The sequence below is a fragment of the Streptomyces sp. NPDC056600 genome (assembly GCF_042792855.1).
Lineage (GTDB): Bacteria > Actinomycetota > Actinomycetes > Streptomycetales > Streptomycetaceae > Streptomyces.
In genome coordinates, this window is sequence record NZ_JBHTVQ010000032.1 from 1 (window position 1) to 57,671 (window position 57,671).

Consider the following 57,671-nt stretch of genomic DNA (forward strand, 5'->3'; position numbering starts at 1 on the left):
ACGCCCGGTTACATTCCGAACCCGGAAGCTAAGCCTCACAGCGCCGATGGTACTGCAGGGGGGACCCTGTGGGAGAGTAGGACGCCGCCGAACAAATATTGGGAAAGCCCCCGCACATTGTGCGGGGGCTTTCTGCATTTCCGGGCAGATCGCCCCAGGCCGGGGCGGCTCCGCTTCAGCAGACGGCCGGCGCCCCGGGGTGAGCGCCGCACAATTCTGGGCAATTGCGGGCGGACGTCCACGCCGCCGGCCCGCCGCTCGGCCTGGAGTTGGAATCCCCGCAGGTCGTGGGTTAGTATTCATGTGTCGCCGCGAGGGAAACCTCGAAACGACAAGGCCCCTATAGCTCAGTCGGTAGAGCGTCTCCATGGTAAGGAGAAGGTCAACGGTTCGATTCCGTTTGGGGGCTCAGCCACAAAGAGGCCCCGCCCATTCGGGCGGGGCCTCTTTGTGTTTCCAGGAGGGCCGGGCCTACCCGGCCCCCATCAGTCGGCCTGCAGCCCCGGCACCCGCATCGCCAGGATGGCCATGTCGTCCGACGGGGGCTCGGAGGCGAAGCGTTCCACGGCCCGCAGGACCCGTGAGGCGACCGCGCCGGCGGTGAGTCCGGTACAGGTCGTCAGGACGTCCGCGAGGCCGTCGTCGCCCAGCATGCGCATCCCCTCGCGGCGTTCGGTGACGCCGTCCGTGACGCAGAGCAGGACGTCGCCCGGGTCGAGGACGCGGGTCTCCTCGTAGAGCTCCAGGTCGTCCATGACGCCGAGCAGGGGCTGCGGCTCCGCCGCAGGCTCCACCGTGCCGTCCTGGCGCAGGCGGAGAGGGAGCGGGTGGCCGGCGCAGACCACCTTGAGCAGGGCGCTGCCGTCCTCCTGCGGCCACAGCTCTCCGTAGAGCAGCGTGAGGAAGCGGCTGCGTTCGCCCTCGTCGAGGATCGCGGAGTTCAGGCGCTGCAGCACGGCGGGGCCGCTGAGGCCCTCGCGGGCCAGCAGGCGCAGCGCGTGCCGGGCGAGGCCGGTGACGGCCGCCGCGTTGGGTCCGGTGCCGCAGACGTCGCCGATGGCGAAACCGTAGGCGCCGTCGCGGATGGGGAAGAGGTCGTAGAAGTCGCCGCCGACCTCGTTGCCCTCGCCGGCCGCCTGGTAGATGACCTCCACCTCGACGCCGTCGATCCGGGGGAGCTCCGGCGGGAGGAGGCTGCGCTGCAAGGACTGGCTGATCGCCGTGCGCTCCGAGTACAGGCGCGCGTTGTCCAGGGCCAGGGCGGCCCGGCGGCTGAGGTCCTCGGCCAGTTCCAGGGACTCCTGACGGAAGTGCTCGTCGGTGGGCTTGCCCAGGGTGAGCATGCCGATGACCCGGTTGCGGGCGACCAGCGGCAGGACGACCGTCTCGCCGCCCACCGCGGAGGCGGTGGCGAGGGTGGGGCCGATGCCGGAGGAGACCGTGGTGGGCTCGCCCAGGCCGAGGCTGCGCATGGAGGTGCGCAGGGCGGCGTCGTGGGCGGCCTTGAAGGGGGCGGTCCAGACGCGGGCGCCGGGGGTCGGCACCGGGTCGGGGGGAGAGATCTTGGAGAGCAGGGCCTTCAGCCCGTCGATCCGGTCCTCGTCCTCATGCAGGACGTACGACAGATAGGGGTCGGAGGACGGGTCGTTGATCGTGTAGACGGCGCACCAGGTGGCCAGCGTCGGCACCGTCATCTGGGCCATCAGGGCGAGCGTCTGGTCGCGGTCCAGGGTGCCCGCCAGGAGGTCGGACGCCTCGACGAGGAAGCTGAGGGAGCCGCGGCGGAGCCGCTCGAGCTCGCCCAGGCGGGCCGACTCGACGGCCAGGGCGATCCGGTCGGCGGCGAACTGAAGGCGCAGCGCCTCCTCGTTGGAGTAGCGGCCGGAGGCCTCCGCGGCGACGCCGAGGGAGCCGGTGAGGCGGCCCTCGACCTTGAGCGGGACCGTCACCACCGAGCGCATGCCGGTGCCGTCGAGCAGCGGGATGGAGCCCGGGGTGGCGGCGAGGTCGTCGTGGACGGCGGGCATGCGGGCCGAGCCGTAGCGGCCGGGGCCGGCCTCGACGGGGACGCGGGCGAAGCGCTGGCGGGCCGACGGCAGGCCGGTCGACGCGCGGACCTCCAGCTCGGTCTCGTCGTCGGTGGCCAGCAGCAGGAAGGCGGCGTCGGCGTCGAGCATGTCGCGGGCCCGCTCGACGGTGCGCTGCAGGAGGCCGTCCAGGTCGTCGGGGGCGGGGGAGCCGATGAAGACCTCGAAGGGGTCGGCGTCCCGGCCGTCGTGGTGGGCGGTGTCGCCCGCGGCGCCGCGGGAGGGGCTCTGCAGGACGGCGCGCTCCTCGTTGCGGACGAGGAGACAGACGGTGGAGGGGGCTCCCTCGGGGTCGCGGACGCGCAGGTGCGAGGCGTACACGGGCACGACGCGGCCCGCCGCGTCGCGGATGCCGTAGCTGCCTTCCCAGCGGGACAGCTGGAGGGCCTCGACGATGCCGGTGCTGGTGCCGGGGGTGTGCGGCCAGGCGGCGAGATCGGTGAGGGGCTTGCCGGTGACGGAGGAGGCCGGGTAGCCGAAGAGCTCCTCGGCGTCCTCGTTCCAGGCGCTGACGGCGCCGTCGTGGTCGATCTGGACGACGGCCACCCTGACCCGGCCGTCGGCGGCGGGGAGCATGTCGACGGGGAGCGCGGGGCCCGCGGAGCGGGTGCCTACGGCGCGGTCGGGGAGGTCGAGGTGGAACCAGACCTGCTTGCGGGTGGTCGTGTACTCGACGCCCCAGCGGGCGGCGAGGGCGGCGCAGAGCTGCAGGCCGCGGCCGCCCTCCTGGTCCGGGCTGCTCACAGGGTGCGCGGCGGACTGGAGCGGGACCTCCCGCTCGGGGTAGTGGTCGGCGACCTCGATGCGGACGCCGTCGTCGGTGCGCAGGCAGACGACGTCGGCGGCGGTGCCGGCGTGGACCACGGCGTTGGTGACCAGCTCGCTGGTGAGGACGACGGCGTCGTCGATGATGTCGGCGAAGCCCCAGCCCTGGAGGGTGTCGCGGACGAAGGAGCGGGCCGTGGCGACGGAGCGCCCCACTGGCTCGAAGCTGGCGGCCGCCCGCGCGGTGATCACAGAACTCCTCGTGCGCTCGTGGGCGTGGGTGTCCGGCGGTGCGTCCTGCGCGTGCCGCTGCTGAGCGGGGAACGCATCCGTCGGCCCGGTGTGCTCCGGAGTCGGGTCCCCCGAGATCAGTCCGGTCGTCATGTTCTCCGAGGCCGCCCCTCCGATGCCCACACTTCGTCTTACCACCGCCCAGGGCCGGACGGGACCGTTCGGCCCAGGCAGCCTCCTGCAAGGTTACTTACCTGAGAGGTCCGCGCGGATGCCGGTTGACGCCGATTCCGTCCGCAGTGTGTGCGGACGGTGTGCGGGCTTGCCGAACTGTTATGGCCTGGTTCGGCCGAAGTGAAACACTGGGCAGGCTTGATGCATACACCCCCGGCGCGTGGTTGTGACGGGAGGGCGACGTGAGCGTGGCCGAGGTTGCGGGCACGTGCACGGCAGTGGTTGGTCGATCCCTGCGGGAGGGACACAGTGGAGGCTGGCGCGGCGACGCGGGGCAGTAGGACGCGTGCGAAGGGCGGAGGCACCACCCAGGTGGACACGGCCGCGCTCAACAGGTTGCTGTCCGGCCTGGTGGCGATGCGGGACGGGAACTTCCGCAAGCGGCTGACGGTGTCCGGCGACGACGTCATGTCGGAGATCGCCGCCGTGTTCAACCAGGTCGCGGACCGGAACCTGCACCTGACGGGCGAGCTGGCCCGGGTGCGGCGGATGGTCGGACGTGAGGGAAAGCTCACCGAGCGGCTGGAGACGGGGGCCTGCGAGGGCTCCTGGGCCTCCGCGATCGACGCGTCGAACGCGCTGGTCGACGATCTGGTGCGGCCGGTGTCCGAGGTGGGCCGGGTGCTCTCCGCGGTGGCGGAGGGGGACCTGTCGCCCCGGATGGAGCTGCGGACCCGGGGCTCCGACGGCAGCGGGCATCCGCTGCGCGGCGAGTTCCTGAAGGTCTCGCGGACGGTGAACAACCTGGTCGACCAGCTGTCGCGGTTCACCGACGAGGTGACCCGGGTGGCCAGCGAGGTGGGCACCGAGGGCAAGCTGGGTGGTCAGGCCCAGGTGCGCGGTATGTCGGGTTCGTGGAAGGACCTGACCGAGTCCGTCAACACGATGGCGCACCGGCTCACCCTTCAGGTGCGGGACATCGCGCTCGTCACCACCGCCGTGGCCAACGGTGACCTTTCCCGCAAGGTCACCGTGCACGTCGAGGGCGAGATGCTCGAGCTGAAGAACACCGTCAACACGATGGTGGACCAGCTCTCCGCGTTCGCGGCCGAGGTGACCCGGGTGGCCCGTGAGGTGGGCACCGAGGGTGAGCTGGGCGGACAGGCGCAGGTGCCGGGCGTGGCCGGTGTGTGGAAGGACCTGACCGACTCGGTCAACCTGATGGCGGGCAACCTCACCGCGCAGGTGCGCGGGATCGCCGAGGTGACCACCGCGGTCGCGAACGGCGACCTGTCGCGGAAGGTGACGGTGAGCGCCCGCGGTGAGGTGGCGCAGCTGGCCGACACGATCAACCAGATGACCGAGACGCTGCGGATCTTCGCGGACGAGGTCACCCGGGTCGCCAACGAGGTCGGCGCCGAGGGCCGGCTGGGCGGCCAGGCGAACGTCCCGGGCGCGGCGGGGACCTGGAAGGACCTCACCGATTCGGTGAACACGGTCTTCCGGAACCTGACGACGCAGGTGCGGGACATCGCCGCGGTGACGACGGCGGTGGCGAACGGCGACCTGTCGCAGAAGGTCACGGTGGACGTGGCCGGCGAGATGCTGGAGCTGAAGAACACCGTCAACGGGATGGTGGACCAGCTCTCCGCGTTTGGCGCCGAGGTGACGCGGGTGGCCCGTGAGGTGGGCGTCGAGGGTGAGCTGGGCGGTCAGGCGCAGGTGCCCGGCGCGGCCGGCACCTGGAAGGACCTCACCGACTCCGTCAACACGGCGTTCCGCAATCTCACCGGTCAGGTGCGGAACATCGCGCAGGTGACGACGGCGGTGGCCAACGGCGACCTGTCGCAGAAGGTCACGGTGGACGTCTCGGGCGAGATGCTCCAGCTGAAGAACACCGTGAACCGGATGGTGGACCAGCTCTCCAGCTTCGCCGACCAGGTGACGCGGATGGCGCGGGACGTGGGCACGGAGGGCCGCCTGGGCGGTCAGGCCCGGGTGGACGGGGTGTCGGGCACCTGGAAGGAGCTCACCGACTCCGTCAACAGCATGGCCGGCAACCTCACCTCGCAGGTGCGCAACATCGCGCAGGTGACGACGGCGGTGGCGAGCGGCGACCTGTCGCAGAAGATCGATGTGGACGCGCGCGGCGAGATCCTCGAGCTGAAGAACACCATCAACACGATGGTCGACCAGCTGTCCGCCTTCGCCGACCAGGTGACCCGGGTGGCCCGTGAGGTGGGTACCGAGGGGCGCCTGGGCGGTCAGGCGCAGGTGCCGGGCGTGGCCGGCGTGTGGCGTGACCTGACGGACTCGGTGAACGGCATGGCCGGGAACCTGACGGCTCAGGTGCGCAACATCGCGCAGGTCGCGACGGCGGTGGCGCGCGGCGACCTGTCGCAGAAGATCGACGTGGACGCGCGCGGCGAGATCCTCGAGCTGAAGAACACCCTCAACACGATGGTGGACCAGCTCTCGAACTTCGCGGAGCAGGTGACCCGAGTGGCCCGTGAGGTGGGCACCGAGGGCATCCTGGGCGGTCAGGCCGAGGTGCAGGGGGTCTCCGGCACCTGGAAGGACCTGACCCAGTCGGTGAACTTCATGGCGAACAACCTCACCATCCAGGTGCGGAACATCGCCGAGGTCACCACGGCGGTCGCCAAGGGCGACCTGTCGAAGAAGATCACCGTCGACGCCAAGGGCGAGATCCTCGAGCTGGTGACCACCGTCAACACGATGGTGGACCAGCTGTCGTCGTTCGCGGAGCAGGTGACGCGGGTGGCCCGTGAGGTGGGCACCGAGGGCATCCTGGGCGGTCAGGCGCACGTGCCGGGCGTCACCGGCATCTGGAAGGACCTGAGCGACAACGTCAACCTGATGGCGAAGAACCTCACCACCCAGGTGCGGAACATCTCGCAGGTCGCGTCGGCGGTCGCCAACGGCGACCTGACGCGGCAGGTGACCATCGAGGCCCGCGGCGAGGTGGCGCAGCTCGGCGACACCATCAACATCATGGTGAAGACGCTGTCGTCGTTCGCCGAGCAGGTCACCAAGGTGGCCCGCGAGGTGGGCACGGACGGCATCCTGGGCGGTCAGGCGCACGTGCCGGGGGTGGCGGGCACCTGGAAGGACCTCACCGAGTCGGTGAACCAGATGGCGTCCAACCTGACGGGTCAGGTGCGCAACATCGCCATGGTCACGACGGCGATCGCCAAGGGCGACCTGACCAAGAAGATCGACATCGACGCGCGGGGCGAGATCCTCGAGCTGAAGACGACCATCAACACGATGGTCGACCAGCTGTCCTCGTTCGCGGAGGAGGTCACCCGGGTCGCCCGTGAGGTGGGCACCGAGGGCCGGCTGGGCGGTCAGGCGCGGGTGCGGGACGTGGACGGCACCTGGCGGGACCTGACGGAGTCGGTGAACGAGATGGCCGGGAACCTGACCCGGCAGGTGCGGGCGATCGCCCGGGTCGCCACCGCGGTGACCCGCGGCGACCTCAACCTGAAGATCGACGTCGACTCCTCCGGCGAGATCCAGGAGCTGCAGGACAACATCAACAAGATGATCGCCAACCTGCGCGACACCACCATCGCGAACAAGGAGCAGGACTGGCTGAAGGGCAACCTGGCCCGGATCTCGGCGCTGATGCAGGGCCGCCGGGACCTGGACGACGTGGCGTCGCTGGTGATGAGCGAGCTGACGCCGGTGGTGTCCGCGCAGCACGGGGCGTTCTTCCTGGCGATCCCGCCGGGGGACACCCAGGAGGTCGGCGCCCTCGACGGGGACGCGTTCGAGCTGCGGATGTTCGGCAGCTACGGCTACTCGATGGGGTCGATGCCGACGTCGTTCCGGCCCGGTGAGGGTCTGGTGGGCACGGCCGCGCAGGAGCGGCGGGCGATCCTGGTGGAGAACGCGCCCAGCGGCTACCTGAAGATCGCCTCCGGTCTCGGGGAGGCGCCGCCGGCGCAGGTGATCGTGCTGCCGCTGCTCTTCGAGGGCACGGTGCTCGGTGTGATCGAGCTGGCGTCGTTCACGCCGTTCACGCAGATCCAGAAGGACTTCCTCAACCAGATCGCGGAGATGATCGCGACCAGCGTCAACACCATCTCGGTGAACAGCAAGACCGAGGTGCTGCTGAAGCAGTCGCAGAAGCTGACCGAGCAGCTGCGGGACCGTTCGGCGGAGTTGGAGCAGCGGCAGCTGGCGCTTCAGGAGTCCAACGCCGAACTGGAGGAGAAGGCCGAGCTGTTGGCGCGGCAGAACCGCGACATCGAGGTGAAGAACACCGAGATCGAGGACGCGCGGCAGGTCCTGGAGGAGCGCGCCGAACAGCTCGCCGTGTCCATGCGGTACAAGAGCGAGTTCCTCGCCAACATGTCGCACGAGCTGCGGACTCCGCTGAACTCGCTGCTGATCCTGGCGAAGCTGCTGGCGGACAACGCGGACGGCAATCTGTCCCCGAAGCAGGTGGAGTTCGCGGAGACGATCCACGGCGCGGGATCGGATCTGCTGCAGCTGATCAACGACATCCTGGACCTGTCGAAGGTCGAGGCGGGCAAGATGGACGTCTCGCCGACGCGGATCGCGCTGGTGCAGCTGGTGGACTACGTGGAGGCGACGTTCCGGCCGCTGACCGCGGAGAAGGGCCTGGACTTCTCGGTGCGGGTGTCGCCGGAGCTGCCGGCGACGCTGCACACCGATGAGCAGCGGCTGCTGCAGGTGCTGCGCAACCTGTTGTCGAACGCGGTGAAGTTCACCGACAGCGGCGCGGTGGAGCTGGTGATCCGGCATGCCGGGGCGGACGTCCCGTCGGCGATCCGGGAGCAGTTGCTGGAGTCGGGTTCGCTGAGCGAGCCGAACGCGGAGATGATCGCGTTCTCGGTGACGGACACGGGCATCGGTATCGCGGCGAGCAAGATGCGGGTGATCTTCGAGGCGTTCAAGCAGGCCGACGGCACCACCAGCCGCAAGTACGGCGGCACGGGACTGGGTCTGTCGATCTCGCGGGAGATCGCGCGGCTGCTGGGCGGCGAGATCCACGCCCAGTCCGAGCCGGGCCGCGGTTCCACGTTCACGCTGTACCTGCCGCTGCACCCGAACGAGGTCCCGCAGCAGGGGCCCGGGGAGGGCGAGGCGCTGGAGGGTTCCCCGGCGCGGGCGGAGCTGCCCGCGGGGGAGACGCCGGCCGAGGTGAACTCCTACCGGGAGACGCAGAGCGGTCCGGCGGCCCTCTTCCGGCGCCGGCGCCGGGAGGAGCAGCCGCCGGCGCGGCCGGCGGAGGAGCCGAGGGCGGCGTTCGACGAGGGCGGGGCGGAGCGGTCCGCGGCGCCGTCGGCGGGCGCCCGGCCGGGTGTGCGGTTCCACGGCGAGAAGGTGCTGATCGTCGACGACGACATCCGCAACGTGTTCGCCCTCACCAGCGTGCTGGAGCAGCACGGGGTGGCGGTGCTGTACGCGGAGAACGGCCGTGAGGGCATCGAGGTGCTGGAGCAGCACGAGGACGTCACGATCGTCCTGATGGACATCATGATGCCGGAGATGGACGGTTACGCGACGACGACGGCGATCCGGCGGATGCCGCAGTTCGCCGGGCTGCCGATCATCGCGCTGACCGCGAAGGCGATGAAGGGCGACCGGGACAAGGCGATCGAGTCGGGTGCGTCCGACTACGTCACCAAGCCCGTGGACCCCGATCACCTGCTCGAGGTGATGGAGAGTTGGATGGGGCGGAAGTGATCCGCTCCGGGAGGTGAGAAACCGGCCATCGGGGGTAAGCGGGCTACAGAGGGTGGCCGTGGCCGCGTGCTGCCCGGTGGGCGAACCGTACTACCGGGAACCATTTGGTCTCGCGTCGCGTTTCCGCTGCATGCACAGTGACATCGCGGTGACAGGGTGTGGTGGCACCCGGGGTGCGGCTACGATGACCGGCACAAGGACGGACGGCGCAAGGGAGTCGTCCCCGCGGGCGGCGTCCCAGGACGTCGCCGCGAGTCCTGCGAACAGGGGCGGCCCCAAGCCGGGGCGAGGAGGACGGGCCATGGTGCAGAAGGCCAAGATCCTCCTGGTCGATGACCGGCCGGAGAATCTGCTGGCGCTGGAGGCCATCCTCTCCGCGCTCGATCAGACGCTGGTCCGGGCATCGTCCGGGGAGGAAGCGCTCAAGGCGCTGCTGACGGACGACTTCGCGGTCATCCTGCTCGACGTCCAGATGCCGGGGATGGACGGTTTCGAGACCGCGGCGCACATCAAGCGGCGCGAGCGGACCCGGGACATCCCGATCATCTTCCTCACGGCCATCAACCACGGGCCGCATCACACCTTCCGCGGGTACGCGGCGGGTGCGGTGGACTACATCTCCAAGCCGTTCGACCCGTGGGTGTTGCGGGCGAAGGTCTCCGTCTTCGTCGACCTGTACATGAAGAACTGCCAGCTCAAGGAGCAGGCGGCGCTGCTGCGGCTGCAGTTGGAGGGCGGCGGCGAGCGCCCCGAGGGCGAGGCCGTCAAGGAGGGCGCGGCGGGTTCCGGTCTGCTGGCCGAGCTGTCGGCGCGGCTGGCCGCGGTCGAGGAGCAGGCCGAGGCGCTGTCCAAGCAGTTGACCGACGAGGCGGCCGACGCCGCGGCGGTCGCCACGGCGGCGCACCTGGAGCGCAAGCTGAACGGCCTGCGCCGTGCGCTGGACGCGCTGGAGCCGGGTACCGGGGCGGCCGCGCCGAGGCTCCCGCAGCAGAGCTGAGCAACCGCGCCGCAGCGGTCGCTGAGAAGGTGTCACCGATGTCCCGCACGCCGCCGGCAGACGCCGTGTCGACCTCAAGGACGACACGAACGGGTGAAGGCCCGCGCAGGCGTGTCCCCAGGCGTCTCCCCCGGTAACCTCACCCTCATGGCCTCACGACCTTCCGCCGCCAAGAAGCCGCCCGCTCCCGCGAAGGCGTCCTCGGCCGCGAGGGCGCCGAGGCCCGCCCGGTCCGCGAAGGGCAAGCCGGTGGCCGGAAAGGTCGCCGCGAGGAAGGCGCCCGCGAAGAAGGCGGCCGCCAAGGCGGCGCCGAAGCCCGCCCCGAGTCCTACCAACGGTGTCTACCGGCTCGTCCGCGCCCTGTGGCTGGGTGTCGCCCACGCCGTCGGCGCCGTGCTGCGGGGCATAGGGACGGGGGCGAAGAACCTCGACCCGGCCCACCGCAAGGACGGCGTCGCCCTCCTGCTGATCGCGCTGTCCCTGATGGTGGCGGCGGGCACCTGGGCCGACCTGCAGGGGCCGGTCGGGGAGCTGGTGGAGATCCTGGTCACCGGCGCGTTCGGCCGCCTGGACCTGCTGGTGCCCATCCTGCTCGCCGTGGTCGCCGCGCGGTTCGTGCGTCACCCGGAGCAGCCGGAGGCCAACGGGCGGATCGTGATCGGTCTGTCCGCGCTGGCGATCGGTGTGCTCGGCGAGGTCCACATGGCGTGCGGGTCGCCCGCGCGCAGCGGGGGCATGCAGGCGATAAGGGACGCCGGCGGGCTCATCGGCTGGGCCGCCGCCACCCCGCTGGTCTACGCGACCGGCGCCGCGCTCGCCGTGGCGCTCCTGCTGCTGCTCACCGTGTTCGGTCTGCTGGTGGTCACCGCGACCCCGGTCAACGCCATTCCGCAGCGGTTGCGTGCCCTGGGCGTCAGGCTGGGCGTGGTGCAGGCGCCCGCGGCGGCGCCCGGTTTCGCCGAGGACGACGTGGTGGGGGAGGACGACGAGCGGTACGAGGAGCAGTGGCGCGAGGCGCTGCCCCGCTCCCGGAGCCGGCGTCAGCTGCCCCCGGCGGACGAGGACACGGCCGAGGCGGCCGGTCTGGACACGCCGGCCCGTGGCCGGGGCCGTTCCCGCCGCGGCGCCCGCCGCCCCGACCCGAACCGGCCGATGGACGCCGTCGACGTCGCCGCCGAGGCAGCCGCCGCGCTGGACGGGGCGATCATGAACGGGCTGCCGCCGTCGCCGCTGGTCGCCGGGCTCACCCAGGGCGTCACGGAGCGGGGCGGGCGCGGGGAGGACACCGAGCGCTCCGAGCCGTCCGTGCCGACCGCGCGGCCCGCGCCGAAGAACCTGCCGGTGCCCGCGCCGGAGCGGCTTCCGGCCACCACGGAAACCGTCCCGGACCTGACGAAGGCGCCGCCGGTCCGCGAGCACGACCTGCCGCCGCGCGCCGAACAGCTGCAGCTGGCGGGCGACATCACCTACGCGCTGCCCTCGCTCGACCTGTTGCACCGCGGTGGTCCCGGCAAGTCCCGCACCGCCGCCAACGACGCCGTCGCCGCCGCGCTGGGCAACGTCTTCAAGGAGTTCAAGGTCGACGCGGCCGTCACGGGCTTCACCCGGGGCCCGACGGTCACCCGGTACGAGGTCGAACTGGGGCCCGCCGTCAAGGTCGAGCGGATCACGGCGCTCACCAAGAACATCGCGTACTCGGTCGCCAGCCCCGACGTGCGGATCATCAGCCCGATCCCCGGCAAGTCCGCGGTCGGCATCGAGATCCCCAACACCGACCGCGAGATGGTCAACGTCGGTGACGTGCTGCGGCTCGCGGACGCCGCCGAGGACGACCACCCGATGCTGGTGGCCCTCGGCAAGGACGTCGAGGGCGGATACGTGATGGCGAACCTGGCGCACATGCCGCACATCCTGGTGGCCGGCGCGACCGGCTCCGGCAAGTCCTCCTGCATCAACTGCCTGATCACCTCGATCATGATGCGGGCCACGCCGGAGGACGTGCGGATGGTGCTGGTCGACCCCAAGCGGGTCGAGCTCACTGCCTACGAGGGCATCCCGCACCTGATCACACCGATCATCACCAACCCCAAGCGGGCCGCCGAGGCCCTGCAGTGGGTGGTGCGCGAGATGGACCTGCGCTACGACGACCTCGCGGCGTTCGGCTACCGGCACATCGACGACTTCAACGAGGCCGTCCGCAGCGGCAAGCTGAAGACCCCGCCGGGCAGCGAGCGCGAACTCCAGCCGTACCCGTACCTGCTGGTGATCGTGGACGAGCTCGCCGACCTGATGATGGTCGCCCCGCGCGACGTCGAGGACGCCATCGTCCGCATCACCCAGCTGGCCCGCGCCGCCGGCATCCACCTGGTGCTCGCCACCCAGCGGCCCTCGGTGGACGTCGTCACCGGCCTGATCAAGGCGAACGTGCCCTCCCGGCTCGCCTTCGCGACCTCCTCGCTGGCCGACAGCCGCGTCATCCTCGACCAGCCCGGCGCCGAGAAACTCATCGGCAAGGGCGACGGTCTGTTCCTGCCGATGGGCGCGAACAAGCCGATCCGCATGCAGGGCGCCTTCGTCGCCGAGGACGAGATCCGCTCCGTCGTCGAGCACTGCAAGGAGCAGATGACGCCGGTCTTCCGGGACGACGTGGTGGTGGGCACCAAGCAGAAGAAGGAGATCGACGAGGAGATCGGCGACGACCTCGACCTGCTCTGCCAGGCCGCCGAACTGGTCGTCACCACGCAGTTCGGCTCCACCTCCATGCTGCAGCGCAAGCTGCGGGTCGGTTTCGCCAAGGCGGGCCGCCTGATGGACCTGATGGAGTCCCGTCAGATCGTGGGCCCCAGCGAGGGATCCAAGGCCCGTGACGTCCTGGTCAAGGCGGACGAGCTCGACGAGGCCCTCGCCCGGATCCGCGGCGAGAGCACCGGCGAGTAGCGGCCCGGCGCGCGGCGGATCGCGCGGGGCCCGCCGCGGATCGCGCCGGGCCGGCCGCACCGTGCGGCGGGCGAGCGACCTTCGGGTGGTTTGGCGAGAGCCGGACGTGGAAGGGGAGCGGGAATGGGGGATCATCTAGGCGGACGCCCCGCCGGGCCCGCCCGGTACTCCGGTCGGCCGTGACCCTCCTGTAACGGGAAGCGGGGCAACCGTTCCCCGCTCACGCACGTCAAACCGGTCACAGGCGGGAGCCCACCGGCGGCCTACAAACCGTCGTCGCCCGCTTGCCCCACTCTTCGGCACCCCCCCTAGACTGAACCTCCAGCACAGGTGGCCACACCCTCGAAAGGCGCCCCCGTGTCCCTCGGCAACCCCCCAGAAGAAGAGCGTCCGTTCGAGGACGACACCGACAAGGACCGCCACGACCCGCCGTCGATCGGCGACGCCCTCCAGCGGGCGCGCACGGCGGCCGGACTGTCGGTCGAAGACGTCAGCAACGCCACCCGGGTGCGCGTCGGCATCGTGCGGGCCATCGAGGAGGACGACTTCGGCCCCTGCGGCGGCGACGTGTACGCCCGCGGTCACCTCCGCACCCTGGCCCGCGCGGTCGGGCTGGACCCGGAACCGCTGATCGCCGCCTACGGCAGGAAGCACGGCGGCCGCCCCGCGCCCACACCGGCTGCGCCGGTCTTCGAGGCGGAACGCATCCGCCCCGAGCGGCGCGGCCCGAACTGGACGGCGGCCATGGTCGCCGCCATCGTGGCCGTGATCGGCTTCGTCGGCTTCACCGCCTTCGGCGGGGACGGCGACGGCGCCGACCGCGCCCAGGTCGCCGAGGGCCCTGAGCCCAGCGTCTCGGTGACGAAGAAGCCCACCCGTGAGCCCGCCGCGCCCGAGCCCACCGAGAGCGCCATCGCCGCCGCGCCGCGCGACAAGGTCGTGGTGAAGGTGAGCGCCCCCGACGGCCGCAGCTGGATCTCCGCGAAGGACCACAACGGGCGCGTCCTGTGGGACGGCGTCCTGGAGCAGGGCGCCTCGCGCACCTTCCAGGACGACACCCGCGTCGACCTGGTCCTCGGCAACGCCGGAGCGCTCGAGCTCCACGTCAACGGCGAGAAGATCGAGGACGACTTCCGGAACGGCCAGGTGGAACGCCTGTCCTACACCAAGGGAGACCCCGCCGCCGGATAGCCGCCGCGCGGAGGACCGAGGGGAGTGCGCAGACGGGGTTGGTCCGGCCGGGCCAACCCCGTCGGCGTGGGACGCCGACGGAACGAAGTAGTCTTGAGCCCATGCCTGAACGCCGTACCGTCGCACTCGTCACCCTTGGCTGCGCCCGTAACGAGGTGGACTCGGAGGAGCTCGCAGGCCGCTTGGAGGCGGACGGCTGGGCCCTCGTGGAGAACGCCGAGGACGCGGACGTCGCCGTCGTCAACACCTGCGGTTTCGTGGAAGCCGCCAAGAAGGACTCCGTCGACGCCCTCCTCGAGGCCAACGATCTCAAGGGCCACGGCCGGACCCAGGCGGTCGTCGCTGTGGGCTGCATGGCCGAGCGGTACGGCAAGGAGCTCGCCGAGGCGCTCCCCGAGGCCGACGGCGTCCTCGGCTTCGACGACTACGCCGACATCTCCGACCGGCTGCAGACCATCCTCTCCGGCGGCGTCCACGCCGCCCACACGCCGCGCGACCGGCGCAAGCTGCTGCCGATCAGCCCCGCCGAGCGCCAGGCGGCCACCGACGTCGCCCTGCCCGGGCACGGTGCGGCCGCCGACGCCGAGCCGGCCCCGGCCGACCTCCCCGAGGGCGTGGCCCCGGCCTCCGGCCCCCGCGCCCCGCTGCGCCGCCGGCTGGACGGCGCGCCGGTGGCGTCCGTGAAGCTGGCCTCCGGCTGCGACCGGCGCTGCTCCTTCTGCGCCATCCCGTCCTTCCGCGGCTCCTTCATCTCCCGCCGCCCCGGCGACGTCCTGAACGAGACGCGCTGGCTGGCCGAGCAGGGCGTCAAGGAGGTCATGCTGGTCTCCGAGAACAACACCTCCTACGGCAAGGACCTGGGCGACATCCGCCTGCTGGAGACCCTGCTGCCGGAGCTCGCCGAGGTCGAGGGCATCGAGCGGGTGCGCGTCAGCTACCTGCAGCCCGCCGAGATGCGCCCCGGCCTGATCGACGTGCTGACCTCCACGCCGGGCGTCGTGCCGTACTTCGACCTCTCCTTCCAGCACTCGGCGCCCGCCGTGCTGCGCGCCATGCGCCGCTTCGGCGACACCGACCGGTTCCTGGAGCTGCTGGACACCATCCGAGCCAAGGCCCCCGAGGCCGGTGTGCGGTCCAACTTCATCGTGGGCTTCCCCGGCGAGAGCGAGGCGGACCTCGCCGAGCTGGAGCGTTTCCTCACCCACGCCCGGCTCGACGCGATCGGCGTTTTCGGGTACTCGGACGAGGAGGGCACCGAGGCCGCCGGGTACGAGGGCAAGCTCGACGAGGACGTCGTCGCCGAGCGACTCGCCCGGGTCTCCCGGCTGGCCGAGGAACTCGTCTCGCAGCGCGCCGAGGAGCGCGTGGGCGAGACGGTCCGGGTGCTGGTGGAGTCCGTCGACGAGGAGGACGGTGTGTACGGGCGTGCGGCGCATCAGGCGCCGGAGACCGACGGCCAGGTCCGGCTCACCGAGGCCGGCGGCCTGCGGGTCGGACAGTTCGTCGAGGCGAAGGTGATCGCCACCGAGGGCGCCGATCTGGTTGCCGAGCCGGTGGGCGGCGCGCTGCTGGGCGCCGGAGCCTTCCCCGGCGGCCGGGCGGAGCGCGCGGAGGCGACCGGATGAGCGGCGTACCGGCGTCAGCGGCGGGCGCCTCGCCCGAGACGGAGGCCCTGCCCGAGACGGAGGTCCTGATGGACGAGCCCGTCGAGCCCCTGGGCGCCCGGCCGACGGCCAAGGGCGGCAAGATCGCGGCGGCCGCCGTGAACCAGGCGAGCCTGTGGAACGTGGCCAACCTGCTCACCATGTTCCGGCTGGTGCTGGTGCCCGGGTTCGTGATGCTGATGCTGGCCCACGGCGGGTACGACCCGGCGTGGCGCTCCTTCGCGTGGGCGGCCTTCGCGGTGGCCATGTTCACCGACCTGTTCGACGGCCATCTGGCCCGTACCTACAACCTGGTCACGGACTTCGGCAAGATCGCCGACCCGATCGCCGACAAGGCGATCATGGGCGCGGCGCTGGTCTGCCTGTCCTGGCTGGACGAGCTGCCCTGGTGGGTGACGGCGGTCATCCTGGGCCGGGAGCTCGGCGTCACGGTGATCCGGTTCCTGGTCATCCGGTACGGCGTGATCCCCGCCAGCCGGGGCGGCAAGCTCAAGACGCTCGCCCAGGGCATCGCGGTGGGCATGTACATCCTGGCGCTGACCGGGTGGCTGGCCACCCTGCGCTGGTGGGTGATGGCGGTGGCGGTCGCGCTGACCGTCGTCACCGGTCTGGACTACGTCCGTCAGGCGATCGTGCTGCGCCGGCAGGGAATGGCCGAGCGCCGGGCCGCGTTGAGGGGGAGCAAGGCATGACCTCCGCGGCCGCCGAAGCCGTCCTGATGCTCACCTACCACGGGGAGACCGTCGCTGTCGCCGAGTCCCTCACCGGAGGGCTGGTAGCGGCCGAGCTGACGGAGGTTCCGGGGGCCTCGAAGGCGGTCCTGGGCTCGGTGACGGCGTACGCCACCGAGATCAAGCACCGCATCCTCGGGGTCGACGAGCAGTTGCTCGCCGAACACGGGGCGGTCGACGCGCGGGTCGCGGAGCAGATGGCGCGGGGCGTGCGGAAGGTGCTGCGCGCCGACTGGGGCATCGCCACCACCGGGGTGGCCGGACCCGAGCCCCAGGACGGGCAGCCCGTCGGCACCGTCTACGTCGCTGTCGTGGGCGGTGCGGCCGTCGGCGGGGACGCGTCCGCGGGCGGGAAAGTGCGCGCTCTGCGGTTGAACGGCACACGGGCGGAAATTCGTATGGAGAGTGTACGAAGCGTTCTCGCGCTGCTTGTGGAAGAGCTCCTCGAAGCCAAGAGGGCCGAGCAGGCGGGCCAACGGCAAGGAAATGAGCGGACACAGGATACGGAACGGAACGGGGGGATCTGATGTTTGCAGCCCTGAGTGAACACGACATCGCTCCCCGCACGGCCGCGGCGCGAGGCGGTACGGTGGGGCGAGAAGGATGCGGCTACGCGGTCCGAGGAGGGAGCCACCGATGATTCTGCTCCGTCGCCTGCTGGGTGACGTGCTGCGTCGGCAGCGGCAGCGCCAGGGCCGTACTCTGCGCGAGGTCTCTTCTTCCGCCCGGGTCTCGCTCGGTTACCTCTCCGAGGTGGAGCGCGGGCAGAAGGAAGCGTCCTCCGAACTGCTCAGTGCGATCTGCGACGCGCTGGACGTGCGCATGTCCGAACTGATGCGTGAGGTGAGCGACGAGCTCGCTCTCGCCGAACTGGCCCGGTCCGCGGCCGCAACCGACTCCTCCGCCGTACCGGCCCCGGTGCGCCCGATGCTGGGTTCCGTCTCGGTGACGGGCGTCTCCCCGGAGCGGGTCACCATCAAGGCCCCCGCGGAGGCCGTCGACGTGGTCGCGGCCTGAGCCTGGCCCGAATATGAGCCCGGCCCGAGTCTGAGCCTGGCCCGAGTCACCGGACGGGGCGTACACGCACAGGGTGCGTGTACGCCCCGTTTGCCGTGTCGGCGGGCTGCGGTCATCGTGGAGTGACACGTCGGCTGACGAGGAGCTGCGCATGTATGTCGTGAAGAGCCCTTTGCCGGACGAGGACCTCAAGGTGGTCGGGAGCGCGCTGCAGGGCGCGCTGGTCGACCTGGTGGACCTGTCGCTGGTCGCCAAGCAGGTCCACTGGAACGTCGTGGGTCCCCGCTTCCGTTCGCTGCACCTGCAGCTCGACGACGTGGTGACCAGCGCCCGAGCCCACTCCGACTCGGTGGCCGAGCGGGCCTCGGCGCTCGGGGTCTCCCCGGACGGCCGTGCGGCCACGGTGGCCTCCGGCTCGGGCATCTCCACGGTCGCGGACGGCTGGATCAAGGACGGCGACGCGGTGCGCGCCCTGGTGGACGCGCTGGGCGCCGTCATCGGGCGCATGCGTTCACGGGTCCAGGAGACGGAGCAGCCCGACCCGATCACGCAGGACCTGCTGATCGGCATCACCGCGGACCTCGAGAAGCACCACTGGATGTTCCAGGCGGAGAACGGGTAGGCCTCCGGTCCGGGCGGCCGCGGGGCAGCGGGATCGCCGTGTCGGGGCGTGAGCCGCCGTCCGGGCGGAGCGGGAGGTACCGCATGGGCGTGGCGGTGAGGGTGACGCTGGGGCTGGTGTGGTGGTGGGCCGCCCTACGGCTGGCCCTCGTCCCGCGGGCCTCCGGAGCGGTGGAGGCGGGCGTGGTGCTGGGCGGGTGGACCGTGAGCCTGCTGCCGGTGCACTGCGTCGCCAAGGAGCGGGCCACCGGTGTGGTCGTCGCCACGGGACGGTGGCTGCGGGCCTGGCGCGGGCGGGGCGCGGGGGACGAGGGCCGGTGACGCGGGGAGTCCGAGCCCCCCACCGGGACGGTCGTCCCCGGTCCGCCCGCCGGGGCGGCGAACGTGGCCGGACCCACGGGCGGTGAGTGCCCACCCGGGCTCGCCGTCGGGCGACCCCCCTTGACCGCTCCTTCGTGGGGCACCCTTGAGGCATGCCCGAAGGCGACACCGTATGGCTCACCGCGAAGCACCTGCACGACGCCCTCGCGGGCCGGGTGCTGCTCCGCAGCGACCTACGGGTGCCCCGCTTCGCCACGTCGGACCTGACCGGGCGGACCGTCCTGGAGGTCGTCGCCCGCGGCAAGCATCTGATGACCCGGCTGGAGGGTGACCTCACGCTCCACTCGCACCTGCGGATGGACGGTTCCTGGAAGGTCCTCCCCGGCGCCGGCCCCCGGCTGCGGCTCCCGGGCCCGCACCACCAGATCCGGGCGGTGCTGGGCACGGCCGAGAACACCGCCGTCGGCTACCGGCTGCCGGTGCTGGAACTGCTGCGCACCGCCGAGGAGGAGAAGGCCGTGGGGCATCTGGGGCCCGACCTGCTGGGTCCCGACTGGGACCCCGACGTCGCCCTGGCCAATCTGGCCCGGGAGCCGGACCGTCCGCTGGGCGAGGCGCTGCTGGACCAGCGCAACCTCGCGGGCATCGGCAACGTGTACAAGTGCGAGCTGTGCTTCCTGCTCGGGGTGACGCCCTGGCTGCCGTACGCGATGCTGCCGGCCGACCGGGCGGCGGCGCTGCCGGAGACGGCGCGGCGGCTGCTGGTCGCCAACCGGAACCGTCACCAGAGGCGCACGACGCCGCCGTCGCGCCCAGGCCTGCCGGAGGGGCGGCAGACGGGGCAGAACCTCTACGTCTACGGACGTGCACCGCGCCCCTGCCTGCGCTGCGGCACACCTGTCCGGCTCGCCGACCAGGACGACCGCCCCACCTACTGGTGCCCCCACTGCCAGTCGGGCCCGACACCCTAAGGCGCGCACCGCAGGGCACGCACCGCAGGGCGCGGCCCGGGAGGTGCGGGGCGCGGGTCGGCTCGGGCGCGGGTCGGATCGGCGCGGGCCGGCCGGGGCGCGGACCCGTGCCGCTCAGGCCCGTATCCGCAGGCCCCGGGGCGTGGCGACGAAGCCGGCGCCCTCCAGGACCGTGCCGGGCGGTGCGCTCAGCGCGGGCTCGCCGTTGACGCGCTCCACCGTGACGGTTCCCAGGGAGCCCGCGCGGGCGGCCTCGGCGAGCGCCTCGGCGGCCTCGCGCAGCCGGGTGTCGCGGTCGGCGGGGAGGTCCGGCTCGGCGGGCCAGGCGAGCAGGCTCTTCCCGCCCCGCTCCATGTAGAGGACCAGCTCGCCGTCGACCAGGACCACCAGGGAGCCGGCTTTGCGACCCGGCTTGTGCCCCGCGCCGCCCGGCGGCTCGGGCCAGCCGAGGGCGCCGCCGTAGGCGTTGGCGGGGTCGGCGGCGGCCAGCACCACGGCGCGGGAGCCGCCCGCGTCACGCCGGCCGCCCGGACGGCCCGCGAACCTGCCGGGGCCGCCGGACGGGTCGGCGATCGGCGCGGGACCCCACGGCTGCGGGAACCCGTCGTTGCCCCCGTCACCGCCGTCCGCGCCGCCGGGCGTCGTGCCGCCCCACGGGTCGGCGGGCGGGGACGCCTCGCCGCGCTCGCGGGCGTTGGCCGTGGCGCGCAGCCGGTCGACGGCGCCCTCCATGGCGAACTGGGCGGCGCCGAGCCCTTCCACCACGTAGCCGCGGCGGGCCTGCCCGACCTCCTCCAGGGCCGCCAGCACCCGGTAGACGGCCGAGAAGCCGCCCTCGACGCCCTCCGCGCCGACCGCCCCCCGCGTCACCACGCCGTGTCGGTCCAGCAACGTGCGGGCGAGGGCGGTGGAGCGGACGGTGGCGTCGCCCTCCCGCTCGGGCAGCAGCGACCAGCGGCCGGCCACCGTGGGCGGACCGGTGCGGGAGGCCGGACGGTGGGCCGACGCGGCGAGCGAGCCGTACCGCCCGCGGGGCACCGACCGCCTGGCGCGGTGGGCGGTCGACCCGGCCGTCCGCCCCGAGCCCAGCAGCGCCCGCATGGGGGCGAGGGTGTCGTTGGTGAGCCGGCCCGACCAGGCGAGGTCCCACAGGGCGTCCGCCAGCTGAGGGTCCGTGACGTCGGGGTGGGTGGTGGCGCGGACCTGGTCGCCGATCTGCCGGAAGAACAGGCCGTAGCCGCCGGACAGCGCCGTCAGCACCGACTCGTGAAGGGCGGTCAGCTCCAGCGGATGGGCCGGCGGGAGGAGCAGGGGCGCGGTGTCGGCGAGGTAGAGGGAGACCCAGCCGTCCTTCCCGGGCAGTGAGCCGGCGCCCGCCCAGACCAGCTCGCCGGCCGAGGTCAGCTCGTCGAGCAGCGCCGGGGTGTACCCCGTGACGCGGGAGGGCAGGACCAGCTTCTCCAGCGCGGAGGCGGGGACGGAGGCGCCCTGGAGCTGCTCGACCGCCCGGACCAGGCCGTCGATCCCGCGCAGCGTGTGGCCCCTGCCGATGTGCTGCCACTGGGGGAGGAACTGGGCGAGGGCGGCGGGCGGAGCCGGCTCGAGCTCCTCACGAAGCGCGGCGAGCGAGCGGCGGCGCAGCCGGCGCAGCACCGTGGCGTCGCACCACTCCTGGCCGATGCCCGCCGGATGGAACTCGCCCTCGACGACCCGGCCGCTCGCCGCCAGGCGGCGCAGGGCGCCCTCGGTGACCGCGACGCCCAGCCCGAACCGGGCGGCGGCCGAGGCCGAGGTGAACGGGCCGTGGGTGCGGGCGTAGCGGGCCAGCAGGTCGCCCAGCGGGTCCTTGACCGGCTCGGTGAACGCCTCGGGGACGCCGACCGGCAGGGCGGTGCCCAGGGCGTCGCGCAGCCGGCCGGCGTCCTCCACGGCGGCCCAGTGGTCGACGCCGGCGATCCGTACCCGGATGGCGCGGCGGGCCGCGGCGAGCTCCTCGGCCCAGCCCGGCTCGGCGCCCCGCTCGGCCAGCTCGGCGGCGGTGAGCGGGCCGAGCAGCCGCAGCAGGTCGGCGACGCCCTCGCCGTCCTTCACCCGCCGGTCCTCGGTGAGCCACTGCAGCTCCCGCTCCAGCTCGGCGAGCACCTCGGCGTCGAGCAGTTCGCGCAGCTCGGCCTGGCCGAGGAGCTCGGCCAGCAGCCGGGAGTCCAGGGAGAGCGCGGCGGCCCGCCGCTCGGCGAGCGGCGAGTCGCCCTCGTAGAGGAACTGGGCGACGTAGCCGAAGAGCAGGGAGCGGGCGAAGGGGGAGGGCTCGGGGGTGGTCACCTCCACCAGGCGGACCTTGCGGGACTCGATGTCGCCCATCAGCTCGGTCAGGCCGGGCACGTCGAACACGTCCTGCAAGCACTCCCGGATCGCCTCCAGGACGATCGGGAAGGAGCCGAACTCGCTCGCCACCGCGAGCAGCTGGGAGGCCCGCTGGCGCTGCTGCCACAGCGGTGTCCGCTTGCCGGGATTGCGGCGGGGCAGCAGCAGGGCGCGGGCCGCGCACTCGCGGAAGCGGGAGGCGAACAGGGCGGAACCGCCCACCTGATCGGTGACCAGCTGGGAGACGTCGCCCTGGTCGAAGGCGACGTCGGCCGCGCCCACCGGGGCCTTCTCGCCGTCGTACTCCGTGCCCGCCCGCGAAGGCTCCTGGTCCAGGAGGTCCAGGCCCATCAGGTCGGCGTCCGGCAGGCGCAGCACGATGCCGTCGTCGGCGTGCATCACCTGGGCGTCCATCCCGTACCGCTCCGACAGCCGCGCGGACAGTGCCAGTGCCCAGGGGGCGTGGACCTGCGCGCCGAACGGGGAGTGGACGACGACCCGCCAGTCGCCGAGCTCGTCGCGGAAGCGCTCGACCACGATGGTGCGGTCGTCGGGCACGTGGCCGCATGCCTGACGCTGTTCGGTGAGGTAGGCGATGATGTTGTCGGCCGCCCACGCGTCCAGGCCCGCCGCCAGCAGCCGCAGCCGGGCGTCCTCCTCGGACAGCGCGCCGACCTCGCGCAGGAACGCGCCGACGGCGCGCCCCAGCTCCAGCGGGCGGCCGAGCTGGTCGCCCTTCCAGAACGGCAGCCGGCCGGGCACGCCGGGCGCGGGCGAGACCAGCACCCGGTCCCGGGTGATGTCCTCGATCCGCCAGGAGCTGGTGCCCAGCGTGAACACGTCGCCCACCCGGGACTCGTAGACCATCTCCTCGTCGAGCTCGCCGACCCGGCCGCCGCCCTTCTTCGGGTCGGAGCCGGCGAGGAACACGCCGAACAGGCCGCGGTCCGGGATGGTGCCGCCCGAGGTGACGGCGAGCCGCTGGGCGCCGGGGCGGCCGGTGACCGTGCCGGTCACCCGGTCCCAGACCAGGCGGGGCCGCAGCTCGGCGAAGGCGTCCGAGGGGTAGCGGCCGGCCAGCATGTCGAGGACGCCGGTGAACGCGGACTCGGGCAGCGAGGCGAACGGCGCGGCCCGGCGGGCCACCGCCAGCAGATCGTCCACCTGCCAGCTGTCCACCGAGGTCATCGCGACGATCTGCTGGGCCAGGACGTCCAGCGGATTGGCCGGGACGCGCAGCGACTCGATGGCCCCGGTGCGCATCCGCTCCGTCACCACGGCGGCCTGCACCAGATCGCCGCGGTACTTGGGGAACACCACGCCGGTGGAGACCGCGCCCACCTGGTGGCCCGCGCGGCCCACGCGCTGCAGGCCGGAGGCGACGGACGGGGGCGACTCGACCTGGACGACCAGGTCGACGGCGCCCATGTCGATGCCCAGTTCCAGGCTGGAGGTGGCGACCACCGCGGGCAGCCGCCCGGCTTTCAGGTCCTCCTCCACCTGGGCGCGCTGCTCCTTGGAGACCGAACCGTGGTGCGCCCGCGCGATCACCGTGGGGGCGCCCCGCGCGGCGCCCGAACCGCCCATCAGTTCGGCGGGGGCGTGCTGCTCCGGGAGCGGCTCGCCGGTGGCGCGCTCGTAGGCGATCTCGTTGAGCCGGTTGCACAGCCGCTCCGCCAGACGGCGGGAGTTGGCGAAGACGATGGTCGAGCGGTGCGACTGGACCAGGTCGGCGATGCGCTCCTCCACGGAGGGCCAGATCGACGGCCGCTCGCCGTCCTTGCCGGCGTCCGAGGCCGGGGAGCCGCCGAGCTCGCCCATGTCCTCCACGGGGACGACCACCGAGAGGTCGAACTCCTTGCCGGACGGCGGCTGGACGATCTCCACCCGGCGCTGCGGGGAGAGGTAGCGGGCGACCTCGTCGACCGGGCGGACGGTGGCCGACAGGCCGATCCGCCGGGCCGGGCGCGGCAGCAGCTCGTCCAGCCGCTCCAGGGAGAGCGCCAGGTGGGCGCCGCGCTTGGTGCCGGCCACCGCGTGCACCTCGTCGAGGATCACCGTCTCGACGCCGGTCAGCGCCTCCCGGGTGGCGGAGGTCAGCATCAGGAAGAGGGACTCGGGGGTGGTGATCAGGATGTCCGGCGGCCGGTTGGCCAGCGAGCGGCGCTCGGCGGGCGGGGTGTCGCCGGAGCGGATGCCGACCCGGACCTCGGGCTCGGGCAGACCGAGGCGCACCGCCTCCTGCCGGATGCCGGTCAGCGGACTGCGCAGGTTGCGCTCCACGTCCACCGCGAGGGCCTTCAGCGGGGAGACGTACAGCACCCGGCAGCGCTTCTTCGGCTCGGCGGGCGGCGGGGTGGACGTCAGCTGGTCCAGGGCGGCGAGGAAGGCGGCCAGTGTCTTGCCGGAACCGGTGGGCGCCACCACCAGTACGTCCGACCCCTCGTCGATGGCCTGCCAGGCGCCGGCCTGGGCGGAGGTGGGCGCGGTGAAGGCGCCCGTGAACCAGCCGCGGGTCGCGGGGGAGAAGCCTGCCAGAGCGGGGTGGGGGGTGCCGGCCATGGATCCATCCTGCACCCCGGCACCGACAGTCGCCGCCCGCCTGCCCGGACGACCGCCGCGCGCCTGCTGTCGGACGCCTGCCCGAATATCGAACACATCGGCCCGCTCGCGGCACACCTGCCTAGGCTGCGTGCGTGGCACACGAGACAGCACACACGGAACGTCCCGAGCCCGGGGACACCGACGGCGGCAAGGCCGACGCGGCGGTGGTCCGGGACGCGCTCGGGGTCGGCGTCGCCGTGGGGCTGTCCGGCTTCGCCTTCGGAGTGACCTCCGCGGGCGCCGGACTGACCCTGTTGCAGACGTGCATGACGAGCCTGCTCATCTTCACCGGCGCGTCGCAGTTCGCCCTGGTGGGAGCACTGGCGGCAGGGGGCAACCCCTTCACGGCGGCGGCCGGGGCCTTCTTCCTGGGCGTGCGCAACGCCTTCTACGGACTGCGCCTGTCGCAGTTGCTGGCGCTGCGGCGTCCGGTGCGGCCCGTCGCGGCGCAGTGGGTGATCGACGAGACCACGGCGGTGGCCTTGGCGCAGCCCGACCGGCGGTCGGCCCGGCTCGGCTTCACGGTCACCGGCGCCACCCTCTACGTGCTGTGGAACGTGACGACGCTGCTGGGCGCGCTGGGCGCGGAGGCCCTCGGGGACACCGACGCCTGGGGCCTGGACGCCGCCGGCCCCGCGGTCTTCCTGGCCCTGCTGGCGCCGATGCTGCGCGGCACGGTGGAGCGGGCGGTGGCCGTGGTCGCGGTGGTGCTCGGGCTCGGTCTGCTGCCGGTGCTGCCGGCCGGGGTGCCGGTGCTGGTGGCGGGGCTTGCCGCGCCGCTGGTGCTGTTCGTCCAGGGGCGACGGGGCTCCCGGGACGCGAGGGCCGACGAGGCCGGTGAGGGTGCCGCCGACGACCGCGCGGGAGCGGACGCGGATGCGGGCGCGGGCACGGACGGGGCAGGGCACGGGGAGGAGCGGGAGTGAACGTCTGGATCGCGATCGGGCTGACTGCGGTGGGCTGCTACGCCGTGAAGCTGGCCGGGCTGCTGGTGCCGGCCGCCGTGCTGCAGCGACCGCTGGTGCGGCGCCTCGCGGCGCTGCTCCCGGTGGCCCTGCTGGCGGCGCTCACGGCGCAGCAGACGTTCGGCGACGGACGGGAGCTGGTGCTCGACGCCAGGGTGCTGGGCGTGGGCGCGGCGGGCGTGGCGCTGATGCTGCGGGCGCCGTTCCTGGTGGTGGTGGGCGTCGCGGTGGCCGTCACGGCGGGGGCGCGGGCGCTGGCGTGACCCGTGGGGGCGGATACTGGAGGCATGCGGTTGACGGTCTTCTGGCAGCGGATGGCGGATCACTTCGGTCCGGGGTACGCCGACTCCTTCGCGCGCGACCATGTGATGGCGGAGCTGGGCGGGCGCACCGTCCACCAGGCTCTGGACGCCGGCTGGGAGGCCAAGGACGTGTGGCGGGCGGTGTGCGCCACCATGGGCGTCCCGCCGGAAAAGCGCTGAATCGCCGAGAAGTGTTCCCACCGCTGCGGGGTGGGCGAGACTTGGGGCGTGACAGGGCCTGAGGGGACGCGGAGCAGCAGGGAGGCGGACGTGACGGCGGCCGCCACGGACGCCGGAGTGCCGCCCCAGCGGCCCGAGGTGCCACCGCCCCCCGTCGCCGACGCGCCGACCGGCGCCGTGCCCCCGGCGGCCTCCCCGGACGCCGTCTCGCGGCCCGCCGGTGACGAGCCGGGCACGGCGGCGGACGGAAGCCGTGCCGCCCGGATGCCCCGGTGGCTGCCGCGGGCCATGGTGCTCGCGCTGTCCCTGGTCGCCGTCTTCCAGCTGGGCAGCTGGGCCTTCCACCGGCTGACCGGCCTGCTGATCAACGTGCTGATCGCCTTCTTCCTGGCGCTCGCCATCGAGCCCGCGGTCAGCTGGATGGCCTCCCGCGGGATCCGGCGGGGCGTGGCGGCCTGCCTGGTCTTCCTCGGCGTGCTGGCCGGCACGGCCGGCTTCGTCACGCTGATGAGCACGATGCTCGCCGACCAGGTCATCCGGATCATCGAGGACTTCCCCGGCTACCTGGACTCGGTGATCAACTGGATCAACGTCCACTTCGACACCGAACTGCGCCGGGTCGACGTCCAGGAGAGCCTGCTCAGCTCGGACCGCCTGCGCAAGTACGTCGAGGACAGCGCCAGCGGGGTGCTGGACGTGTCCGCGCAGGTCCTCGGCGGCCTGTTCCAGCTGCTGACGGTCACCCTGTTCTCCTTCTACTTCGCCGCCGACGGCCCCCGCCTGCGGCGCGCGCTGTGCTCCGTGCTGCCCCCCGCCAAGCAGGCCGAGGTGCTGCGCGCCTGGGAGATCGCCGTCGACAAGACCGGCGGCTACATCTACTCGCGGGGCCTGATGGCGCTGATCTCCGGCCTGGCCCACTACGTCCTGCTGCAGGCCCTGGGTGTGCCCTACGCGCCGGTGCTGGCGGTGTGGGTGGGCCTGGTGTCGCAGTTCATCCCGACCATCGGCACCTATCTCGCGGGCGCGCTGCCGATGCTGATCGCCTTCACCGTGAATCCCTGGTACGCGCTGTGGGTGCTGGTCTTCGTGGTGGTGTACCAGCAGTTCGAGAACTACCTGCTGCAGCCGAAGCTGACCGCGAGGACCGTGGACATCCACCCGGCGGTCGCCTTCGGGTCGGTGATCGCCGGCACCGCGCTGCTCGGCGCGGTCGGCGCGTTGATCGCGATCCCGGCGGTGGCCACCCTGCAGGCGTTCCTGGGCGCCTACGTGAAGCGGTACGACGTGACGGACGACCCGCGGGTGCACGACCGTCCGCGCGGGGCGGAGGACGAGGCCGCCCGGGGGCTGTTCCGCCGGGCCCGGGGGCTCCGGCGCGGTTCCCGGGTGTGAAGCCGGCGGGACCGGGCACGCCCTCGGCATGATTTGACACGAAAATCGAACAGGCATTCTTATGGGGCTGCCGGTGGTCCTCGGGCATCCGTCTCGCAGCGGTACTTCTGTACGGTTTGAGGTGAGATGTGCCCGAGTTTTCCACAGGGTGGACGGGCGTCGGGGCGCGTTGTCAGTGGCAGGCGTTAGCGTCTTTGACGTGAAGCGATCGACTCAAGCAAACCGGGTGGAACCCATGGCAGGAACCGACCGCGAGAAGGCGCTGGAAACAGCCCTCGCGCAGATTGAACGGCAATTCGGCAAGGGCGCGGTCATGCGTATGGGCGACCGCACCCAGGAGCCCATCGAGGTCATCCCGACCGGCTCGACCGCCCTGGACGTGGCGCTCGGCGTCGGCGGCCTGCCGCGCGGCCGAGTGGTGGAGATCTACGGCCCCGAGTCCTCCGGCAAGACCACGCTGACCCTGCACGCGGTGGCGAACGCGCAGAAGGCCGGCGGCCAGGTGGCGTTCGTCGACGCGGAGCACGCGCTCGACCCCGAGTACGCCCGCAAGCTCGGCGTGGACGTCGACAACCTCATCCTCTCGCAGCCCGACAACGGCGAGCAGGCGCTGGAGATCGTGGACATGCTGGTCCGCTCTGGCGCGCTCGACCTGATCGTCATCGACTCCGTCGCGGCGCTGGTCCCGCGCGCGGAGATCGAGGGCGAGATGGGCGACAGCCACGTGGGTCTGCAGGCCCGTCTGATGAGCCAGGCGCTGCGGAAGATCACCAGCGCGCTCAACCAGTCCAAGACCACGGCGATCTTCATCAACCAGCTCCGCGAGAAGATCGGCGTCATGTTCGGCTCCCCGGAGACCACGACCGGTGGCCGGGCGCTGAAGTTCTACGCCTCGGTGCGTATCGACATCCGCCGCATCGAGACCCTGAAGGACGGCACGGACGCGGTCGGCAACCGCACCCGCTGCAAGGTGGTCAAGAACAAGGTGGCCCCGCCCTTCAAGCAGGCCGAGTTCGACATCCTCTACGGCCAGGGCATCAGCCGCGAGGGCGGCCTGATCGACATGGGCGTCGAGCACGGCTTCGTCCGCAAGGCCGGCGCCTGGTACACGTACGAGGGCGACCAGCTCGGCCAGGGCAAGGAGAACGCCCGCAACTTCCTCAAGGACAACCCCGCCCTGGCGGAGGAGATCGAGCGGAAGATCAAGACCAAGCTCGGCGTCATCAAGCCGACCGAGGAGGAGGCCGCCGCGGCCGCCACCGAGCCGGCCGCCGAGGAGGGCGCGGACGCCGCGAAGGCCGTTCCGGCTCCCGCCACCCGGGCCACCAAGGCCAAGGCCGCGGCGGCCAAGGGCTGATCCGTGACGCGCCGAACCGAATGGGCCGGAGAGACCGGCCCCGACGACACCGAGGCCGGCCCGCCCGGTCCGGCCCGTCGTCCCGGTCGCGGCAGTCGCAAGGGCCGCGGGACGCGCGGCGAGCAGGTCGATCGCATCGCTCACGACGGTGACCGTGGGGATCCGGCCGAGCGGGCGCGGGGCATCTGCCTGCGCCTGCTCACCGGGTCCCCGCGGACCCGCAAGCAGCTCGCCGACGCCCTGCGCAAGCGGGAGATCCCCGACGACGTCGCCGAGGAGGTGCTCACCCGGTTCGAGGAGGTGGGCCTGATCGACGACGGCGCCTTCGCCGGCGCGTGGGTGGAGTCCCGGCACCACGGCCGGGGCCTGGCCCGGCGCGCCCTCGCCCGCGAGCTGCGGACCAAGGGCGTGGACTCCTCGCTGATCGACGAGGCGGTCTCCCAGCTCGACAGCGAGCAGGAGGAGGCCACCGCCCGCGACCTCGTCGCCCGGAAGCTGCGCTCCACCCGAGGGCTGGACCGCGACAAGCGGATACGCCGCCTCGCCGGGATGCTCGCCCGCAAGGGCTACCCGGAGGGCCTGGCCCTGCGCGTGGTCCGCGAGGCCCTGGAGACCGAGGGGGAGGAGCTGGAGTTCGACGAGTACTCTGGCATGTCCGGGGACGACGCCTACTGAGCGGTCCGCGCGGTCGGCCGTCCGAGTACCTGAGCGCGTCCCGTTGAGTACGCGTACTCACGTGGGGCGGTACCACCCGTCCGCAGACTGTGCGCATGACAAAGATCGCGTCCCCCGCAGCCGCTGTGACCACCGACGCCACCACGGAGAACGCACGGGGCTTCCGCCGCACGGGCCGACTGCTCGCGGTGACGGCTCTCGCGTCCCTGGTCCTCTCCGCCTGCGGCAGCCAGGCCGGCACCGCCGAGGCCCGCCGGAGCGCCGGTGAGCGGTCGCAGTCGGCCGCTGTCGCCGCTGCCGGGCGCTCCGCCTCCGCCCCGCCCGCCGCGTTCACCGGGATGCTGGACGAGGTCGCCCGGGGCTGCCCCGCGTCCCGCGAGGGCTCGGTGACGGACGACGCGCCCGAGCCGAAGGAGACGGTGACACCCCTGCCCGAGGGATTCGTCGAGCCTCAGGTGGACAGCGCCCAGTCCGGTCTCGAGCTGAGCCCTTACGAGTGGTGTGCCGGCCACCGCCACGTCCAGCGGGTGACGCAGTCCGTCGCGGCGATCGAGAAGCGCACGCCCGAGGGCGTGCGGGCCGCCCTGAACGACCTCGGGTACGTCGACGAGCGGATCCTCGGTCCCGAGCGGACAGGAGGGAAGATCCACTTCCTCCTGGACCTGCGCGTCGACGGCGGCGAGCTCTGCCTGTGGGGCGAGGTGGGCGGCGGCGAGCCCTACGTCGAACTGTTCGCGGACACCGACGCCAAGCCCTCGTTCAGCCCGGACCCCCGGTGGGCGCCTCAGGACTGACCATCGAGGGCCCGCCCTCGCCGTGCGCTCGTGATCAAGACACCTGGCGTGCCCCCGCCCGTTCCGTCTCCGGCTCGGGCGTGGCCGGGCCCGGAACCGTCAGGTTCCCGCCGGTCGCCGCCTCGGCCGCGGCCCGCAGCTGCTGCGGGCGGACGCCCGACAGCGCGGTGACCAGACGGCCGTCCGGCCGCACCAGCAGCACGGTGTGCGCCGGGGCCCCCGGATACGCCTCGGTGACCAGCAGTTCCGCGGGCGCCGGCAGGGTCCGCACCGCCTCGGCGAGGGCGGGCATGATGCCCGCGCCCGCCCAGTGCCGCCGCTCCCACACCCCGGTGCCGGGCGCGACCAGCACCACCGACAGCGTGCCGCGGTCCAGCCGCTCCCACAGCCCGGTGGTGGAGCCGTCCTCCGCGGTGACCCGTGCGTCATGCACCAGTTCGCCGGGTGCCGTGTCCACCACCACGTCCGCGTCCGTCGGTGTGGGCATCAGCGGTGACGACCCGTAGCGTCCCGGCCCGCCGAGAGCGCCGCGTCCGAGATGACCGTCGACCAGCAGGGCGTCCTGGGCGCGCGCCGTCCCCGGCACGTAGCTGCGCAGCCCGCCGCCGCGCAGTATCGGCAGCGCCTGGTCGGCGGCGCGCAGCCGGCCGGACACCGCCGCCCGCCGCTCCGCCTGGTAGGTGTCCAGCAGTGCCTCGGGCGCCTTGCCCCGCCGGACGAAGGCCAGCTTCCAGGCGAGGTTCTCCGCGTCCCGCAGACCCTCCTCGAGGCCCTGGCCGCCCAGTGAGCCGAGCAGGTGGGCGGCGTCCCCGGCCAGGAAGGCCCGGCCCCGCCGCCACCGCCGGGCGAGCCGGTGGTGGACCGTGTGCACCCCGGTGTCCAGCAGTTCGTAGGGCGGCGGCAGGTCGGAGTCGTCCCAGCCGGCCAGCGTCTCGCGCACCAGCGCCACCAGCACGTCGGCGGTGACCAGGTCGGCCGCCGGGTCGCGGGGCGGCGGCATCAGCCAGTCCAGCCGCCACGCCCCGTCCGGCAACGGGCGCCCCACCACCTCGCCGGCGAACGGCGCCGACGACCGCCACGGCGGGGTGCGGTGCAAGGTCGCGGTGCCCGGCAGGGGCAGGTCGACGCGCAGCGTCGCCACCGCGTGCCGCTCCACCGCGGTACGGCCGGGGAAGCGGATGTCGAGCAGCTTGCGCACCGTGGACCGGGCGCCGTCGCAGCCGACCAGGTGGGTGCCCTGCCACCAGGTGCCGTGCGCCGAGCGGGCCCGGGCACGGACCTGGGACGCGTCCTGCTCCAGCGCGTCGAGCCGGCTCTCCGGGACCAGGGTGACCAGTGGTTCCCGCACGGCCGCCGCGCGCAGCGCGCCGGTCAGCGCGTGCTGGGGGAGGTGCAGCGGGGCGCCGTCGCCGGACCGTGCGCCGCCGTCGGCCGTCCCGTGGGACGTGCCGAAGGTGGTCTCGAAGGTCGCCTCGAAGGCGGTCCGGCGGCCGCGCAGCGCGCGCCAGCCGCTCCAGCGCAGCCCCAGCCGGTCGAATCCTCCGCCGGTGATCCGGGTGATCAGCGCCGCGGTGTCCGGATGCAGCACCACCGTGCGGGCCGGACGCGGCTCCGCGCCGCCCTGTCCCTCGTCGAGGACCACCGAGGGGACCCCCTGGCGCGCGAGCGCGAGCGCGAGGGTGAGCCCCACCGGTCCCGCGCCCACGACGAGCACAGGGGCGGAGGGGGGTGGGGCAGAGTGCGCGATCACATGGTTATGCAACCCATTGCGGGTGTCCGCGTCAAGCGACGGAGGCAGTGGCGGGTCCGCCACTGCCTCCGTCGGATGCTTCCCGTGCCACCTGGGCACTTTCGGGGCTGACGTTGCGTCAGTTCCGGCTCGGGATCACGGGGTCTTCCGCACGTCCTCGTGACCGCCGGGCGTCGACAGCTCGGCCACCGCGCCGGCCGCGACGACCGCGCCGGTGGACTTCTTGCCGCGCCGCAGGCGCCTCTCCAGCCAGCCGGCGAAGGAGGTGAGGGCGAAGTTGACCAGGACGAAGATGATCGCCGCCACCGTGAGGCAGGGGATGATGTTCGCGCCGTAGTAGGAGCTCGCCGTGTTCGCGTTGGACAGGAGCTCGGGGAAGGCCAGCATGTAGCCGCCCAGCGCGGTGTCCTTCACGATGACCACGAGCTGGCTGACGATGGCGGGCAGCATCGCGGTGACCGCCTGCGGCAGCAGGATCTGCCGCATCATCTGGCTCTTGCGCAGGCCGATGGCCAGGGCCGCCTCGGACTGGCCCTTGGGCAGGGACTCGATGCCGGCACGCACGATCTCGGCCAGCACCGACGCGTTGTACAGCACGAGACCGGTCACCACGGCGTACAGCGGCCGGGAGTCGCTGCTGACGCCGGTGTACAGGTAGTAGAACTGCTGGCAGAAGACCATCAGGATCAGCACCGGGATGGCGCGGAAGAACTCCACCACCACGGTGGCCGGCTTCCGGATCCACGCGTGGTCGGAGAGCCGCGCTATGCCGAGGACCGCGCCCAGCGGCAGGGCTATCACCAGGGCCAGCGCCGCGGCCAGCAGGGTGTGCCCCAGACCGGGCAGCAGATAGGTCGTCCAGATGTCGCCGCCGGTGAACGGCTCCCACAGGACCCAGTCGAGCTGGCCCTTCTCCTTGAGTGCGCCGTAGACCCACCAGAAGAGCACCGCGACGGCGACCAGGAAGAGGGCCGTGTAGACGATGTTGCGGGCCTTGGCCCGCGGGCCCTGGGCCTCGTACAGAACGGACGCGCTCATCGCTTCACCGCCACCTTCTTGCCCAGCAGGCCCATCAGCAGACCCGTCGGCAGGGTCAGGCACACGAAGCCGAACGCGAACACCACGCCCGTCAGCACCAGCTGCGCCTCGTTCTCGATGATTTCCTTCATCAGCAGCGAGGCCTCGGCGACACCGATGACCGCCGCCACCGTGGTGTTCTTGGTCAGCGCGATCAGCACGTTGGCCAGCGGGCCCACGGCCGCGCGGAAGGCCTGCGGCAGCACGATCAGCCGCAGCACCTGGCCGAAGTTCAGGCCGAGCGCCCGCGCCGCCTCGGCCTGTCCGACCGGCACGGTGTTGATGCCGGACCGCAGCGCCTCGCAGACGAACGCCGAGGTGTAGACGATCAGGCTGAGCACCGACAGCCGGAAGTTGATGACGGTGTTGACGTCACCGCCGAGCTTCACCTCGAGCGTCTGGAACAGCCCCAGCGAGCTGAACAGAATGATCACGGTGAGCGGGATGTTGCGCACGAAGTTCACGTACGCGGTGCCGAAGGCGCGCATGAGCGGCACCGGGCCCACCCGCATGCCGGCCAGCAGGGTTCCCCAGACCAGGGAGCCGATGGCCGAGTAGACGGTGAGCTGCACCGTCACCCAGAAGGCTCCCAGCAGGTCATAACCTTCAAGAAAGTCGAACACGATCTCCCGCGCTTCCGCGTGTCGGTTGGCTCAAGGGCGGCGGCCCCTGTCCGCCCGGCCGGGGGCCGGGCGGACAGGACGCCGTGACGAGGCCGCTGGACGTTACTTCTTGATGTCGCCGATCGCCGGCGCGGGCTCGTTCTCGTAGTTGGCCGGGCCGAAGTGGGTGTCGACCGCCTTCTGCCACGACTGGTCGGAGACCATCTTCTCGAGAGCCTTGTTGATCTTCGCCTTGAGGTCGCTGCCCTCCTTGACGCCGATGCCGTAGTTCTCGTTCGACAGCTTCAGGCCGGCGAGCTTGAACTGGCCCTTGAAGGTGTCCTGGGCGGCGTAACCGGCGAGGATCGAGTCGTCCGTGGTCAGCGCGTCGACGGCGCCGCTCTTCAGACCGGTGAGGCAGGCGGAGTAGGTCGGGTACTCCTGCAGCTGGGCCTTCGGGGCCAGCTTCTGCTTCACGTTCTGCGCGGAGGTCGAACCGGTCACCGAGCACAGCTTCTTGCTGTTCAGGTCCTTGGCCGACTTGATGGAGTCGTCGTCGGCGCGGACCAGCAGGTCCTGGTGGGCCAGCAGGTACGGGCCGGCGAAGTCGACCTTCTGCTCACGCTCGTCGTTGATCGAGTAGGTGGCGGCGATGAAGTCGACGTCGCCGCGGTCCAGCATGTTCTCGCGGTCGGCGCTCTTCGACTCCTTCCACTCGATCTGGCTCTCGGAGTAGCCGAGCTCCTTGGCGACGTACTTCGCGACGTCCACGTCGAAGCCGGCGTAGCCCTGCGGCGTCTTCTGGCCGAGACCGGGCTGGTCGAACTTGATGCCGATCGTGATCTTGCCCTTGCCGCCCTCACCGCCGCCCTTGCCGTCCTTCTCGGCGGCGCCCTCGCCGCAGGCGGTGGCGGTCAGGGCCAGGGCGACGACGGCCGCGGAGGCGGCAGTGATCTTGCGGAGCTGCATGGTGAACATCCTTTGCGTGATGAGGAGATACGACCCGCCCCCGGACGTGTCCGGCGGCGGGAGGTGGCGCGGGCGCCTCGAAGTCTTCCCGGCGGTGACGCCGGCGGGGTGGTCTCAGTGATGCAGGATCTTGGACAGGAAGTCCTTGGCCCGGTCGCTGCGGGGGTTGCTGAAGAACTGGTCCGGAGCCGCCTCTTCGACGATCCGGCCGTCCGCCATGAACACGACCCGGTTCGCGGCCGAGCGGGCGAAGCCCATCTCGTGCGTGACGACGATCATGGTCATGCCGTCGCGGGCGAGCTGCTGCATGACCTCCAGCACCTCGTTGATCATCTCCGGGTCCAGCGCCGAGGTGGGCTCGTCGAAGAGCATCACCTTCGGCTCCATGGCGAGCGCCCGCGCGATGGCGACGCGCTGCTGCTGGCCGCCGGAGAGCTGGGCCGGGAACTTGTCCGCCTGCGCGCCGACGCCGACCCGGTCGAGCAGGGCCCGCGCCTTCTCCTCGGCCGCCTTCTTGTCGGTCTTGCGGACCTTGACCTGCCCCAGCATGACGTTCTCGAGGATCGTCTTGTGGGCGAACAGGTTGAACGACTGGAAGACCATGCCGACGTCGGCGCGCAGCCGTGCCAGCTCCTTGCCCTCCGCGGGCAGGGGCCGGTCGTCGATCGTGATCTCGCCGGAGTCGATGGTCTCCAGGCGGTTGATGGTGCGGCACAGAGTGGACTTGCCGGACCCGGAGGGTCCGATGACCACGACAACCTCACCGCGGGCGATGGTCAGATCGATGTCCTGGAGCACGTGCAGAGCGCCGAAGTGCTTGTTGACGTTCTTCAGGACCACGAGATCGCCGACCGGGGCCGCATCTTCCTTGGCCACCGTTACATCGGTCATCGTTTGCTGGCTCCGTCCTCCTCGGTTTCGGAGGACCTTAATAACCCGGTCCTACCAGCGCATTACTTCTGAGCGGAAATTGAGCATCACGATCGGATAGCAATCGGACACAAGCCGTAGTTGGGACGTCCTGCTCCGTACCGGGTGGGTAACGAAACCCTTCGCGGCGCTCCTAAACCTGTCGGCGGGGTGGTACCCGGTAGGAGTTCCGGTCGCGAAGCGGCGCCGGACAGGGCGGCCGAAGGGAGGGCCGGACATCATGAGACTGCTCCTCGTCGAGGACGACAACCACGTGGCGGCGGCCCTGACCGCGGTGCTCGCCCGGCACGGGTTCAGCGTCACCCACGCCCGCAACGGCGAGGAGGCGCTGCGCGCGCTGGTGCCCGGCGGACCCGCCTTCGCCGTCGTCCTCCTCGACCTCGGCCTTCCCGACCAGGACGGCTTCGAGGTCTGCGGACGCATACGCAAGCGGACCAGCACCCCGGTGATCATGGTGACCGCCCGGGCCGACGTCCGCTCCCGCATCCACGGCCTGAACCTGGGGGCCGACGACTACGTCGTGAAGCCCTACGACACCGGTGAGCTGCTCGCCCGCATCCACGCGGTCGCCCGCCGTCACGCCCCCGAGGACACCACCGGCGGCGCCGACGCCACCGTGCTCGACCTGGGAACCGTGCGGATCGAGCTGTCCACCCGGCAGGTCACCGTCGACGGCGCGCAGGTGGCTCTCACCCGCAAGGAGTTCGACCTGCTCGCGCTGCTCGCGCTGCGACCGGGCGTGGTCTTCCGGCGCGAGCAGATCATCAGCGAGGTCTGGCGCACCAGCTGGGAGGGGACCGGGCGTACTCTCGAGGTGCACGTCGCCTCGCTCCGCTCCAAGTTGCGCCGGCCGACGCTGATAGAGACCGTTCGCGGCGTCGGGTACCGACTCGTCGCCCCGGCCGCCTAGGGGACGGGTGCGCACCAGGCTTCTTCCGCTGCTGATCGTTCTGATGGCGGCCGTGCTGCTCGCGCTGGGCGTGCCCCTGGCCGTGAGCGTGGCGGCCGCCGAACAGCAGCGCGTCGTGGTCGACCGGATCGACGACACCGCCCGCTTCGCCGCCCTGGCCCAGTTCGTCCGCGCCCTGGCCCCCGGTGACGTGAAGGACGGGGCGGCCGGCGAGCGCGCCGAGAGCCTCACCCGCGAGCTGCGGACCTACCACGACGTCTACGGCATCCGGGCCGGCGTCTTCAAGCGCAACGGCGACCTGTTGACCTCCGCCCCCGACGACTGGAAGCTGCCGGGCGGCGGCGAGGTGCGCACCGCGTTCGAGGAGGCGCGGCTGAGCCGTCGCAGCCACGACCCGGCGCAGGTGTGGCCCTGGCAGGACCGGCGGCTGGTGGTCGCCTCCCCGGTGATCCGCGACGGCGACGTGGTCGCGGTGGTGGTCACCGACTCGCCCACCGACGGCATGCGGGACCGCACCCTGCGCGGCTGGCTGCTGATCGCCGCCGGGGAGCTGGCGGCGATGCTGGTCGCCGTCGGCGCCGCGCTGCGCCTCACCCACTGGGTGCTCAGGCCGGTTCGGGTGCTGGACGCCACCACCCACGACATCGCCACCGGCCGCCTCAAGTCCCGGGTCGCCGCGGCCGGCGGACCGCCCGAGCTGCAGCGGCTGGCCGACTCGTTCAACGAGATGGCGGACCACGTGGAGCAGGTGCTCGAACAGCAGCGGGCGTTCGTCGCCGACGCCTCGCACCAGCTGCGCAACCCGCTGTCCGCCCTGCTGCTGCGGATCGAGCTGCTGGCGCTGGAACTGCCCGAGGGCAACGAGGAGATCGCCTCGGTGCGCGTCGAGGGCAAGCGGCTCACGCAGGTCCTCGACGACCTGCTGGACCTGGCGCTCGCCGAGCACGCCGAACCGGAGCTGGGCCTCGCCGACATCGGCGCGCTCGCCGACGAACGCGTCGCCGCCTGGGCGCCGGCCGCCGAGGCCAAGGGCGTCACCCTGACCGGCACCTGTCCTCCCACCACCGCCTGGGCCGACCCGGTCACCCTCTCCAGCGCACTGGACGCCGTGATCGACAACGCGGTGAAGTTCACCCCCGAGGGCGGCCAGGTGCACGTCTCGGTGGCCGCGAACGGCCTCACCGCGAGGGTGGTCGTGGTCGACGAGGGGCCGGGCCTCACCGACGAGGAACTCCAGCGCGTGGGGGACCGGTTCTGGCGCAGCGGCCGTCACCAGAACGTCAACGGCTCCGGGCTGGGCCTGTCGATCTCCAAGGCCCTGCTGGCCGCGGCGGGCGGCTCGCTGGAGTTCGGGCACCACGCGCCGCACGGCCTCAGGGCGACGGTGAAGCTGCCCCGCACCGGACCTAGGGCTTGACCGAGCGGTAGTAGTTCAGCGCGCCCTCGTGGAGCGGCAGCGGGTGGGTGTCGACCGCGGTGCGCACGTCCACCACCTGGGCGGCGTGGACCTCCTTGCCGATGTCGTCCCGGCTGCGGATCACCGTGCGGGTGAACCATTCGATGAGCTCCGGGTCCACGTCCTTGCGCGTGATCAGCAGGTTGGACACGGCCAGGGTCTCCACCGGCTCGCCGTTCATCGCCCGCGGATACGCGGACTCCGGCATGGTGGCGGGGCGGTAGTGGTGTCCGACCATGTCGTCCTGCCGGTGCAGGGCGGTGACCAGGTGGCTCTCGATGGGCACGAAGCGGAAGTCGAACCTTTCGGAGAGGTCCACCAGCCCGCGGGTGGGCAGGCCGCCCGACCAGAAGAAGGCGTCGATCTCGCCCCGCTCCAGCTTGCCGGGCCCGGTGTCGATGCCGTCGCGGTGCGGCACCACGTCCTCGGCCGGGTCCAGCCCCGCGGCCCGCAGGACGCCGTTGGCGATCAGCTGCACGCCGGAGTGGTCGGGGCCGATCCCCACCCGCAGCCCCTTCAGGTCGTCGACGTGCTGGACCTTGGAGCCGACGGGCACGATCAGCTGGAGGTAGTCGTCGTACAGACGCGCCACACCGCGCAGGTCCCGCGCCCCCGGCTTCCCGTCGTTGCGGTAGTTCTCGACGGCGTCCGCGGCGGCGATGGCGAACTGCGTTTTGTCCAGGGCCACCATCGCCACGTTCTGCTGGGAGCCCAGCGAGGTCTTCAGCTCCACCGACAGGTCCGGCATGTCCACCGCCAGCTCGCCGCGCAGCTTCTCGCCGTACAGCTGGTACACGCCCGCCTTGGTGCCGGTGCCGAAGACCACCTCCCCGCTCGGCGGGGTCCTGCTGAAGGGCTGCAGCCACCACACCAGGACGGCCAGCACGACGAGCGCGACGGCCGAGCCGGTCAGGGCCCGTCGTCTGCCGATTCGGGTCGCAGCCGGGAACATGCCTGCGATCCTGCCAGCGGTCGTGGCCCGCCGGTAGGCCGGAGGTCACCTCGGCGGCCCCTCGCCGTGTGCGACGCGTCACCGTCCCGCGCCGCCGTCCCGCGCCGCCGTCCCGCGCCGCCGTCCCGCGCCGCCCAGGGAGCGCGGACCCGTTGACCGGCCCCCGAGGGGGTGGTTGGCTCCGGCCTTGTGCCCGCCTCTCACCAGCCTGCCGCCGCCGCCGAACTCCCCCTCCTGGTCGAGGGCGGTGTCCGCCGCTACGGCAGGCTTCCCTCGCGCCCGGCCCGCGTCAATCCGCTCGACGAGTTCACCGGGGTCCCCCGCCTGATGCGGCGGCCCCGGCTGAAGGAATGGGCCGGGTTCACGCTGCTGCACCCGGACGTCTGGTCGTCCCTGATCGTCCAGGACGCCCAGTACCTGGCCTCCTGCGAGATGTACGCCCACGACCGGCGCACCGGCGTCCTCCACCAGCACGCGGCCAACGCCCGCGGCCGCTCCGCCGTGCTGCCCGCGACCCTGCTGGACGGCGGGCACTGCTCCTTCGACCGGCCCGGCCACCGGATCGTCTACGACTTCGACGCCACGGCCGGACGCCACACGATCCACGTCGACATCGCCGCCACCGAGGCCGCGCCGGCCTTCGGCGCCGAACTGACCCTGCACGCCCGCGCGGCGAGCTCGCCCCTGTCGGTGAGCTCCCGGCTGCCGGGCGGCGGCCGGATGTACACCCACAAGGCCGCCTTCCCCGTGGAGGGGGTGCTCCGGGCCGGCTCCGCCGAGTACGTCTTCGACGCCGGACGCGACCTCGCCGTCCTGGACGAGCACCGGTCCTTCCTGGCGTACCGCACCCGCTGGCTGTGGGGCACCTTCGCGCTGCCCACCCCCGACGGGGTGATCGGCGCCAACTTCGCCGACCGCCCCGAGCTGCCGGGCGAGCCCGAGGAGTCGGCGATCTGGGGCCCGGGCGTCTGCGAGCCGCTGGGTGAGATCTCCTTCACCCCCGAGCGCCCGGACGACCCCGCGGCGCCCTGGCGGATCACCTCCCGGGACGGGCGGCTGGACGTCGTCTTCGAGCCGGAGGGCCGCAAGGAGGTCCGCCACCAGCTCGGACTCCTCGCCATCGACTACTTCCAGATGTACGGCCGTTACCGGGGCGTGCTCGCCGCGGGCGGCGCCGAGCACCGGATCGACGGGGTGCACGGCGTCTGCGAGTCGATGCGCGCCCGCCTGTGACCGCGGGTCCCCGGGACGCGTGCGGGGCGGGTCCGGCGCCCCCTTACCCTTGTGTCCCATGAGCAGCATGGACCGGAGCGACGCGGTGAGCGGGGCAGTGGACGAGGCCGTCGTGGACACGGCGGTGGGTCACAAGACCTACGAGGTACGCACCTACGGGTGCCAGATGAACGTCCACGACTCCGAGCGGCTCTCCGGGCTGCTGGAGGGCGCCGGCTACGTCCGCGCCCCCGAGGGGTCCGACGGCGACGCGGACGTCGTCGTCTTCAACACCTGCGCCGTCCGCGAGAACGCCGACAACCGCCTCTACGGCAACCTCGGCCGCCTCGCCCCCCGGAAGGCCTCGCGCCCCGGCATGCAGATCGCCGTCGGCGGCTGCCTCGCCCAGAAGGACCGCGACACGATCGTCAAGAAGGCGCCCTGGGTGGACGTCGTCTTCGGCACGCACAACATCGGCAAGCTGCCCGTCCTGCTGGAGCGCGCCCGCGTCCAGGAGGAGGCGCAGGTCGAGATCGCCGAGTCGCTCGAGGCGTTCCCCTCCACGCTGCCGACCCGCCGCGAGAGCGCCTACGCGGCCTGGGTGTCGATCTCCGTCGGCTGCAACAACACCTGCACCTTCTGCATCGTCCCGGCGCTGCGCGGCAAGGAGAAGGACCGCCGCACCGGCGACATCCTCGCCGAGATCGAGGCGCTGGTCGCCGAGGGCGTCTCCGAGATCACCCTGCTCGGCCAGAACGTCAACGCCTACGGCTCCGACATCGGCGACCGCGAGGCGTTCAGCAAGCTGCTGCGCGCCTGCGGGAAGATCGAGGGCCTGGAGCGGGTCCGCTTCACCTCGCCGCACCCGCGGGACTTCACCGACGACGTGATCGCCGCGATGGCCGAGACGCCGAACGTGATGCCGCAGCTGCACATGCCGCTGCAGTCCGGCTCCGACACCGTCCTCAAGGCCATGCGCCGCTCCTACCGGCAGGAGCGGTACCTGGGGATCATCGAGAAGGTGCGGGCCGCCATCCCGCACGCGGCGATCACCACCGACATCATCGTGGGCTTCCCCGGCGAGACCGAGGAGGACTTCGAGCAGACCTTGCACGTGGTCCGCGAGGCGCGCTTCGCGCAGGCCTTCACCTTCCAGTACTCCAAGCGGCCCGGCACCCCCGCGGCCACCATGGAGGACCAGATCCCCAAGGAGGTCGTCCAATCGCGCTACGAGCGGCTGGTCGCCCTCCAGGAGGAGATCTCCTGGGACGAGAACAAGAAGCAGGTCGGCCGGACGCTGGAGCTCATGGTCGCCGAGGGCGAGGGCCGCAAGGACGGCGCGACGCGGCGGCTGTCCGGGCGGGCGCCCGACAACCGGCTCGTCCACTTCACCAAGCCGGACCAGGAGGTGCGGCCCGGTGACGTGGTGACCGTCGAGGTCACGTACGCGGCGCCGCACCACCTGCTGGCCGAGGGGCCCGTGCTGGAGGTCCGCCGGACGCGGGCGGGCGACGCGTGGGAGAAGCGGAACGCGGCCGAGGCCGCGAAGCCGGCGGGCGTCATGCTCGGCCTGCCCGGCATCGGCGCCCCCGCCCCCAGCCCGGCCCCGGCGTCCGCCTGCGGCTGCGACTGACCCCCTGCGGCCACGAGCGACCCGTGGGGTGCGGGGAGGCCGCGGCGCGGGCCGAGGGCGGCGGTTACGCTGCGATCATGCTTGTCGCCGCCGCCGTGTGCCCCTGCCCCCCGCTGCTCGTGCCCGAGGTCGCCCAGGGCGCCGCACCCGAACTGGAGCCGCTGCGCGCCGCCTGCGACGAGGCGGTGCGCGCGCTGGCCGAGGCGAAGCCCGACCTGGTCGTCGTGGTGGGCCCCGGTGAGCGCGACGCCGTGCACGAGGCCGGCGCCACCGGCTCCTTCCGCGGCCACGGCGTCCCGCTGGACGTCACGCTGGGGGAGCCGGACCCGCGGGGCGGTGGGGCGCACACCTCGCTGCCGCTGTCACTCGCCGTCGGCGCCTGGCTGCTGGCCCGTTCCCCCTGGCGCGGCCCCGTCCGCGCGTTCGAGGCCGCCACGACGGGCGACCCCGCGACCCGCCGCGCCCACGGCGCGGAGGTCGCCGGCTGGGCCGACCGCGTCGCCCTGCTGGTCATGGGCGACGGCAGCGCGCGCCGGGACCTCAAGGCCCCCGGCTACCTGGACGAGCGCGCCGCGCCACTGGATGCCCGGATCTCCGCCGCGCTGGCCGCGGGCGACAGGGAGGGCTTCCTCGCCGGGCTCGACGAGGAGACCGCCCGCGACCTGATGGTCTCCGGCCGCCCCGCCTGGCAGGTGCTCACCGGGGCGAGCACGGGCGACGGTCCGGTGCGCCACCGCCTGCTGCACGACGACGCCCCGTACGGGGTGGGCTACTTCGTGGCCTCCTGGACCTGACCGGTCCACCGGCCTGATCCAGGACGGTCAGTGCCCCGGCGGCGGCGAGGACGGCGGCGTCGTGCCCCCGTCGCCGCTCTCCGGACGCCGCACCGGACCCGGGCCCTCCTCGCCGGTCATCCCGGTGGCGGGCCCGGCGCCGTGCCCGTGCTGTCCCGGCCTCGGCTCCGCCATGCGGGCCGCCGCCTCCTTGGCCTTGCCGGTGCCCCGTTCGATCTTGTCCGCGTACTTGCCCTTGGTGCGCTCGTCGACCTTGCGCGCGGCCTTGTCGATGCCGTCCTGGATCTTGTCCTGGTTCCGCGAGGCGAGGTCGTTGACCTTCTCCTTCGCGGGACCGAGCTTGTTCTTCAGGTTGTCGAGAAAACCGCTCATGGTCCGCCTGCCCGCCTTCCGTGGGTCGGTACACACCTGTCCGTTTCACACCGTACGTATGCGTCCGGGAACCGGCCGGATGCGCGCGTCCGACCGAGGCACCCCGGTCCCGGGCGCCGCCGCGGTTTGGGAGACTGGGGCGGTGAGCAGTACTCGTCCCACTCCGCGCGTCATCGCCGTCGTCGGTCCCACCGCCGCCGGCAAGTCCGACCTGGGCGTCTTCCTCGCCCAGCGGCTCGGCGGCGAGGTGATCAACGCCGACTCGATGCAGCTCTACCAGGGCATGGACATCGGCACCGCCAAACTGACTCCTGAGGAACGCGGCGGGATCACCCATCACCTGCTGGACATCTGGGACGTCACGGTCGCCGCCAGCGTGGCCGAGTACCAGAGGCTGGCCCGCGCGCGCATCGACGCGCTGCTCGCCGAGGGCCGCTGGCCCGTCCTGGTCGGCGGCTCCGGGCTGTACGTGCGCGGCGCGGTCGACCGCATGGAGTTCCCCGGCACCGACCCGGAGGTCCGGGCCCGTCTCGAGGAGGAACTCGAGCAGCACGGCCCCGGCCCGCTGCACGCCCGGCTGGCCGCCGCCGACCCCGACGCCGCGGCCGTGATCCTGCCCTCCAACGGCCGCCGGATCGTCCGCGCGCTCGAGGTCGTCGAGATCACCGGGAAGCCGTTCACCGCCAACCTGCCCGGCCACGAGTCGGTCTACGACACCGTGCAGATCGGCGTGGACGTGTCCCGGCCGGAGCTGGACGAGCGGATCGCCCGCCGCGTGGACCGCATGTGGGACGCCGGACTGGTCGCGGAGGTGGAGGCGCTGGAGGCACAGGGGTTGCGCGAGGGGCGCACGGCGTCCCGGGCGCTCGGCTACCAGCAGATCCTCGCGGCGCTGGCGGGGGAGTGCACCGAGGACGAGGCGCGCGCCGAGACCGTTCGCGCGACCAAACGCTTCGCGCGCCGCCAGGATTCGTGGTTCAGGCGCGACCCGCGGGTGCATTGGCTCAGTGGGGCCGCCGCCGACGCCGCCGAGTTGCCCGGGCGTGCGCTCGCCCTGCTCGAACGGCCGGTCACAGCCTGATCACGTGATGGCATCGGGTCGCTCCGGGCGTCATCGGGGCCCCGGGCGGCGTGCCATCATCGTGATCCGATCGACCAGTGGAGTCCCAGTCAGGAGGGCGCGTGGCGATGGAGGCCGGCCCTCGCGACACCGCACACGGGAGACAGGTCGCCGAAGGTGACCGGGGGCGTGACGACACCCCGGAGCCCGGTGCGACGGACCTGCCCGGTGTGCCGTCCGCGCACACCCCGGACGACCTGTTCCCCGCCCAGGGGATGGGCGGGCCGACGGTCCCCGACGCCGACGCCGATGACGTCGTGGGTGATGGCGTGGGCGACGAGGACGGCGTGAGCGACGACGGACCGGCGCCGGAGGAGATGTTCTCCGGCCCCGAGGTCGAGATCGAACTCCGCCCGCGCCGGCGGCTGAGCGCCTGGCACCTGGCCCCCGTGGTGGGGCTGGCGGCCGCGGGCTCCCTGATGTTCGCCTTCCCGCTCGCCTTCGACTTCGGCGACAGCGGCGCGGTGATCGCCATGCTGGGCGTCCTGATCTGCTCGTGCGCGGCCGGCTGGGGCCTGGTCGCCGCCCGCAGGGTCGGCCAGAACTGGCCCGGCCTGCCGCCGCGGGGCTCCGGCCGCCGTCCCGACTGGCGGATCACGCTGGCCTACGCGGTCACCGTGGCCGCCGTCGTCCTCCTCGCGGTCTGGCGCGTCGCCCGCCTGCGATGAGCGCACCCGCCGGCCGGCCCCGCACGCCCGGCGGGCCCCGCACCCCCGGCGGGCCGGACCGTCAGGCGTCACCGGCCGCGGCCAGGCCGTACGATCGAAGGATGAGCACGCGGATCGCCTTCCTCAAGGCCCACGGCACCGAGAACGACTTCGTGGTCGTGCCGGACCCCGAGAACTCCGTGGACCTGCCTCCCGCCGCCGTCGCCGCGCTGTGCGACCGCCGGGCGGGGATCGGCGGGGACGGGCTGCTGCACGTGGTGCGCTCGGCCGCCCACCCGGAGGCGCGGGAGATGGCCGGCGAGGCCGAATGGTTCATGGACTACCGCAACGGCGACGGCTCGGTCGCCGAGATGTGCGGCAACGGCGTCCGCGCCTTCGCCCGCTACCTCCAGCACGCGGGGCACGTCACCGCGGGCGAGCTGGCCGTGGCCACCCGCGGCGGGGTGAAGACCGTGCACCTGGCCAAGGACGGCGACGTCACCGTGCGCATGGGCCGCGCGGTGCTCCCCGAGGGCGAGGTGACGGTCTCGGTCGACGGCCGCAGCTGGCCCGCCCGGAACGTCAACATGGGCAACCCGCACGCGGTCGCCTTCGTGGAGGACCTCGCGCACGCCGGGAGCCTGTTCTCCGCGCCGCCGTTCGCCCCGGCCTCCGCCTATCCCGACGGCGTCAACGTCGAGTTCGTCGTCGACCGCGGGCCGCGTCACGTCGCGATGCGGGTGCACGAGCGCGGCTCCGGCGAGACCCGCTCCTGCGGGACCGGCGCCTGCGCCGTCGCCGTCGCGACGGCCCGGCGGGACGGCGCGGACCCGGCCGTCACCGGCACCCCCGTCACGTACACGGTGGACCTGCCCGGCGGCCGCCTGGTGATCACCGAGCATCCGGACGGCGAGATCGAGATGACCGGCCCCGCGGAGATCGTCGCCGAGGGGCAGATCGACCCCGAGTGGCTCGAGCGGGCCACCGCCGCGAAGACCCCGGAGGTCCGGAACGCATGAAACCGGGCGGAAGGGGACACGTGGAGGCGGTGAGGGCACTCGCGGCCCGCACAGGGCGCCACCACGCCGCAGAGGCGGTCTCCTTCCCTCGAACGGGTGATCCCGTTCACGCTGGGCGAGAGGCGGTGAACGGCACGTGGTGGGCTCGATAGCATCAAGCACCGGTCCGGACGGGGGATCGACACCGCACCCCTGGCCGTGTCGCCTCTCGGGCTTCCCGTCCGCCGGTCGACGCAGCCGGAGGTGCCGATGAGCGCGGAGGCCACGAACGCCGCCACCCCAGGGGCCGTGACGCCCGTACCGCAGAGCCCGCCGGCTCCCCGCCGGCGCTCCAGGTCCAGAATCGACCTGAGACGGCTCGGGCGGGCCGCCCTGCTCGGGCCCACCGGCCGTGACCGGCTGCCCGACGCCATCGGCCACGTCGCCGAGGCCCACCGGGCGCACTTCCCCGAGGCCGACCTGGAGCCGCTGCGCCGCGCCTACGTGCTGGCCGAGTCCTCGCACCGCGGCCAGATGCGCAAGAGCGGCGAGCCGTACATCACGCACCCCCTCGCGGTGACCCTGATCCTCGCCGAACTCGGCGCGGAGACCACGACGTTGACCGCCTCGCTGCTGCACGACACGGTGGAGGACACCGCCGTCACCCTGGAGCAGGTGCGCGCCGAGTTCGGCGAGGAGGTCTCCTACCTGGTCGACGGCGTCACCAAGCTGGAGAAGGTCGACTACGGCGCGGCCGCCGAGCCCGAGACCTTCCGCAAGATGCTCGTCGCCACCGGCAACGACGTCCGCGTGATGTCGATCAAACTCGCCGACCGGCTGCACAACATGCGCACCCTCGGCGTGATGCGGCGCGAGAAGCAGGAGCGCATCGCCAAGGTCACCCACGAGGTGCTCATCCCGCTCGCCGAACGACTCGGCGTGCAGGTGCTCAAGACGGAGCTGGAGGACCTGGTCTTCGCGGTCCTGCGCCCCGAGGAGCACGAGCGCACCCGGGAGCTCATCGACGGCAACGCGGCCGCGCCGGAGGACCCGTTGGCCGAGATGGCCGAGTCGGTGCGCGCGGTGCTGCGTGAGGCCGACATCCCCGCCGAGGTCGTCATCCGGCCGCGGCACGCCGTCTCCGTGCACCGGGTGTCCGTCAAGCGCGGGCAGTTGAGGGGCACCGACTTCGGGCGGCTGCTGGTCCTGGTGAACGAGGACGCCGACTGCTACGGCGTGCTCGGCGAGCTCCACACCTGCTTCACCCCGGTCGTCTCGGAGTTCAAGGACTTCATCGCGGTCCCCAAGTTCAACCTCTACCAGTCGCTGCACACCGCGGTGGCCCGGGAGGACGGCCAGGTCGCCGAAGTCCTCATCCGCACGCACCGGATGCACCAGTTCGCCGAGGCGGGCGTCATCGCGCTGGGCAACCCCCATGTGGCGCCCCCCGGTTCGGACGAGCACGGCGAGGGCGGCGAGCGCGAACGGAGTGACGCCGAGCGTCCGGACGGCGAGCGGGCGGACCCGACGCGTCCGGGCTGGCTGTCACGGCTGCTGGCCTGGCAGGCCGCCGCCCCCGACACCGACATCTTCTGGTCCACGCTGCGCCAGGACCTCGCCCAGGACCGGGAGATCACCGTCTTCCGCGCCGACGGCGGCGCCCTGGGGCTGCCCGAGGGCTCGACCTGCGTGGACGCGGCCTACGCCCAGTACGGCGAGGACGCCCACTCCTGTATCGGCGCCCGCGTCAACGGACGCCTCGCCGCCCTCGGGACGGTGCTGCGCGACGGCGACCGGGTGCAGTTGCTGATGGGCCAGGACCCGGCATCCGAGCCCTCCCGCGAGTGGCTCGACCACGCCCACACGCCGACCGCGCGCATCGCCATCCAGCGCCGCCTGGCCGCCCGCGCCGCCGAGGCGCCCGCCGGCGAGACGCCTGCCGAGGGCCGTGCGGACGAGGCGATCCGCGAGGTGCCCCCCACCCCGGAGCCCTCCGTGGAGCCGGACGTGTCCTTCCGCGGCACCGGCGTCCTCAGTGACCGGCCGGGCCTCGCCGTCCGGCTGGCCGGTTGCTGCACTCCCGTGCCGGGCGACGACATCGTGGGCTTCACCGTGCGCGGCGGCGCGGTCGCCGCCCACCGGGTGGACTGCGCCACCGCGGTGCGGATGCTCGGCACCGGCCGCGAGCAGGTCCCCGTCCACTGGGGCGAGACCACCGCCTGCCGGGTCACCCTGGTCGCCGAGTCCTTCGGCCGGCCCCACCTGCTGGCCGACCTCACCGAGGCGATCGCCGCCGAGGGCGTGGACATCGTCTCCGCCACCGTGGAGCCGCCGGTCCGGCAGCGGGTCCGCCACACCTACACGCTGCACCTGCCCGACGCGGGCCACCTGTCCGCCCTGATGCGGGCCATGCGGGACGTGCCCGGCGTCTTCGACGTCAGCCGCGCGGCCTCCGCCGCGCAGTGAGCCCGCAGCCCGGCCTCCCGAGGACCCGGAGGTCCTGCGCCGCCGGCGTGTGACGGAGTGTTGCGCGGCGCGTGCGTGACGGAAAGTGCTCGCGGTGCGTGCGTGACGGGGTGCCGAAGACTCGTGCGGTGCGGAAGGCCCGCCCTCGTGCTTGGCGGGGCGCCAGATGATTGATTTCAGGCGGTCGGTGGTCACTGTGAGGCGCGGACCGCTTCCACTGCCTCCCGGACATCCGGGTGCGGGTCGTCGGCGAGGCCGTCCAGCAGTGCGGTGACCCCAGGGGTGGACCAGCGGGCGACCGCCCACACCAGTTCCTCCCGCACCCCGGGGTCGGGGTGGGTGGCGAGGCGGCCCAACTGGGCGAGCGGGCCCCGCCGGCGCATTCCGAACCCATGTAGTGCCTCCCGCAGCGCGGCTGGGTCCCCTGGGTCACCGGCTGCGGCGACCCTGGCGAGCAGCACCCTGGCGGGTGGCGGCGGACCATCCAGCGGATGCGGCAACCGCTCACGCAGGCGTCGCACTCCGTACCCGCCGCGCACCCGGCACCCGAAACAGGTGCAGGGGCGCACACCGTGCGCGTCCGGCTGGTACCGCCAGCCCACCACCTGCGGCGCAGCGCGGACCCGGTGCACTTCACACGGCCGGATCGCCCGGGGTACGAACACCTCCCACCCGCGCGGATCCTCCAGTGCCGCGATCCGCCGCACCGCCTCTGACGCAGAAACGGTGGCCTGGGCGTCCCGCGCCCGGTCGGTATAGCGTCCGACCAGCACCTGCTGGGTGTCGTCCAGCCGTATGTGGACGGCCGCAATCCCGCCCCGGCTGCCGAAACGGGCCAGCTCGCGCAGCCATTGGTGGGTGAGGGTGTACGACGGCAGCACGGGGAAGCAGTAGACCCCGCGTGCGCTGCCCTGTCCGTGGCTGGCCGCCCGGATCCCGGACCGTCGGATGCGCGGAGCGTTCGCCGCTGAGGTCAAGTGCACGAAAATCGGCATGCCAGGGGATGTTAGGAGATTGATTCCACATTGGCTGCGCGCAGTCGTCGCCCGCGTCATGCAGCGCGTCCTCGCGCTGACCGCGGCGATCTGGCACAACGACCACACCGGACAGCCCGTCCTACGTGCGTGACGCGGCCGGTACCCGTTCGGGTGGGAAGGACGCGAGTCGCGCCCACGGCGGGTGCCGGTCCTGGTAGCCGTGGGGGATGCTCACGCACCGCCCCCGCCGCGCCGCCCGCGCCGCCCTGCTCGCCTCGGCCGTCTCCGTCTGCCTGGTGGCGGCCGCCGCACCCGACCCCACCCCCGCCGAGCCCCTCGGCGTCGGCGACCGGCTCTTCCCCCAGCTGGGCAACCCGGGATACGACGTCCGCTCCTACGACCTGCGCTTCGCCTACCCGGGCTCCAACACCCGGCCGATGAAGGCGGTCACCACCATCGAGGCCGAGGTCACCCATCGTCTGGAGCGGATCAACCTCGACTTCGCGCACGGCAAGGTCTCCTCGGTCACGGTGGACGGCGCGAAGGCCGCGTTCGCCGCCGCCGGCGAGGATCTGGTGATCACGCCCCGCCGGATGCCGGAGCCCGGCGACACCACCCGCATCGTCGTCCGGCACACCAGCGACCCACGGCCGCCGAAGGACCAGCAGCACGGCTGGGTGGTGACCAAGGACGGCCTCGCCATGGCCAACCAGGCCGACGCCGCCCACCTGGTCTTCCCCTGCAACGACCACCCCTCCGACAAGGCGCTCTACACGATCCACGTCACCGCCCCCGCCGCGCTGACGGCCGTGGCGAACGGCCTGCCGGACAAGCGCCCGCAGAACGCCGGCCGGGCCGCCGGGAGCCGCACCTGGACCTACCGGAGCAAGCACCCGATGGCCACCGAACTGGTCCAGGTCGCGGTGGGCCGCTCCGCCGTGGTCGGCCGCAAGGGGCCGCACGGGCTGCCGCTGCGGGACGTCGTCCCCGCCGCCGACCGCGCGAAGCTGGAGCCGTGGCTGGCGAAGACACCCGGCCAGATCGCGTGGATGGAGAACAAGGTCGGCCCCTACCCGTTCGAGACGTACGGGGTGCTGATCGCCGACACCGCCACCGGGTTCGAGCTCGAGACCCAGACGCTCTCCCTCTTCGAGCGCTTCCTCTTCACCGAGCCCGCGATCCCCGCCTGGCTGGTCGAATCGATCATGGTGCACGAGCTCGCCCACCAGTGGTTCGGCGACAGCGTCACCCCTGCCACCTGGTCCGACGTCTGGCTCAACGAGGGACACGCCACCTGGTACGAGGCGCTGTACGGCGAGGAGACCGGGCACCGCACGCTGGAGGAGCGGATGAAGGCCGCGTACGCCTCCTCCGACAAGTGGCGTGCCGCCGGGGGACCGCCGGCCGCCCCCAAGGAGCCCAGGGACGGGCAGAAGATCGGCATCTTCCGGCCGGTGATCTACGACGGGGCCGCGCTCGTGCTCTACGCCCTGCGGCAGGAGATCGGACGCCACGCCTTCGAGCAGGTCGAACGGGCCTGGGTGCACCGCCATCAGGACGCCACCGCGACCACCGCGGACTTCGTGCGGCTCGCCTCCGAGGTCGCCGGCCGCGACCTGGACGGCTTCTTCCGTGCCTGGCTCCAGGACACCCGGACCCCGCCGATGCCGGGGCACCCGGACTGGAAGGCGGAGGCCCCCACGGCCGAGGGCAAGCCGGCCCAGGGCCGCACGGTGATCCCCGCCCCGGGCCTGGGCCACGGGCACGTGGGGCACGGCCATATGGGGCACGCGACCATGGGGCACGGCCATATGGGGCGCCGGCACACGGAGCACGGCCACACGCAGTGACGGGTCGGGGCGGCGGACCGTGAGGTTCGGTCACGTGGGGCTCGGGCACGTAGGGCGCGAGCAGGCGCACCCGGGCCCGTACCCGCACGCGGGTGACCGCCGCGCGGGTGCACCGTCGTCGCGGCGGCACATAACCCGGTGACGGGGCGGCGGCGCCGTGGGACCATCGTGGGGCACGGGCGGGTTGCCCGGGAATCTCCCGGGGCACCCGGACGTTGTGACCAGTGACGGACCGCACGGCCCGCCATCACCCCCTTCGACGTAAGGACCCAATGACCTCCTCTTCATCCACTTCCCAGGACTCTCAGCGCGCCGCGCACGCCCTTCGGGCCGATGCCCTGATGGAAGAGGACGTCGCCTGGAGCCATGAGATCGACGGCGAGCGGGACGGCGAGCAGTACGACCGCTCCGAGCGGGCGGCCCTGCGCCGCGTCGCGGGCCTCTCCACCGAACTCGAGGACGTCACCGAGGTCGAGTATCGGCAGCTCCGCCTGGAGCGGGTCGTGCTCGTCGGGGTGTGGACCTCCGGTACGGCGCGGGACGCGGAGAACTCGCTGGCCGAGCTCGCCGCCCTCGCCGAGACGGCGGGCGCGCTGGTGCTCGACGGCCTGGTCCAGCGGCGTGACAAGCCCGACGCGGCCACCTACATCGGCTCCGGCAAGGCCAACGAGCTGCGCGACATCGTGATCGAGTCGGGCGCGGACACCGTCATCTGCGACGGTGAGCTGAGTCCCGGCCAGCTGATCCACCTCGAGGACGTCGTCAAGGTCAAGGTCATCGACCGGACCGCGCTGATCCTCGACATCTTCGCCCAGCACGCCAAGTCCCGAGAGGGCAAGGCGCAGGTCGCGCTGGCGCAGATGCAGTACATGCTCCCGCGACTGCGCGGCTGGGGTCAGTCCCTGTCCCGTCAGATGGGCGGCGGCAAGGGCGGCGGCCTCGCCACCCGTGGTCCCGGTGAGACCAAGATCGAGACGGACCGGCGCCGGATCCGCGAGAAGATGGCGAAGATGCGCCGGGAGATCGCGGAGATGAAGACCGGCCGTGACGTGAAGCGTCAGGAACGGCGCCGTAACAAGGTGCCCTCGGTCGCCATCGCCGGATACACCAACGCCGGCAAGTCGTCCCTGCTCAACCGCCTCACCGGCGCGGGCGTCCTGGTCGAGAACGCGCTGTTCGCGACCCTGGACCCGACCGTGCGCCGGGCCGAGACGCCCGGCGGGCGGGTGTACACCCTGACCGACACCGTCGGCTTCGTGCGCCACCTGCCGCACCACCTGGTCGAGGCGTTCCGCTCCACCATGGAGGAGGTCGGCGAGTCCGACCTGATCCTGCACGTGGTGGACGGCTCGCACCCGAACCCGGAGGAGCAGCTGGCCGCGGTCCGCGAGGTGATCCGCGACGTCGGCGCCACCGGCGTGCCGGAGATCGTCGTGATCAACAAGGCGGACGCCGCGGACCCGCTGGAGCTGCAGCGGCTGATGCGGGTCGAGAAGCGTTCCATCGCGGTGTCGGCCCGTACCGGGCTGGGCATCGACGAACTGCTGGAGCTGATCGACGCCGAGCTGCCCCGCCCGGCCGTCGAGGTCGAGGCGCTCGTCCCGTACACCCACGGCAAGCTGGTGGCGCGGGCGCACGCCGAGGGCGAGGTGATCTCCGAGGAGCACACCGCGGAGGGCACCCTGCTCAAGGTGCGGGTGCACGAGGAGCTGGCGTCGGACCTCGCTCCGTTCACGCCGGCCGCCGCCTGACCTTTCGGGCGTGACCCCTTCCGGGTCACCGAGCCCGTAGGGCCGCGTACACACGAGGGCCCGCCTTCCCGGAACCGGGAAGGCGGGCCCTCGTGCTGCTCGGGCGAGGCGCCAGCCCCGTACGGAGGTACGGAGCTGGGGTCTCGCCCTGCTCGGGGCCGGAGCCCGTTACTCGGCGCTGACCGTCTTGTAGAGCTTCTCGGCCTGGGCGTCGAGGCGCGGACCGGCCAGCCAGCCCGCCGAGATCGGGCCGATGGACGTGTTGGAGACCAGCGCCTGCTTGCCGTCCGAGCCCTTGGCGACCCAGCCGCCGCCGGAGGAACCGGCCGTCATCGAGCAGCCGATCCGGTACATGGTCGGGTCGCTGGCCACCACCGACAGGCGGCCCGGCTCGTCCTGGCACCGGAACATCCGCTCACCGTCGTACGGGGCGGCGGCCGGGTAGCCGGTGGCGGTGATGCTGTCGACGTCCGGCACGGCCGGGGCGTCGAACTCGACGGGCAGCGCCGTGCCCACCGTCTCCTCCAGCGACTTGCCGCCGCCGTTCTCCGGCGTCACCTTCAGCACCGCGTAGTCGAACGGCGCTCCGTTGCCGCCGGTCTGGCCGCCCTGCGCGATCCACTGGTCCGAGGTCATCGCGACCTGCGCCCACCACAGGCCGTGCGGGGCGAGCTGCTCGGGCGCGGCGTCGGCCAGCTTCCGGCCGCTGAGGCCCTTGTCGTTGTAGGCGGGGACGAAGGCGATGTTGCGGTACCAGCCGCCCTTCTCACCGGCGTGCACGCAGTGGCCCGCCGTCCACACCAGGTTCGACTTCCCCGGGTTGGCCAGGTCCTTCACCACCGTCGCCGAGCAGACCATGGTGCCCTGCGGTCCGTCGAAGAAGAGCTTGCCCGCGGCGGGTGCGGACCTGCTGTACGGCGGCGCCACCGCGGCGGCCTCCACCACCTCGGGCGTCGGGTCGGTCACGCCCTGGTCGCCGGAGAGGTCGTTCTCGTCGACCGTGTTCGCCGGGTCCTCGGCCTCCCGCATGCGGTCGGAGTCCCAGAGGTCCTGGATGATCGGGTTGATGAACTGGTCGGCCTCGCGCAGCCAGTCGTCCCGGTCCCAGTTCTTCCAGGCGCCGCCCCGCCACTCGTCGAGGTCGATCCCGTGCTCCTTGAGCTTGTCGGTCAGCTCCTGGGGGATCTTGATCTTTCCGTCGCCGACGTCCGGCACGGAGACCTTCGGCCTGTCGGCGGCGGTGACGTCCTCCGGACCGCAGGCGCCCGCGGTCAGCGCCAGGGCGGAGGCGAGGACGACGGCCGCGAGAGGGCGGAAGCCGCCACGGCGGGTACGCGAGGACCCTCCCCCGGTCGTTCCCCGGCCGTGCGGAAAGGGCGGGCGTATGGGTCGCATTGCAGAACTCCCCCTGGCGTGAGTGCGCTTGGACGTGACGGGACCGGTCACCCACGGTGCCCGATCAGCCACCGCCACCCTAGGCGGTGGCTGTGGGCGACTGCCGACGGATCGGCAACGGTTCCGTCACGAGGGGGAGTCGGCTCACCCTGCGGCTTTCCCGGAACTCGGGTTTCACCCGTGTCCCCCGCGAAGCGCCGGCCGTTGTAGCGGTGAGGGGACGGCTGTCCATGCCAGGCCCCGACGACGTGGGGCGGCGGGAGGACCAGAGGGTGGCCTTGACCGAATCCGTGCGCAGGCAGCCGCTGCGGGAGGCGTCGGCGCGGACGTACGCGCGCGCCCTGCCGATCGTGCCGGTGCGCGCCCGGGGCATGACCGTCGAGGGCGCCGACGGCCGCCGCTACCTGGACTGTCTGTCGGGGGACGGGGCGCTGGCGCTGGGGCACAACCACCCGGTGGTGCTGGCGGCGGTGCGGGAGGTGCTGGACTCGGGCGCGCCCATCGGCGTGCTGGACCTGAGCACACCGGTCGAGGAGCGCTTCGTCGCCGAACTGCTCGCCACGCTGCCGCCCGGGCAGGCGCGGGGCGCGCGGGTCCGCTTCTGCGGGCCCGCCGCCGCGGACGCCCTGGCCGTGGCCTCCCGCCTGGTCCAGGACGCCACCGGGGCCGCCGGGCCCCCGGTGCCCGCCGACCGGCCGGGGGAGGGGCACGCGAGCGTGGAGGCGCTGCTCGAAGGGTGCGCCGCGGGAGCTCCGCGGCCCGCCGCAGTGGTCGCCGAGCCTCTGGACGACGGACGGCTGCGCGCTGTGCGGGAGGCGACGCGGGCGCTCGGGGTGCCGCTGATCGTCGACGAGACGGTGACCGGGGTAGGGCGGACCGGCGCGTTCTGGGCCGTGGAGCACAGCGAGGTGGTCCCGGACGTGATGGTGCTGGCCAAGGCGATCGGCGGCAGCCTGCCGCTGGCGGTGGTGGTGCACCGCGAGGACCTGGAGGCCGCCGCTCCCGCCGCCGAGGGCCGTGCGGCCGCCTCGGCGGTCCGGGCCGCGTCGGCCGACGCGGCGCGCGGCAACCAGCTCGCCATGGCGGCGGGCGCGGCGACCCTCGCCCACGTCCGCGAGCACCGGCTGGCCGAGCGGGCCGCGGTGGTGGGGGAGCGCATGCTGGCCCGACTGCGCGAACTGGTCGCCCGTTTTCCGTCCGTCGCGGGCGTCCGCGGGCGCGGGCTGATGCTGGGCCTGGAGTTCACGGACGCGGACCCGGACTCGGACGCGTCCGCAGTCGCGGGCCCGGTCACCGGGGTTCCGTGCGGCGCGTCCTGGCAGGCGGCGGCGGTGCGCCGGGAGTGCCTGCGGCGAGGTCTGATCGTCGGCCTCGGCGGTCCGCACGCCGAAGTGGTGCGCCTGCTGCCGCCGTTGACGGTCAGCGACGAACAGGCGGACGCCGTACTGGAGCGGCTGGCCGACGCGGTGGGGGCCGCGGCGGACGCCGCACGGCCCTGAGCCGTCCACGCGGCCGGGCCCGTCCCCGGTCGGCACCGCGCGGGTCCCGCACGCCCACGGGGTGCAGCACTCCCCGCCGACGTGCGCGGGTCGCCGAGTCCCGCCCGCCTGCGGGTCCGGCACGTCTGCGGCCGAAGTCGCGCGCGGGCCCCGCGCGTCCGCGGCCCGACGGCGGGCGGTTCGGTGCGGGCGTGCGGCCACCACCGGCGCGCTTCGGCCGCCCGCCGTCCGGACCTTTCCACCGTCCCGCGCCTGCCGGCCGTGGCGTGCGGGGCGGCGCCTGCGGGCCGTGCTCGCCGCCCCGGTCCGCCCGCGAGCCCGTCCCGCCCTCGGCCCGTATCGCCCGTACTTCTGCACCACCCCTGCTGTGAGGACCAGTTGAACGTCACCCCGCCCACCGAGCCGACCCTCCTGCCCCGCGCCAGGACCACCGGCGGCGACGCCGATTCGGACGGCGGCGCCGTCGCCGACCCGCTGGAGGGCGCGGATCCCTCGGCCGTGGCCGACGCCGCCACCGTGGAGAACCTGCTGCGCTGCTGGGTGCGGGAGCGGAACCTGCCCGCGCCGCCGCCCGGTCTGCCGCTGCGGGTGCCGCTGCCCGCGTGCGGCGCCGAGCTGGTCGTGCCGGTCCGGTACTGGTCGCCCACCGGCCTGCACCGCTTCGGCGCGCCCCGGCCCGCCGCCGCGCCCGCCTCCACACCCCCGGTGGACGCGGCGCTGCTGGCCGCGCTGCTGGCGCGGGAGACGGCGGCCCACGTGGAGACGGGTCCGCACGCGAGGGCTCCGTACGAGGGGGCTCCGTACGCGGGGACCGCCACGGCGCCCGTTGGACCGGGAGCGGCACCCGGCGACGGCCCCGGCCCGGTGGCCCGGGTGATCGACTCGGCCCGCCGCACCGCCGTGTTCCTGACCGAACGCTTCCACGGCCGGGGTCTCGGTCCGGCTCCCGTCCCCGACCTCTTCCTCGGCGCCGAGCAGGCCCTCCTCCTCGGGCACCCCTTCCACCCGGCCCCCAAGAGCCGGGAAGGACTGACCGACGAGGAGCTGGTGCGGTACTCCCCGGAGACCCGCGGGGCCTTCCCCCTGCACTGGGTCGCGGTCGCCCCCGGCGCCCTGGCCGCGGACTCGGCCTGGACCGAGGTCGGCAGGACCGTGCCCGCCCAGGACCTCGTCGCCCGGCTGCACGGCCCGGCCCCCGACGCCCCGCCCGGGCACGCCCTGCTTCCCGTGCACCCCTGGCAGTGGCGACGGCTGCGGGACGACGGCCGGGTGACGGCGCTGCTGGACGCCGGCCTCCTCACCGACCTCGGCGTCCGGGGCGAGCCCTGGAGCCCCACCTCCTCCGTCCGCACCCTGTACCGCACCGGCGCCCCCGTCATGCTCAAGCTGTCGCTGGGCCTGCGCGTCACCAACTCGCTCCGGGAGAACCTCCGCAAGGAACTCCACCGGGGCGTCGAGGTCCACCGGCTGCTGCGCGGTGACCTCGGCGCCCGGCTGCGCGCCGCGCACCCCGGCTTCGACATCGTCCGGGACCCCGCCTGGCTGGCCGTGGACGCGCCGGACGGCAGCCCGGTGCGCGGACTCGACGCGGTGCTGCGGCACAACCCGTTCGGGCCGGCCGACGACGTGCTGTGCGTCGCCGCGCTCTGCGCCCCCCGCCCGGCCTGCGCGCGGCGGCCCGGCCGCCCGGTCTCCCGGCTCGCCGGTCTGGTCACCGGTCTCTCCGAACGCACCGGACGGCCCCTGGACGCGGTCTGCGCCGAGTGGCTCCTGCGCTACCTGCACGCCGTCGTCCGCCCGGTGCTGTGGCTGGACGGGGAAGCGGGCGTGGCCCTGGAGGCCCACCAGCAGAACACCCTCGTCGCCCTGGACGCGGACGGCTGGCCGGCCGGCGGCCGCTACCGGGACAACCAGGGGTACTACTTCCGCGAGTCGCGCCGGGCCGAGCTGGAGGCCCTGCTGCCCGGCGTCGGCCGCCGCAGCGACACCTTCGTCGCCGACGCCGTCACCGACGAGCGCTTCGCCTACTACCTCGGGGTCAACAACGTCCTCGGCCTCATCGGCGCGTTCGGCTCGCAGCGGCTCGCCGACGAGCGCCTGCTGCTCGCCGCGTTCCGCCGCTTCCTGTCCGACGTGGCCACCGGGCCCGGCCGCACCCGTTCCCCGCTGCCCGCCCGGCTCCTCGACGAGCCGCTGCTGCGGTGCAAGGCCAACCTGCTCACCCGGCTGCAC

The 57,671-nt window shown here is 73.0% G+C and carries 42 protein-coding genes, 1 tRNA gene and 1 rRNA gene (1 of these 44 running past the window's edge); 33 read left to right on the forward strand and 11 right to left on the reverse strand.

Features of this window, described 5'->3' with window-relative positions:
- Both rrf and ACFRAV_RS17500 read left to right on the forward strand, forming a co-directional pair.
- Nucleotides 1-93: ribosomal RNA gene (gene rrf / locus ACFRAV_RS17495) — 5S ribosomal RNA — on the forward strand; the annotation flags it as partial.
- 243 nt (nucleotides 94-336) lie between these two features.
- Nucleotides 337-409, forward strand: a tRNA-Thr gene (locus ACFRAV_RS17500).
- A 76-nt stretch (nucleotides 410-485) separates the two neighbouring features.
- Here the strand turns inward: ACFRAV_RS17500 and ACFRAV_RS17505 are convergent.
- A complete protein-coding gene (locus ACFRAV_RS17505; protein WP_382556360.1) occupies nucleotides 486-3,236 on the reverse strand; it encodes a SpoIIE family protein phosphatase in 2,751 nt (916 codons plus the stop codon).
- A 330-nt stretch (nucleotides 3,237-3,566) separates the two neighbouring features.
- On the opposite strand from ACFRAV_RS17505, the gene ACFRAV_RS17510 reads away from it, so the two are divergent.
- The 11 genes from ACFRAV_RS17510 (at nucleotide 3,567) to ACFRAV_RS17560 (ending at nucleotide 19,446) form a co-directional block, all read left to right on the forward strand.
- On the forward strand, nucleotides 3,567-8,996 hold the full coding sequence (locus tag ACFRAV_RS17510) for a HAMP domain-containing protein (protein WP_382556363.1): 5,430 nt from the start codon (nucleotides 3,567-3,569) through the stop codon (nucleotides 8,994-8,996).
- A 301-nt stretch (nucleotides 8,997-9,297) separates the two neighbouring features.
- The gene (locus ACFRAV_RS17515) at nucleotides 9,298-9,993 is read left to right on the forward strand and encodes a two-component system response regulator (protein ID WP_382556365.1); all 696 of its coding nucleotides are present in this window, start codon (nucleotides 9,298-9,300) and stop codon (nucleotides 9,991-9,993) included.
- A 147-nt stretch (nucleotides 9,994-10,140) separates the two neighbouring features.
- On the forward strand, nucleotides 10,141-12,930 hold the full coding sequence (locus tag ACFRAV_RS17520) for a DNA translocase FtsK (protein WP_382556368.1): 2,790 nt from the start codon (nucleotides 10,141-10,143) through the stop codon (nucleotides 12,928-12,930).
- Between the two features lie 357 nt (nucleotides 12,931-13,287).
- Nucleotides 13,288-14,121 carry a helix-turn-helix domain-containing protein gene (locus tag ACFRAV_RS17525; RefSeq protein WP_382556371.1) on the forward strand — a complete coding sequence of 278 codons (834 nt, stop codon included), beginning with the start codon at nucleotides 13,288-13,290 and terminating at the stop codon, nucleotides 14,119-14,121.
- A 101-nt stretch (nucleotides 14,122-14,222) separates the two neighbouring features.
- Nucleotides 14,223-15,746: a 30S ribosomal protein S12 methylthiotransferase RimO gene (gene rimO, locus ACFRAV_RS17530; RefSeq protein ID WP_382556373.1), complete on the forward strand. Its 1,524-nt coding sequence runs from the start codon at nucleotides 14,223-14,225 to the stop codon at nucleotides 15,744-15,746.
- Nucleotides 15,743-16,477, forward strand: a complete 735-nt coding sequence (gene pgsA, locus ACFRAV_RS17535; protein WP_382556376.1) for a CDP-diacylglycerol--glycerol-3-phosphate 3-phosphatidyltransferase — start codon at nucleotides 15,743-15,745, stop codon at nucleotides 16,475-16,477. The genes rimO and pgsA overlap by 4 nt, the downstream gene beginning before the upstream one ends.
- The gene (locus tag ACFRAV_RS17540; protein ID WP_382556378.1) at nucleotides 16,474-17,043 is read left to right on the forward strand and encodes a CinA family protein; all 570 of its coding nucleotides are present in this window, start codon (nucleotides 16,474-16,476) and stop codon (nucleotides 17,041-17,043) included. The genes pgsA and ACFRAV_RS17540 overlap by 4 nt, the downstream gene beginning before the upstream one ends.
- Nucleotides 17,044-17,152: 109 nt before the next feature.
- Nucleotides 17,153-17,533, forward strand: coding sequence for a helix-turn-helix domain-containing protein (locus ACFRAV_RS17545; protein ID WP_382556381.1), 381 nt, complete (start codon nucleotides 17,153-17,155; stop codon nucleotides 17,531-17,533).
- Nucleotides 17,534-17,684: 151 nt separating this feature from the next.
- Entirely contained in the window at nucleotides 17,685-18,155 is a 471-nt protein-coding gene (locus ACFRAV_RS17550; RefSeq protein WP_382556384.1) for a Dps family protein, read from the forward strand.
- 83 nt (nucleotides 18,156-18,238) lie between these two features.
- Nucleotides 18,239-18,475 carry a hypothetical protein gene (locus ACFRAV_RS17555; protein WP_382556385.1) on the forward strand — a complete coding sequence of 79 codons (237 nt, stop codon included), beginning with the start codon at nucleotides 18,239-18,241 and terminating at the stop codon, nucleotides 18,473-18,475.
- Between the two features lie 152 nt (nucleotides 18,476-18,627).
- Nucleotides 18,628-19,446 carry an Fpg/Nei family DNA glycosylase gene (locus tag ACFRAV_RS17560; protein WP_382556387.1) on the forward strand — a complete coding sequence of 273 codons (819 nt, stop codon included), beginning with the start codon at nucleotides 18,628-18,630 and terminating at the stop codon, nucleotides 19,444-19,446.
- A 114-nt stretch (nucleotides 19,447-19,560) separates the two neighbouring features.
- Here ACFRAV_RS17560 and ACFRAV_RS17565 read toward each other — a convergent pair whose 3' ends face one another.
- A complete protein-coding gene (locus tag ACFRAV_RS17565) occupies nucleotides 19,561-24,372 on the reverse strand; it encodes an ATP-dependent helicase (protein ID WP_382556389.1) in 4,812 nt (1,603 codons plus the stop codon).
- Nucleotides 24,373-24,506: 134 nt separating this feature from the next.
- On the opposite strand from ACFRAV_RS17565, the gene ACFRAV_RS17570 reads away from it, so the two are divergent.
- The 7 genes from ACFRAV_RS17570 to ACFRAV_RS17600 all read left to right on the forward strand — a co-directional run bounded on the left by ACFRAV_RS17570 (nucleotide 24,507) and on the right by ACFRAV_RS17600 (nucleotide 30,079).
- Entirely contained in the window at nucleotides 24,507-25,340 is an 834-nt protein-coding gene (locus ACFRAV_RS17570; protein WP_382556390.1) for an AzlC family ABC transporter permease, read from the forward strand.
- Nucleotides 25,337-25,642 (forward strand): AzlD domain-containing protein, encoded by a 306-nt coding sequence (locus ACFRAV_RS17575; protein ID WP_382556393.1) that lies wholly within the window; start codon nucleotides 25,337-25,339, stop codon nucleotides 25,640-25,642. Before ACFRAV_RS17570 ends, ACFRAV_RS17575 begins: the two co-directional genes overlap by 4 nt.
- A gap of 24 nt (nucleotides 25,643-25,666) precedes the next feature.
- Nucleotides 25,667-25,861, forward strand: a complete 195-nt coding sequence (locus ACFRAV_RS17580) for a DUF3046 domain-containing protein (protein ID WP_351117964.1) — start codon at nucleotides 25,667-25,669, stop codon at nucleotides 25,859-25,861.
- 138 nt (nucleotides 25,862-25,999) lie between these two features.
- Nucleotides 26,000-27,253: an AI-2E family transporter gene (locus ACFRAV_RS17585; protein ID WP_382556497.1), complete on the forward strand. Its 1,254-nt coding sequence runs from the start codon at nucleotides 26,000-26,002 to the stop codon at nucleotides 27,251-27,253.
- A 235-nt stretch (nucleotides 27,254-27,488) separates the two neighbouring features.
- Entirely contained in the window at nucleotides 27,489-28,610 is a 1,122-nt protein-coding gene (recA, locus tag ACFRAV_RS17590; RefSeq protein ID WP_351117963.1) for a recombinase RecA, read from the forward strand.
- A 3-nt stretch (nucleotides 28,611-28,613) separates the two neighbouring features.
- Nucleotides 28,614-29,285 carry a recombination regulator RecX gene (recX, locus tag ACFRAV_RS17595; protein WP_382556397.1) on the forward strand — a complete coding sequence of 224 codons (672 nt, stop codon included), beginning with the start codon at nucleotides 28,614-28,616 and terminating at the stop codon, nucleotides 29,283-29,285.
- A gap of 95 nt (nucleotides 29,286-29,380) precedes the next feature.
- Nucleotides 29,381-30,079 carry a hypothetical protein gene (locus ACFRAV_RS17600; RefSeq protein ID WP_382556399.1) on the forward strand — a complete coding sequence of 233 codons (699 nt, stop codon included), beginning with the start codon at nucleotides 29,381-29,383 and terminating at the stop codon, nucleotides 30,077-30,079.
- Between the two features lie 34 nt (nucleotides 30,080-30,113).
- On the opposite strand, the gene ACFRAV_RS17605 is transcribed toward ACFRAV_RS17600, so the two are convergent.
- From ACFRAV_RS17605 to ACFRAV_RS17625, 5 genes are all read right to left on the reverse strand, one after another.
- Nucleotides 30,114-31,829: an FAD-dependent monooxygenase gene (locus tag ACFRAV_RS17605; RefSeq protein ID WP_382556401.1), complete on the reverse strand. Its 1,716-nt coding sequence runs from the start codon at nucleotides 31,827-31,829 to the stop codon at nucleotides 30,114-30,116.
- A 135-nt stretch (nucleotides 31,830-31,964) separates the two neighbouring features.
- Nucleotides 31,965-32,867 (reverse strand): amino acid ABC transporter permease, encoded by a 903-nt coding sequence (locus ACFRAV_RS17610; RefSeq protein ID WP_382556404.1) that lies wholly within the window; start codon nucleotides 32,865-32,867, stop codon nucleotides 31,965-31,967.
- Nucleotides 32,864-33,529, reverse strand: a complete 666-nt coding sequence (locus ACFRAV_RS17615) for an amino acid ABC transporter permease (protein ID WP_382556406.1) — start codon at nucleotides 33,527-33,529, stop codon at nucleotides 32,864-32,866. Before ACFRAV_RS17615 ends, ACFRAV_RS17610 begins: the two co-directional genes overlap by 4 nt.
- 102 nt (nucleotides 33,530-33,631) lie before the next feature.
- Complete coding sequence (locus ACFRAV_RS17620) at nucleotides 33,632-34,477, reverse strand: glutamate ABC transporter substrate-binding protein (protein WP_382556409.1); 846 nt, start codon at nucleotides 34,475-34,477, stop codon at nucleotides 33,632-33,634.
- A 114-nt stretch (nucleotides 34,478-34,591) separates the two neighbouring features.
- Nucleotides 34,592-35,368: an amino acid ABC transporter ATP-binding protein gene (locus ACFRAV_RS17625; protein WP_382556412.1), complete on the reverse strand. Its 777-nt coding sequence runs from the start codon at nucleotides 35,366-35,368 to the stop codon at nucleotides 34,592-34,594.
- Between the two features lie 259 nt (nucleotides 35,369-35,627).
- Between ACFRAV_RS17625 and ACFRAV_RS17630 the strand changes: the two genes are divergently transcribed.
- Nucleotides 35,628-36,317 carry a response regulator transcription factor gene (locus tag ACFRAV_RS17630; RefSeq protein WP_382556415.1) on the forward strand — a complete coding sequence of 230 codons (690 nt, stop codon included), beginning with the start codon at nucleotides 35,628-35,630 and terminating at the stop codon, nucleotides 36,315-36,317.
- Between the two features lie 7 nt (nucleotides 36,318-36,324).
- Nucleotides 36,325-37,734, forward strand: a complete 1,410-nt coding sequence (locus ACFRAV_RS17635; RefSeq protein WP_382556418.1) for an ATP-binding protein — start codon at nucleotides 36,325-36,327, stop codon at nucleotides 37,732-37,734.
- Here ACFRAV_RS17635 and ACFRAV_RS17640 read toward each other — a convergent pair.
- Entirely contained in the window at nucleotides 37,724-38,725 is a 1,002-nt protein-coding gene (locus tag ACFRAV_RS17640) for a TAXI family TRAP transporter solute-binding subunit (RefSeq protein ID WP_382556420.1), read from the reverse strand. The two genes, ACFRAV_RS17635 and ACFRAV_RS17640, sit on opposite strands and share 11 nt — an antisense overlap.
- Nucleotides 38,726-38,914: 189 nt before the next feature.
- Between ACFRAV_RS17640 and ACFRAV_RS17645 the strand changes: the two genes are divergently transcribed.
- The 3 genes from ACFRAV_RS17645 to ACFRAV_RS17655 all read left to right on the forward strand — a co-directional run bounded on the left by ACFRAV_RS17645 (nucleotide 38,915) and on the right by ACFRAV_RS17655 (nucleotide 42,364).
- Entirely contained in the window at nucleotides 38,915-39,958 is a 1,044-nt protein-coding gene (locus ACFRAV_RS17645; protein ID WP_382556423.1) for a DUF2804 domain-containing protein, read from the forward strand.
- Nucleotides 39,959-40,016: 58 nt separating this feature from the next.
- Nucleotides 40,017-41,570, forward strand: a complete 1,554-nt coding sequence (gene miaB, locus ACFRAV_RS17650; RefSeq protein ID WP_382556426.1) for a tRNA (N6-isopentenyl adenosine(37)-C2)-methylthiotransferase MiaB — start codon at nucleotides 40,017-40,019, stop codon at nucleotides 41,568-41,570.
- Nucleotides 41,571-41,647: 77 nt separating this feature from the next.
- A complete protein-coding gene (locus ACFRAV_RS17655) occupies nucleotides 41,648-42,364 on the forward strand; it encodes a class III extradiol dioxygenase subunit B-like domain-containing protein (RefSeq protein WP_382556429.1) in 717 nt (238 codons plus the stop codon).
- A gap of 27 nt (nucleotides 42,365-42,391) precedes the next feature.
- Here the strand turns inward: ACFRAV_RS17655 and ACFRAV_RS17660 are convergent, their stop codons facing one another.
- A complete protein-coding gene (locus ACFRAV_RS17660; RefSeq protein WP_382556431.1) occupies nucleotides 42,392-42,736 on the reverse strand; it encodes an antitoxin in 345 nt (114 codons plus the stop codon).
- A gap of 142 nt (nucleotides 42,737-42,878) precedes the next feature.
- Here ACFRAV_RS17660 and miaA point away from each other — a divergent pair, with 142 nt between their 5' ends.
- From miaA to ACFRAV_RS17680, 4 genes are all read left to right on the forward strand, one after another.
- On the forward strand, nucleotides 42,879-43,817 hold the full coding sequence (gene miaA / locus ACFRAV_RS17665; RefSeq protein WP_382556433.1) for a tRNA (adenosine(37)-N6)-dimethylallyltransferase MiaA: 939 nt from the start codon (nucleotides 42,879-42,881) through the stop codon (nucleotides 43,815-43,817).
- Nucleotides 43,818-43,924: 107 nt separating this feature from the next.
- Nucleotides 43,925-44,524, forward strand: coding sequence for a hypothetical protein (locus ACFRAV_RS17670; RefSeq protein WP_382556500.1), 600 nt, complete (start codon nucleotides 43,925-43,927; stop codon nucleotides 44,522-44,524).
- 101 nt (nucleotides 44,525-44,625) lie between these two features.
- A complete protein-coding gene (dapF, locus tag ACFRAV_RS17675) occupies nucleotides 44,626-45,522 on the forward strand; it encodes a diaminopimelate epimerase (protein WP_382556436.1) in 897 nt (298 codons plus the stop codon).
- A 249-nt stretch (nucleotides 45,523-45,771) separates the two neighbouring features.
- On the forward strand, nucleotides 45,772-47,967 hold the full coding sequence (locus ACFRAV_RS17680; RefSeq protein ID WP_382556438.1) for a RelA/SpoT family protein: 2,196 nt from the start codon (nucleotides 45,772-45,774) through the stop codon (nucleotides 47,965-47,967).
- A 191-nt stretch (nucleotides 47,968-48,158) separates the two neighbouring features.
- Here the strand turns inward: ACFRAV_RS17680 and ACFRAV_RS17685 are convergent, their stop codons facing one another.
- Nucleotides 48,159-48,962 carry a HEAT repeat domain-containing protein gene (locus ACFRAV_RS17685; protein ID WP_382556441.1) on the reverse strand — a complete coding sequence of 268 codons (804 nt, stop codon included), beginning with the start codon at nucleotides 48,960-48,962 and terminating at the stop codon, nucleotides 48,159-48,161.
- 209 nt (nucleotides 48,963-49,171) lie between these two features.
- Here ACFRAV_RS17685 and ACFRAV_RS17690 point away from each other — a divergent pair, with 209 nt between their 5' ends.
- Together ACFRAV_RS17690 and hflX are read left to right on the forward strand one after the other, a co-directional pair.
- Complete coding sequence (locus ACFRAV_RS17690) at nucleotides 49,172-50,794, forward strand: M1 family metallopeptidase (RefSeq protein WP_382556444.1); 1,623 nt, start codon at nucleotides 49,172-49,174, stop codon at nucleotides 50,792-50,794.
- 272 nt (nucleotides 50,795-51,066) lie between these two features.
- The gene (gene hflX / locus ACFRAV_RS17695; RefSeq protein ID WP_382556446.1) at nucleotides 51,067-52,545 is read left to right on the forward strand and encodes a GTPase HflX; all 1,479 of its coding nucleotides are present in this window, start codon (nucleotides 51,067-51,069) and stop codon (nucleotides 52,543-52,545) included.
- 168 nt (nucleotides 52,546-52,713) lie between these two features.
- Here the strand turns inward: hflX and ACFRAV_RS17700 are convergent, their stop codons facing one another.
- Nucleotides 52,714-53,940 (reverse strand): trypsin-like serine peptidase, encoded by a 1,227-nt coding sequence (locus tag ACFRAV_RS17700; RefSeq protein ID WP_382556448.1) that lies wholly within the window; start codon nucleotides 53,938-53,940, stop codon nucleotides 52,714-52,716.
- A 230-nt stretch (nucleotides 53,941-54,170) separates the two neighbouring features.
- Between ACFRAV_RS17700 and ACFRAV_RS17705 the strand changes: the two genes are divergently transcribed.
- Both ACFRAV_RS17705 and ACFRAV_RS17710 read left to right on the forward strand, forming a co-directional pair.
- Nucleotides 54,171-55,439, forward strand: coding sequence for an aminotransferase class III-fold pyridoxal phosphate-dependent enzyme (locus tag ACFRAV_RS17705; protein WP_382556450.1), 1,269 nt, complete (start codon nucleotides 54,171-54,173; stop codon nucleotides 55,437-55,439).
- 378 nt (nucleotides 55,440-55,817) lie between these two features.
- Nucleotides 55,818-57,671 carry the 5' portion of an IucA/IucC family protein gene (locus ACFRAV_RS17710; RefSeq protein ID WP_382556452.1) on the forward strand. The gene runs 78 nt beyond the window's last position, so 1,854 of the gene's 1,932 nt are visible here — the first part of the coding sequence; it begins with the start codon at nucleotides 55,818-55,820; its stop codon lies off the right edge, out of view.

Excerpts from the sequence above, each read along its gene's own strand:
- ACFRAV_RS17505 (WP_382556360.1), bottom strand. The coding sequence starts at position 3,236 with ATGACGACCGGACTGATCTCGGGGGACCCGACTCCGGAGCACACCGGG.
- ACFRAV_RS17700 (WP_382556448.1), bottom strand. The coding sequence starts at position 53,940 with ATGCGACCCATACGCCCGCCCTTTCCGCACGGCCGGGGAACGACCGGG.
- ACFRAV_RS17690 (WP_382556444.1), top strand. The coding sequence starts at position 49,172 with ATGCTCACGCACCGCCCCCGCCGCGCCGCCCGCGCCGCCCTGCTCGCC.
- ACFRAV_RS17555 (WP_382556385.1), top strand. The coding sequence starts at position 18,239 with ATGGGCGTGGCGGTGAGGGTGACGCTGGGGCTGGTGTGGTGGTGGGCC.
- ACFRAV_RS17630 (WP_382556415.1), top strand. The coding sequence starts at position 35,628 with ATGAGACTGCTCCTCGTCGAGGACGACAACCACGTGGCGGCGGCCCTG.
- ACFRAV_RS17670 (WP_382556500.1), top strand. The coding sequence starts at position 43,925 with ATGGAGGCCGGCCCTCGCGACACCGCACACGGGAGACAGGTCGCCGAA.
- ACFRAV_RS17705 (WP_382556450.1), top strand. The coding sequence starts at position 54,171 with ATGCCAGGCCCCGACGACGTGGGGCGGCGGGAGGACCAGAGGGTGGCC.
- ACFRAV_RS17580 (WP_351117964.1), top strand. The coding sequence starts at position 25,667 with ATGCGGTTGACGGTCTTCTGGCAGCGGATGGCGGATCACTTCGGTCCG.
- dapF (WP_382556436.1), top strand. The coding sequence starts at position 44,626 with ATGAGCACGCGGATCGCCTTCCTCAAGGCCCACGGCACCGAGAACGAC.
- rimO (WP_382556373.1), top strand. The coding sequence starts at position 14,223 with ATGCCTGAACGCCGTACCGTCGCACTCGTCACCCTTGGCTGCGCCCGT.
- ACFRAV_RS17545 (WP_382556381.1), top strand. The coding sequence starts at position 17,153 with ATGATTCTGCTCCGTCGCCTGCTGGGTGACGTGCTGCGTCGGCAGCGG.
- ACFRAV_RS17540 (WP_382556378.1), top strand. The coding sequence starts at position 16,474 with ATGACCTCCGCGGCCGCCGAAGCCGTCCTGATGCTCACCTACCACGGG.
- ACFRAV_RS17680 (WP_382556438.1), top strand. The coding sequence starts at position 45,772 with ATGAGCGCGGAGGCCACGAACGCCGCCACCCCAGGGGCCGTGACGCCC.
- ACFRAV_RS17610 (WP_382556404.1), bottom strand. The coding sequence starts at position 32,867 with ATGAGCGCGTCCGTTCTGTACGAGGCCCAGGGCCCGCGGGCCAAGGCC.
- ACFRAV_RS17655 (WP_382556429.1), top strand. The coding sequence starts at position 41,648 with ATGCTTGTCGCCGCCGCCGTGTGCCCCTGCCCCCCGCTGCTCGTGCCC.
- ACFRAV_RS17640 (WP_382556420.1), bottom strand. The coding sequence starts at position 38,725 with ATGTTCCCGGCTGCGACCCGAATCGGCAGACGACGGGCCCTGACCGGC.
- ACFRAV_RS17550 (WP_382556384.1), top strand. The coding sequence starts at position 17,685 with ATGTATGTCGTGAAGAGCCCTTTGCCGGACGAGGACCTCAAGGTGGTC.
- recA (WP_351117963.1), top strand. The coding sequence starts at position 27,489 with ATGGCAGGAACCGACCGCGAGAAGGCGCTGGAAACAGCCCTCGCGCAG.
- ACFRAV_RS17515 (WP_382556365.1), top strand. The coding sequence starts at position 9,298 with ATGGTGCAGAAGGCCAAGATCCTCCTGGTCGATGACCGGCCGGAGAAT.
- miaB (WP_382556426.1), top strand. The coding sequence starts at position 40,017 with ATGAGCAGCATGGACCGGAGCGACGCGGTGAGCGGGGCAGTGGACGAG.
- pgsA (WP_382556376.1), top strand. The coding sequence starts at position 15,743 with ATGAGCGGCGTACCGGCGTCAGCGGCGGGCGCCTCGCCCGAGACGGAG.
- hflX (WP_382556446.1), top strand. The coding sequence starts at position 51,067 with ATGACCTCCTCTTCATCCACTTCCCAGGACTCTCAGCGCGCCGCGCAC.
- ACFRAV_RS17600 (WP_382556399.1), top strand. The coding sequence starts at position 29,381 with ATGACAAAGATCGCGTCCCCCGCAGCCGCTGTGACCACCGACGCCACC.
- ACFRAV_RS17620 (WP_382556409.1), bottom strand. The coding sequence starts at position 34,477 with ATGCAGCTCCGCAAGATCACTGCCGCCTCCGCGGCCGTCGTCGCCCTG.
- ACFRAV_RS17520 (WP_382556368.1), top strand. The coding sequence starts at position 10,141 with ATGGCCTCACGACCTTCCGCCGCCAAGAAGCCGCCCGCTCCCGCGAAG.
- ACFRAV_RS17660 (WP_382556431.1), bottom strand. The coding sequence starts at position 42,736 with ATGAGCGGTTTTCTCGACAACCTGAAGAACAAGCTCGGTCCCGCGAAG.
- ACFRAV_RS17560 (WP_382556387.1), top strand. The coding sequence starts at position 18,628 with ATGCCCGAAGGCGACACCGTATGGCTCACCGCGAAGCACCTGCACGAC.
- ACFRAV_RS17565 (WP_382556389.1), bottom strand. The coding sequence starts at position 24,372 with ATGGCCGGCACCCCCCACCCCGCTCTGGCAGGCTTCTCCCCCGCGACC.
- ACFRAV_RS17685 (WP_382556441.1), bottom strand. The coding sequence starts at position 48,962 with ATGCCGATTTTCGTGCACTTGACCTCAGCGGCGAACGCTCCGCGCATC.
- ACFRAV_RS17625 (WP_382556412.1), bottom strand. The coding sequence starts at position 35,368 with ATGACCGATGTAACGGTGGCCAAGGAAGATGCGGCCCCGGTCGGCGAT.